At 67.6% G+C, this 57,671-nt stretch carries 44 protein-coding genes (1 of these 44 cut by a window edge); 15 read left to right on the top strand and 29 right to left on the bottom strand.

All coding sequences use genetic code 11. The features are described from left to right. Positions 1 to 200: 200 nt before the first annotated feature. The 5 genes from QHF89_RS04070 to QHF89_RS04050 form a co-directional block, all read right to left on the bottom strand. On the bottom strand, positions 201 to 1,322 hold the full coding sequence (locus QHF89_RS04070) for an ABC transporter ATP-binding protein (RefSeq protein WP_136928050.1): 1,122 nt from the start codon (positions 1,320 to 1,322) through the stop codon (positions 201 to 203). Positions 1,323 to 1,425: 103 nt separating this feature from the next. After that, entirely contained in the window at positions 1,426 to 2,496 is a 1,071-nt protein-coding gene (locus QHF89_RS04065; protein WP_136965972.1) for a GntR family transcriptional regulator, read from the bottom strand. A gap of 108 nt (positions 2,497 to 2,604) precedes the next feature. Beyond that, positions 2,605 to 3,471, bottom strand: coding sequence for a carbohydrate ABC transporter permease (locus QHF89_RS04060; RefSeq protein ID WP_136965973.1), 867 nt, complete (start codon positions 3,469 to 3,471; stop codon positions 2,605 to 2,607). Between the two features lie 3 nt (positions 3,472 to 3,474). Beyond that, positions 3,475 to 5,898, bottom strand: a complete 2,424-nt coding sequence (locus tag QHF89_RS04055) for an extracellular solute-binding protein (RefSeq protein WP_284720025.1) — start codon at positions 5,896 to 5,898, stop codon at positions 3,475 to 3,477. A gap of 107 nt (positions 5,899 to 6,005) precedes the next feature. Then, positions 6,006 to 7,004, bottom strand: coding sequence for a fibro-slime domain-containing protein (locus QHF89_RS04050; protein ID WP_284720024.1), 999 nt, complete (start codon positions 7,002 to 7,004; stop codon positions 6,006 to 6,008). Between the two features lie 249 nt (positions 7,005 to 7,253). Here QHF89_RS04050 and QHF89_RS04045 point away from each other — a divergent pair, with 249 nt between their 5' ends. Beyond that, the gene (locus tag QHF89_RS04045) at positions 7,254 to 8,327 is read left to right on the top strand and encodes a fibro-slime domain-containing protein (protein ID WP_136965975.1); all 1,074 of its coding nucleotides are present in this window, start codon (positions 7,254 to 7,256) and stop codon (positions 8,325 to 8,327) included. A 60-nt stretch (positions 8,328 to 8,387) separates the two neighbouring features. Here QHF89_RS04045 and QHF89_RS04040 read toward each other — a convergent pair whose 3' ends face one another. Further along, positions 8,388 to 8,864: a cellulose binding domain-containing protein gene (locus tag QHF89_RS04040; protein ID WP_284720023.1), complete on the bottom strand. Its 477-nt coding sequence runs from the start codon at positions 8,862 to 8,864 to the stop codon at positions 8,388 to 8,390. Between QHF89_RS04040 and QHF89_RS04035 the strand changes: the two genes are divergently transcribed. Beyond that, complete coding sequence (locus QHF89_RS04035) at positions 8,863 to 9,039, top strand: hypothetical protein (RefSeq protein WP_284720022.1); 177 nt, start codon at positions 8,863 to 8,865, stop codon at positions 9,037 to 9,039. The two genes, QHF89_RS04040 and QHF89_RS04035, sit on opposite strands and share 2 nt — an antisense overlap. A gap of 315 nt (positions 9,040 to 9,354) precedes the next feature. Here QHF89_RS04035 and QHF89_RS04030 read toward each other — a convergent pair whose 3' ends face one another. Continuing rightward, complete coding sequence (locus tag QHF89_RS04030; protein WP_284720021.1) at positions 9,355 to 10,806, bottom strand: amidohydrolase family protein; 1,452 nt, start codon at positions 10,804 to 10,806, stop codon at positions 9,355 to 9,357. A gap of 118 nt (positions 10,807 to 10,924) precedes the next feature. Here QHF89_RS04030 and QHF89_RS04025 point away from each other — a divergent pair, with 118 nt between their 5' ends. From QHF89_RS04025 to QHF89_RS04015, 3 genes are all read left to right on the top strand, one after another. After that, a complete protein-coding gene (locus QHF89_RS04025; RefSeq protein ID WP_136965977.1) occupies positions 10,925 to 11,701 on the top strand; it encodes a hypothetical protein in 777 nt (258 codons plus the stop codon). A 240-nt stretch (positions 11,702 to 11,941) separates the two neighbouring features. Beyond that, positions 11,942 to 12,721, top strand: a complete 780-nt coding sequence (locus QHF89_RS04020) for an energy transducer TonB (protein ID WP_136965978.1) — start codon at positions 11,942 to 11,944, stop codon at positions 12,719 to 12,721. 199 nt (positions 12,722 to 12,920) lie between these two features. Next, positions 12,921 to 14,009, top strand: a complete 1,089-nt coding sequence (locus QHF89_RS04015) for an SMP-30/gluconolactonase/LRE family protein (protein WP_136965979.1) — start codon at positions 12,921 to 12,923, stop codon at positions 14,007 to 14,009. On the opposite strand, the gene QHF89_RS04010 is transcribed toward QHF89_RS04015, so the two are convergent. The 8 genes from QHF89_RS04010 to QHF89_RS03975 all read right to left on the bottom strand — a co-directional run bounded on the left by QHF89_RS04010 (position 13,930) and on the right by QHF89_RS03975 (position 22,310). After that, positions 13,930 to 14,883: a helix-turn-helix transcriptional regulator gene (locus QHF89_RS04010; protein ID WP_136965980.1), complete on the bottom strand. Its 954-nt coding sequence runs from the start codon at positions 14,881 to 14,883 to the stop codon at positions 13,930 to 13,932. The two genes, QHF89_RS04015 and QHF89_RS04010, sit on opposite strands and share 80 nt — an antisense overlap. A 448-nt stretch (positions 14,884 to 15,331) precedes the next feature. Then, positions 15,332 to 16,042: a hypothetical protein gene (locus QHF89_RS04005; protein WP_136965981.1), complete on the bottom strand. Its 711-nt coding sequence runs from the start codon at positions 16,040 to 16,042 to the stop codon at positions 15,332 to 15,334. An 83-nt stretch (positions 16,043 to 16,125) separates the two neighbouring features. Next, positions 16,126 to 16,848, bottom strand: a complete 723-nt coding sequence (locus QHF89_RS04000) for a hypothetical protein (RefSeq protein ID WP_136965982.1) — start codon at positions 16,846 to 16,848, stop codon at positions 16,126 to 16,128. A gap of 58 nt (positions 16,849 to 16,906) precedes the next feature. Continuing rightward, positions 16,907 to 18,661, bottom strand: a complete 1,755-nt coding sequence (locus tag QHF89_RS03995) for a hypothetical protein (protein WP_136965983.1) — start codon at positions 18,659 to 18,661, stop codon at positions 16,907 to 16,909. A gap of 107 nt (positions 18,662 to 18,768) precedes the next feature. Continuing rightward, positions 18,769 to 19,995: a hypothetical protein gene (locus tag QHF89_RS03990; protein ID WP_136965984.1), complete on the bottom strand. Its 1,227-nt coding sequence runs from the start codon at positions 19,993 to 19,995 to the stop codon at positions 18,769 to 18,771. Positions 19,996 to 20,068: 73 nt separating this feature from the next. Beyond that, positions 20,069 to 21,205, bottom strand: a complete 1,137-nt coding sequence (locus QHF89_RS03985; RefSeq protein WP_136965985.1) for a CapA family protein — start codon at positions 21,203 to 21,205, stop codon at positions 20,069 to 20,071. 53 nt (positions 21,206 to 21,258) lie between these two features. Further along, entirely contained in the window at positions 21,259 to 21,843 is a 585-nt protein-coding gene (locus QHF89_RS03980; RefSeq protein ID WP_136965986.1) for a malonic semialdehyde reductase, read from the bottom strand. Between the two features lie 38 nt (positions 21,844 to 21,881). Then, positions 21,882 to 22,310 carry a DoxX family protein gene (locus QHF89_RS03975; protein WP_136965987.1) on the bottom strand — a complete coding sequence of 143 codons (429 nt, stop codon included), beginning with the start codon at positions 22,308 to 22,310 and terminating at the stop codon, positions 21,882 to 21,884. A 77-nt stretch (positions 22,311 to 22,387) separates the two neighbouring features. Between QHF89_RS03975 and QHF89_RS03970 the strand changes: the two genes are divergently transcribed. Then, positions 22,388 to 23,341 (top strand): LysR family transcriptional regulator, encoded by a 954-nt coding sequence (locus QHF89_RS03970; protein WP_136965988.1) that lies wholly within the window; start codon positions 22,388 to 22,390, stop codon positions 23,339 to 23,341. Positions 23,342 to 23,345: 4 nt separating this feature from the next. Here the strand turns inward: QHF89_RS03970 and QHF89_RS03965 are convergent, their stop codons facing one another. The 5 genes from QHF89_RS03965 to QHF89_RS03945 all read right to left on the bottom strand — a co-directional run bounded on the left by QHF89_RS03965 (position 23,346) and on the right by QHF89_RS03945 (position 27,657). Further along, a complete protein-coding gene (locus QHF89_RS03965) occupies positions 23,346 to 24,374 on the bottom strand; it encodes a DUF2891 domain-containing protein (RefSeq protein ID WP_136965989.1) in 1,029 nt (342 codons plus the stop codon). Continuing rightward, positions 24,352 to 25,302, bottom strand: a complete 951-nt coding sequence (locus QHF89_RS03960) for a DUF979 domain-containing protein (protein ID WP_136965990.1) — start codon at positions 25,300 to 25,302, stop codon at positions 24,352 to 24,354. Before QHF89_RS03960 ends, QHF89_RS03965 begins: the two co-directional genes overlap by 23 nt. Next, positions 25,299 to 25,976, bottom strand: a complete 678-nt coding sequence (locus QHF89_RS03955) for a DUF969 domain-containing protein (RefSeq protein WP_136965991.1) — start codon at positions 25,974 to 25,976, stop codon at positions 25,299 to 25,301. The genes QHF89_RS03960 and QHF89_RS03955 overlap by 4 nt, the downstream gene beginning before the upstream one ends. 34 nt (positions 25,977 to 26,010) lie before the next feature. After that, positions 26,011 to 26,976, bottom strand: a complete 966-nt coding sequence (locus QHF89_RS03950) for a polysaccharide lyase (RefSeq protein WP_136965992.1) — start codon at positions 26,974 to 26,976, stop codon at positions 26,011 to 26,013. Positions 26,977 to 27,039: 63 nt separating this feature from the next. Next, a complete protein-coding gene (locus QHF89_RS03945; protein ID WP_284720020.1) occupies positions 27,040 to 27,657 on the bottom strand; it encodes a HutD/Ves family protein in 618 nt (205 codons plus the stop codon). 226 nt (positions 27,658 to 27,883) lie between these two features. Between QHF89_RS03945 and QHF89_RS03940 the strand changes: the two genes are divergently transcribed. The 8 genes from QHF89_RS03940 to QHF89_RS03905 all read left to right on the top strand — a co-directional run bounded on the left by QHF89_RS03940 (position 27,884) and on the right by QHF89_RS03905 (position 45,213). Continuing rightward, positions 27,884 to 29,239 (top strand): alpha/beta fold hydrolase, encoded by a 1,356-nt coding sequence (locus QHF89_RS03940; RefSeq protein ID WP_284720019.1) that lies wholly within the window; start codon positions 27,884 to 27,886, stop codon positions 29,237 to 29,239. Positions 29,240 to 29,405: 166 nt separating this feature from the next. After that, positions 29,406 to 31,979 carry an ATP-binding protein gene (locus QHF89_RS03935; protein WP_136965993.1) on the top strand — a complete coding sequence of 858 codons (2,574 nt, stop codon included), beginning with the start codon at positions 29,406 to 29,408 and terminating at the stop codon, positions 31,977 to 31,979. A gap of 98 nt (positions 31,980 to 32,077) precedes the next feature. After that, a complete protein-coding gene (locus QHF89_RS03930) occupies positions 32,078 to 34,330 on the top strand; it encodes a DUF4215 domain-containing protein (RefSeq protein WP_284720018.1) in 2,253 nt (750 codons plus the stop codon). Positions 34,331 to 34,682: 352 nt separating this feature from the next. Continuing rightward, positions 34,683 to 39,050 (top strand): myxochelin non-ribosomal peptide synthetase MxcG, encoded by a 4,368-nt coding sequence (mxcG, locus tag QHF89_RS03925; RefSeq protein WP_136965994.1) that lies wholly within the window; start codon positions 34,683 to 34,685, stop codon positions 39,048 to 39,050. Between the two features lie 34 nt (positions 39,051 to 39,084). After that, complete coding sequence (locus QHF89_RS03920; protein WP_136928076.1) at positions 39,085 to 40,404, top strand: aspartate aminotransferase family protein; 1,320 nt, start codon at positions 39,085 to 39,087, stop codon at positions 40,402 to 40,404. 7 nt (positions 40,405 to 40,411) lie between these two features. Further along, positions 40,412 to 42,961, top strand: coding sequence for a TonB-dependent siderophore myxochelin receptor MxcH (gene mxcH, locus QHF89_RS03915; RefSeq protein ID WP_136965995.1), 2,550 nt, complete (start codon positions 40,412 to 40,414; stop codon positions 42,959 to 42,961). A 30-nt stretch (positions 42,962 to 42,991) separates the two neighbouring features. Next, positions 42,992 to 44,245 (top strand): hypothetical protein, encoded by a 1,254-nt coding sequence (locus QHF89_RS03910; RefSeq protein ID WP_136965996.1) that lies wholly within the window; start codon positions 42,992 to 42,994, stop codon positions 44,243 to 44,245. Positions 44,246 to 44,319: 74 nt separating this feature from the next. Then, on the top strand, positions 44,320 to 45,213 hold the full coding sequence (locus QHF89_RS03905; protein WP_342763954.1) for a PepSY domain-containing protein: 894 nt from the start codon (positions 44,320 to 44,322) through the stop codon (positions 45,211 to 45,213). A 19-nt stretch (positions 45,214 to 45,232) separates the two neighbouring features. Here QHF89_RS03905 and QHF89_RS03900 read toward each other — a convergent pair whose 3' ends face one another. From QHF89_RS03900 to QHF89_RS03865, 8 genes are all read right to left on the bottom strand, one after another. Continuing rightward, positions 45,233 to 46,009, bottom strand: a complete 777-nt coding sequence (locus QHF89_RS03900; RefSeq protein WP_136965998.1) for a 2,3-dihydro-2,3-dihydroxybenzoate dehydrogenase — start codon at positions 46,007 to 46,009, stop codon at positions 45,233 to 45,235. Continuing rightward, entirely contained in the window at positions 45,993 to 46,925 is a 933-nt protein-coding gene (locus tag QHF89_RS03895; protein WP_136965999.1) for an isochorismatase family protein, read from the bottom strand. Before QHF89_RS03895 ends, QHF89_RS03900 begins: the two co-directional genes overlap by 17 nt. A 20-nt stretch (positions 46,926 to 46,945) precedes the next feature. Then, the gene (locus tag QHF89_RS03890; protein ID WP_136966000.1) at positions 46,946 to 48,592 is read right to left on the bottom strand and encodes a (2,3-dihydroxybenzoyl)adenylate synthase; all 1,647 of its coding nucleotides are present in this window, start codon (positions 48,590 to 48,592) and stop codon (positions 46,946 to 46,948) included. Continuing rightward, entirely contained in the window at positions 48,592 to 49,827 is a 1,236-nt protein-coding gene (gene dhbC / locus QHF89_RS03885) for an isochorismate synthase DhbC (RefSeq protein ID WP_136966001.1), read from the bottom strand. The genes QHF89_RS03890 and dhbC overlap by 1 nt, the downstream gene beginning before the upstream one ends. A gap of 52 nt (positions 49,828 to 49,879) precedes the next feature. Further along, positions 49,880 to 51,334 carry a 3-deoxy-7-phosphoheptulonate synthase class II gene (locus QHF89_RS03880; protein WP_284720017.1) on the bottom strand — a complete coding sequence of 485 codons (1,455 nt, stop codon included), beginning with the start codon at positions 51,332 to 51,334 and terminating at the stop codon, positions 49,880 to 49,882. 14 nt (positions 51,335 to 51,348) lie between these two features. Then, positions 51,349 to 52,572: a myxochelin export MFS transporter MxcK gene (gene mxcK / locus QHF89_RS03875; RefSeq protein ID WP_284720016.1), complete on the bottom strand. Its 1,224-nt coding sequence runs from the start codon at positions 52,570 to 52,572 to the stop codon at positions 51,349 to 51,351. A gap of 407 nt (positions 52,573 to 52,979) precedes the next feature. Beyond that, positions 52,980 to 53,873 (bottom strand): metallophosphoesterase family protein, encoded by an 894-nt coding sequence (locus QHF89_RS03870; RefSeq protein ID WP_136966002.1) that lies wholly within the window; start codon positions 53,871 to 53,873, stop codon positions 52,980 to 52,982. A 99-nt stretch (positions 53,874 to 53,972) separates the two neighbouring features. Further along, complete coding sequence (locus QHF89_RS03865) at positions 53,973 to 54,902, bottom strand: SMI1/KNR4 family protein (protein ID WP_136966003.1); 930 nt, start codon at positions 54,900 to 54,902, stop codon at positions 53,973 to 53,975. 469 nt (positions 54,903 to 55,371) lie between these two features. Between QHF89_RS03865 and QHF89_RS03860 the strand changes: the two genes are divergently transcribed. After that, entirely contained in the window at positions 55,372 to 57,036 is a 1,665-nt protein-coding gene (locus QHF89_RS03860) for a S8 family serine peptidase (protein WP_284720015.1), read from the top strand. A gap of 71 nt (positions 57,037 to 57,107) precedes the next feature. Here QHF89_RS03860 and QHF89_RS03855 read toward each other — a convergent pair whose 3' ends face one another. Then, positions 57,108 to 57,671 carry the 3' portion of an oxidoreductase gene (locus QHF89_RS03855; protein ID WP_136966004.1) on the bottom strand. 285 nt of this gene lie beyond the right edge of the window, so only the last 564 of its 849 coding nucleotides appear in the window; the start codon falls outside the window, past its right edge — the gene reads right to left on this strand; it ends in the stop codon at positions 57,108 to 57,110.

The following is a 57,671-nucleotide window of genomic DNA, read 5'->3' as shown; positions in this document are numbered from 1 at the left end:
CGCGCCTCGGTTCGAGCGAACTCTTCGTGTTTTATTGCCCGACCCGAAATGAGTCAAGGCGGATTCATGATTAACTATCCCTGTTTACCAAGCGTTCTCTGCCGCATCACGCCATCCGAACGAGCGGACGCGCGCGGCGCGTCGACGCGCGAATGCGCGCGCCGTCGCCGCACAACAAATGGTTCGCTATGATTTCGTTTCTATCGACGCCGCGTCGCGATTCGCTCCCCGACCGCGCCGGGCGCAAAAAAATGCACGCGCTCCGTATCGATGAAGACCGGCAAGGTCTCGCCGACACGAATCCCCGCGTGCGCGTCGACGTGCGCGACGGCGTGCGGGTGACGCTCGGTCGCGAGGACCACGTCCATCTTGTCCCCCAGGGGTTGAATCAGCGTGACGCGCATCGGGATCGCATTCTCCGCGGTCGCAAAACGCGCGCTCGCCTGGTCCGACATCGCCTCCGGCCGCACGCCCATCACGACGGCCGCCCCGGCGCGCGGCGCGAGCTCGGCGCTCGCCCACGACGGTACCGAAACCTTCGCCGTCCCCTCGTCGAAGAGCAAGCGATCCCCCTCCCGCACGAGCTGCCCTTCGAAAAAGTTCATCGGCGGGCTCCCGAGAAACCCGGCGACGAAACGATTGGCCGGGTTGTGGTAGATCTCCAGGGCGCCGTCACATTGCTGAATCACCCCGTCCTTCATCACGACCACACGATCTCCGAGCGTCATCGCTTCTTCCTGATCGTGGGTCACGTAGACGGTGGTCGCATGGAGGCTCATGTGGAGCTGCTTGATCTCCGCGCGCATCTGCACGCGGAGCTTCGCGTCCAGGTTGGAGAGCGGCTCGTCGAAGAGAAAACACTTCGGCTCACGCACGATGGCGCGCCCCACGGCGACCCGCTGCCGTTGCCCGCCGGAGAGCGCCTTCGGCTTGCGATCGAGCAATCCTTCGATCCCGAGGATCTTGGCCGCGCGCATCGCCTTCTCGTGAATCACGGCCGCGTCGAGCCCGCGCAGCTTGAGCGCGAAGACCATGTTCTCGTAGACCGTCATGTGCGGGTAGAGCGCGTAGCTCTGGAACACCATCGCGATGTCGCGATCCTTCGGTGGCACGTCGTTCACGACACGGTCGCCGATTTTGATGGTGCCGGAGCTGAGCTCTTCGAGCCCGGCGATCATCCGGAGCGTGGTCGACTTTCCGCAGCCGGAGGGCCCCACCAGCACGACAAACTCTCGATCGGCGATCTCCAGGTTGAAGCCATCGACGACCTTGACGCCGCCCTCGTAGACCTTCACGACGTCCTTCAGCGTCACGCTGGCCATGTTCGCCTCGCTCCCCCTGTTCGTCGCGTCCCTCGCGGCACGCGAGCGAAGCTCCCGGCGCCGCGCGAGGGCGCTTCGAGGTGTTGCCTGCCAATGACGCGGGTCAGGGCTGGACTGTTTCCTCTTCCACGCTCGCGGCTGTCGCCGTGGAAAGAGGACGCGTCAACTCTCCAAGAAAACGTGCTGGAATGAGGCGCGAGGGGCACGGCGCACCCTCGCGGTGCGCGTCGATGAGGTCTTTGCCCGCGCAAAGGACCTCCCTCACGTCGAAGCCGATGTGCTCCACGCCCTCCGACAAACCGAGCGGCCGCGGCCAGTTGCAATGGGCGAGCACGTAGACGTCCTCGCCCGCTTTCAACTTCGCGCGCTGGAGCCCCGCGAGCACCGGCGGGATCAGGTTGTCGTCCATGACGAAGATCGCGTCCGGTCGGCTCCTGCGGTCGAACATCAGCTCGGTCAACCGCTCGCACCCAATCGGCGCTGCGTGCACCGTGAGCAACCGGTCGGGCTTCAGGCCAAACCCTTCGAGACACTCCTGGGCTGCGGCGAGCTTCGGCGCGTGCGGTGACATGACGGCAATACGCAGCCCCTTTTCCAGCAAGCGCGCCGAGGCCCGCTCGATCAACCCCGCAAAGTCGAGCGTGACCAGGCTCGCGTGTGGCAACGGCGCCCCGATCGCGACGCGCGGCAGCCCGGGCTTCTGCAGCACGGGGAGCAGATAGAGCATCGCGGAGTTGACGAGCAATACCCCCGCCGCCGATCCACGCGCCTCCACCTCGCAGAGCTGCCGGTACTCGGGGTTGTTGGCGCGGCCGTCCACGCCCACGAGCGCGCTCACCTGGCCGGCAATCCCGGTCTCGCCCCGCTCGATGACCTCGTGGGTGATGGATAAAAACAGCGACCACTCGTTCGAGCCCGGCTGCTCGCTCGTGACCCACACATAACGGTCGTGATGCGGGAATCGCTGCGTCACGAAGACCTTGCGCTGCCCCTTGACCGTGAGGAGACCTTCTGCCCGGAGCGTGTCGAGCACACGTACGACGGTCGGTCGCGTGACGCCGAACTGCTCCATCAACGCGTCGTACGTCGGCAGCCGCGAGCCTGGCGCGTAGCGCCCTGCCAGGATCTGCTCTTTGAGCAGTCGAGCGATGGCTTCGACTTTTCGCGATGGCATGGTCCGACGCGCAGACTATCACGGCGGTCCTCCTGCGGGGCAAGGTGCTCGTCGTCGGCTCATGGCAGTGCCTCGGTGACGCTCCGCGTAATCACGTCGTCGTCTCGCTCAACCTTCGAAGCTCTGCGTCGAGCTCATGCCTTGAAAAAGGGCCCGCTGGACGATGAAGAAGAGGACGACGATCGGCAGCGTGGTCATGACCGAGGCGGCCATCAAGTAGTGCCACTGGGTTCCGCCTTCCTGGCTCTGGTACGCCTGAAGTCCCAACGTCAGCGTGTATGTGCTCTGATCGGTGAGGAACAGGAGGGGGCCCAAGAGGTCATTCCACGAGTACATGAGCTGAAAGAACGCGACGACCACGAGCGGCGCCTTGGAGAGCGGCAGGTACATTTGCCAGAAGATGCGAAACTCCGAGGCGCCGTCGAGGGTCATGGCCTCCGGCAGGCTCTTCGGGATTCGCATGAAGAACTGCCGCAGCAGAAAGATGCTGAAGGCGCTGCCGAAAAAGGTGGGCACCCAGAGCGGCTTCAGGGTGCCAATCCAGCCGAGCGTTCGGTAGACGCTATAAAGCGGCACCATGACGACCGGGAAGGGCACCATCATCGTCGCCAGGGTCAGGCCGAACATCAGGTTTCGCCCCGGCCATTCGAGGCGCGTGAAGCTGAACGCCACGAGCGCGCTCGACAACGTCGTCCCGATCGTCGCGAGCGTGCAAACGAACACCGTGTTGAGCGCGTACCGGAGGAACGGGATGTACTCGATGGTCGCGGCGTAGTTCCGCCACTCGATGGGGCGCGGGAGCCACACGGGGTCGGGGGTCAGCGTTTGCTCGATGGGCTTGAGCGAAGTGGATAGCATCCACAAGACGGGAAAGACGAACACCAGCGAGCCGACGATGAGCAGGACATGAACGACGGCCCTCGACCACGGTCGCTGGCGAAACGTGCTGCTGAAGGGGGAATCTGCGGCGGCCATGGTTCACGCCCCTCCATAGTGGACGCGGGTATGCCCGAGCCGGTGCGCCAGCGCGGTCAATCCAAGCACGACCAGAAACAGGATCCACGCCATGGCGCAGGCGTAACCCATGCGTAGGAAGTAGAACGCATTCTCATGCATGCGCTGCGTATAAAACAACGTCGCCCGCGCGGGGCCGCCCGCCGTCATGATGTAGGGCGTCGCGAACACCTGCAGGGCGCCGATGATGCCCATGATCGCATTGAAGTAAATGACTGGCGAGATCATGGGGATCGTGACGTGGCGGATCTTCTGCCAGAAGCTCGCGCCGTCGATGTCGGCGGCTTCGTAGATCGAGCGCGGCACGTCCTGCATCGCGGCGAGCAGCGTCAACACGGTCTGTCCGACGGTCCACGTGCTCACCAGGATCAACGACGGCAACGCGAAGCGCCGCTCGGCGAGCCAGGAGGTCTTCGGAAAGAGCCCGAAGCTCGCCTCGTGCAAGAAATGGTTGATGACGCCGAACTCGCCGTTCAGCATCCAGATCCAGATCGTCGCCCCCGCGACCACCGGGACGAGCGTGGGCAAAAAGAGGAGCGTGCGGTAAATGCTCGATCCCCGCAGCTTGGCGTCGAGCAGGAGCGCAAAGAACAGCGCCACGGTGAGCCCGAGCGGGAGCGCGATGACCACGTAGATCAGCGTGTTCTTCAGCGCGATCCAGAACACCTCGTCCTGAAAGAGATCAACGAAGTTCTGAAGCCCGATCCACCGCGGCGGCGACAGGACGGAATAATCGCAAAAGCTATAGACGATCGACGACGCCACCGGATAGGCGAGAAACACGAGGAGCCCGATGCCCCAGGGGGAGAAAAACGCGAGCCCCTTCCGCAACGAGGCATTCGAGCGCACCGGCTTCTCGACGCCGCTCACCTTGGCGAGCCTCCTCCGCTCGCGCCGGGCGGCCCCGACGAGCCCCACGCCAAGGAGCCCGATCAGGCCGAAGGGGAGAACGGAGAGCCAGCGCGACGGCACGGCGTCTTGCCGATGGCGATGGCGGTCCCATGATTTCTGCACGACTGTCTTGACGTCGCCGAGCGCCTGATCGGCCGTCGCCTCCCCGAGCCACAACCGCTGCGATGCATTCCGAATCTCGAGGGTGTACTCGTTCCAGACGCTGATCCGCGGCTGCGGCGTCGCCCCCGGGCTCGCGGCGAGGTCCTGGAGGCTCTTGATGAAGGGGTTCTTGTGCGCCCGGTAAAACTCCGGACTCACGCTGCGGAGCGGCGAGAGCTTCCGTTGTCCCAGGCAGAGCTTTTCCATGGGACCTTGCTGCGTGAGGTATTCGAGAAACTCGAAGGCCTCGTTCGGGTGTTTGGCGCCGCTCGGGATCACCAGCATGTCGGCGTCGGCGATGGCGACCGGCGGTCCGCCCTCTTTCTCGGAGGGGAACGCCGCGGCGCCCCAGCGCATCTCGGGGCTGAACTTCTGGATGAAGTTCCCCATCCAGATCCCCTGGAGCACCATCGCGAGCTTGCCGCTCAAGAACGGGTTCTGCGCCGAAGCGAAATTGCCGAACGAGCTCGTGAAATTCTGGAGCTGCCCGGCGTCGTGGCGCCTCCCGTAGCCCTGGAACCAGGAAAACGCCCGGACGTTCTCCGGCGAATCAATCGTGATGTTCGCCCCTCCATCCCAGAGCCGCGCGCCGAACCAGAAACCCCAGCCATAAGGCCACCAGTTCGTGTCGGCCGGCATGAACCCGAGCTGCGCGATCCTGCCACCCTCGACGACCGTGAGCTTCTCCGCCATCGCGTCGAGCTCGGCGATGGTGCGCGGCGGGCGATCCGGATCGAGCCCCGCTTTCGCGAAGAGATCCTTGTTCCAGTAGAGGCTCACCACGTTGGGCACGGAGACGACAGCCCATACGTGGTCCCGATAAACGCCCATGTCCCAGTACACCGGCAAGAAGCTCTCGCGGTCGAGGTGTGTACCGCGCATGAGCTCGTCGAGCGGGACGAGCGCGTTTTTCTCGGCAAAGTCGGCGATGTCGGCCGCGAGCAGCCCCGCGATGTCCGGCGGGTCGCCGCCCGCCGTCGCGATCAGCGTCTTGTGCTGGTACTGGGAGACGGACTGGTAATCGACCCAGATCCTGGATTGCGAGCGATGGAAGTCCTGAAGGACGGACTCCATCGCCTCCTTCTCCATGCCGGTCCATTTCTCCCAGTAGCTCACCCGCACGCGCCCCTCGGGCGACGGCGGGGGCGACCCCTGCGCGCGTACGGCGGGGGAGATCAACGAGCAGAGCGCAATGGCGAGCACCGAGAGGAGCGCGACGAGGGTACGTCGCGGCCGAGCGCTGCTCGACCGAGAGGCACGGGCGAAGGGCGCCGCCAGGCGGGCGGGGGCCGCCCATTGCTGAACGTCGAGGCGATCCGACGAGCAACGGCGCATGGCGCGGGACTCTAGCCACGCAGGGGCCGAGAATACAATCGAAAACTGGGTCAAATTCGAGTGTTTACCGGGACGAGGGAGGCGCCCCGCCGCCGCCCGCGAGCGGGTCACTTCGGGACGTCGTCCGGCAGGATCCCACACTCTCGGAAATCGAGGCTCGTCTCGATGCGGAAGTTGGAGCCGCCGGGGTTTCTCTCGGCCTGAAAGAGGTCGAGCTTGTAGACGTTGCCCACCGTGATCCCGAGTTCGGCCGCGCGCACGTCGAGGTTCACGTTGCCCGTGAGCGGACCGTGGATACCTCCGATGTCCACCGCGAGCTTGTCGTTGATGAACACGAACACGTCGTCGTCGCCGCGGAAGTTGAAGACCTCGCCGCCCTTGTACTCGAACGCGGTGTGCAGCTCGATCGTGAACAGGAAGTTGTGCGGGCCGACGTCGTTGCCGCCGATCTGCACGTCCCCCGGCGAGGTGTTGAACTTGTCGAGCGGGAAGAAGCTGTTCGAGTCGAACAGGAAGTACCCCTCCTTTTCCGGGTCGGGCTGGAGCCACAAATCCATCACGTAAGGCACGTTCACGCCGGCGACGTTCCTGTACCAATCGTCGAAGGACTCGATCACGTCGAGCGGCATACGCGCGGGGTTGATGTCGGGCTTGCGGTCGGCGGGGAGGAGCGGGAGGATCTGCCCTGTGTAGAGGCCGGGATCGATCCACGACGCCGGCTTCTCTTCGCCGAAGTCGATGTGCGCCTGCGTGAAGTCGCGCGCGATGGCGCGTAGCACGTTGGCGCAGACGTTCTGGCTCGGCTCGTTGAAATCAGCGAGCGGCCCGAGGATCTTCCAGCCGCCATAGGTCGTCTCAGCGGTAAAACCCGCAGGCAACGTCTCGTCAATCTTCGGAGGCGGTTTGTCCGGCCCGCCCTCGCCCCCGCTCCCGCCGCTGCCTACGAGGATGAGCCCCCCTTCGCCACCCGAGCCACCGCTCGAGCTCCCCCCGCTGCCGCTGCTGCTGCCTCCACTCCCTCCTTGCCCGGCAGGTGTGGCGCTGCAGGCGATCAAGCCGAGGATTGCAACACTCAGAGAAGCGAAGAGGAGCGGGCGTCGAAGCATGTGTGGAACGATAAACAAACTCAGGTCAATGATCAGTACATTGCGTACTTTTACCATCCGCTCCGCGAACAGATCGTCTCTGCGCCGCATTGCGTCAGGATCACGCGACGAATCGGCGCGAAAATTCCATATGGATCGCTCCTCGTGGCCGCGTCGGTAAAACCGAGCCATTGACTACGAATTTGATGGATCGCGACCATCTCGTGTTGTTAGGGCTGAACGGCAGTCCACTCGATTGGGGGCTTCACCATGGATCGGATCAAGCGTATGCAGCCCGTGCTGAATCGGCGCCGCGCCGCGGGGACGCGCGCGCTCGTCTATGCGTGTCTCCTTTCGTGCGCCGCGTGCAGCGCGACCTCCGGCGCCAACACGACCGGAAGCGGCGGCAGCGGCAGCGGCACGGGCGGCGGCGGCACCGGCGGCACCGGCGGCGCCGGGGGGGATATCTCCGTCGGCGTGGGAGGACTCGCCATTCCGGACGGGGGCACGGAAGAGGACGGCGGCATCGTCGAGACGTTGCCCCCGGCCTTCCTCGCGACGGAGGTGGGGGGCTACAAGCTCGGAGGGCCGACCAGCGAGGGCTCGGGCAATGGGGGCGGAGGCCCGAACGAGAACGAGGCGTGCGGCAATGTCCTGGTGGCCATCGTTCGTGACTTCAAAGGCAGGAGCGAGGCGGGCGGGCACGTCGACTTCGAGGGCCCCTTGTACGGCAACGATATCACGAAGGGCCTCGTGGAGCCGATCCTCGGCCCCGACGGCAAGCCCGTCTACGCGTCGCAGTGCGAAGAAGGTCACCCGGCCCCGCCGCCGACGTGCCCCTTCGGGCCCGAGACGACGACGAAGGCAAACTTCGATCAATGGTATCGCGACACGGCGAACGTGAACAAGCCCTACCTGCTCCAGTTGTGGCTCGCTCCCCAGCCGGGCGGGCTCTTCACCTTCCAGAGCCTGTCCTTCTTTCCGCTCGACAGCGCGGGCTGGGGCAACTCGGGCGTCGACAAGGAAGGCGTGATCCGCAACTTCAGCTTTACCACGGAGCTGCACACGCGGTTCCAATACAATGGCGGCGAGACCTTCCTGTTCGAGGGAGACGACGATGTGTGGGTCTTCATCAACGGAAAGCTCGCCGTCGATCTGGGTGGCCTTCACCCGAAGGGATCGACCGCGGTCGTCCTCGACACGTCCGCCGAGCAGCTCGGCCTCGTGAAAGGGAAGGTGTACCCGCTCGACCTTTTCCACGCGGAGCGGCACACGCCCGAGTCGACGTTCCGGATCGACACGAACCTCTCGTTCGTGAATTGTGGGCCGGAAGTCCCCAAGTAAAAACGTGTTCCCCGGCCACGAACACGCCGTGGCCGGGGAACAGGGGCTCTCGGTCGTCCGTCAGGGCTCGATGCCCCACACCACCGATTGACCTTGGTACATCAGCACCACGTTCGCCCAATCCATCTGCATCGAGGCCGCAGCGTTGAACGAATGGTCCCCGGTCTGCGTGAAGCTCTGGGACATGAAGTTCTGAACGGTCCACGAGAACTGCAGGCGGGAGCCGGGCGAGAGCATGGTGCCGCCCGTGAAGCCGAACGCCAGGTACGTATCGGCAGACGCCACGGGCATGGCCATCGGCACGACCTCGACGCTGATATTACCCGTCGGAAAACCCGCGTTGGCGCCACCCACGACGCCGACATTCGCCCAGTTGACGGTCTTCATGAGCGTCGCAGCGACTTCATTGGTCAGGTAATAACGAAGGGTCAGATCATTGAGGTTCACCGGCTCGTTGCCGTTGTTGACGATCCAGAACTGGGAGCCGATGGCCGCACTCGTGGCGGCGCTGATCTCCACCTTGTACTGAACCACCATGCCGGTCGGGCCGCCGCCAGCGCCGCCCGCGCCGCCGCCCCCGCCGGCGCCCCCCGCGCCGCCACCCCCGCCACTCCCTCCCGCGCCCGACGACGCAGACGAACTCGATGATGAGGACGAGCTCGACGATGCAGACGAGCTCGACGACGCGGACGAGCTCGACGCGCCTCCCTGACCGGCTCCTCCCGCGCCGCCGGAGCCGGTCCCGGCGCCAGCACCGGCGCTCTGGTTTTCGGGCTCGCCCGTGAGCCCCTCGGCACAGCTCGCGAGAATGAGCGTCGATATGAGCAGGAGCGCGGCGGTTCTCCCACGCGATCTCGTTCGGGCTGAAGAGGGGAGGACATGCCAGCCACGGCTCGCGCAAGGGTTCATGGGACCTCCTTATGGCATAACGAGATCCGCACTATCACGTTGCTTCGGCGAAACAAATCAGAAACACGGTCAGAAAAGACCATTTACTACGGCGTGGTTATGCGCGCCTCGCGAAGCTTCAAGGGGCCCTGTAGATGGCCCCTCCCTTCATCACGAACCGGACATTCCGGAGCGCCGCGATGTCCCGCGTGGGATCCCCCTCGACCGCGATCAGATCCGCCAGCTTGCCGGCCGCCACCGCGCCGATCGCCGCGTCGAGGTGCAAGAGCTTCGCCCCACGGGCCGTCGCCGCGCGCAAGGCATCAACCGGCGTCGCGCCGTACTCCACGAGCAGCTCGAGCTCTCGGGCATTGTCTCCGTGCGCGAAGACGCCGACGTCGCTCCCGTTGACGATGCTCACCCCTGCGTCGAGGGCCGCCTTGAAGACCTTGCGCTTCTTCGTGAGGCTCTCGGGTTCGGGCGTGCTGCCCTTCTTCCAGCCCTGATAACGCGCGAAGGCCTCGCTTGCCGCGAGCGTCGGGCAAAACGCGACGTGGTTCTTGGCCATGAGCTTGAAGACGTCCGGCGTTCCCTGGTCGCCGTGCTCGATCGTGTCGACCCCGGCGAGGGCCGCGCGCCGCATTCCTTCGGCCGAGGTCGCGTGCGCCGCGACGCTCCGGCCGCTCGAACGCGCCGTCTCCACGATGAGCCGAAGCTCCTCGACCGAAAACGTCGGCCGCGCCTCGCCGCCGGGCCCCCAATAGTAGTCCGCATAGACCTTGATCCAATCGGCACCGTGCCCGATCTGGTCCCGCACGACGCGCAGGAGCGAATCGTGCCCATCGGCTTCCTCTGCGCCCTGCGGCACGTGGAAACCAGGATCAAACCCCTTCGGGCCATAACTGCCCGTGGCGACGATGGCCTTCGTCGTGACGATCATCCGCGGGCCCGGGATGATTCCCTGATCGATGGCCTGCTTGAGCCCGACGTCGGCATACCCTGCCCCTTCCGTCCCGAGATCACGGACCGTGGTAAAGCCGGCGAGGAGGGTGCTGCGCGCATGGTTCGTCGCGCGGGCGACGCGCAGCGTGAGCGGCTCCCGGGCCACCTGTTTGTCCCAGGAGGCTTCGTCGTAAGGATGCAACAGGAAATGCGAATGCCCCTCGATGAGCCCAGGCAAGAGCGTCGTGTTCGGCAAATCGACGACCACCGCGTCCTTGGGCGCCTGCACCTGCGCTTCCGGCCCCGCCGCTTCGATACGGTTGCCGCGCACCACGATCACCCAGCCCTCGTGCGGGCGCGTGGTGTCGCCGTCGAAGACGCGCGCCGGCTTGAGCAGATAGAGGCCTTTTCCAGCCGTCCCCGTGAACGTGGGCGCGGGGAGGGCCGCCGGAAGAGAGGCCACCGTCGAGCTGCTTTGATCGGGAATCGACTCCGCCGCAGGGCAAACGCTCGCGATCGGAGGCGTGCCTCCGCCGCTCGCCGTGGAGGCGCGCGGCGGGCCGACGGGAGCTGTCCCGGACGCTCCACCGCAGCCCGAAAAGAACGTCATTGCAGCCAGCAAGGCCCCGATGGCACCAGCGTTTTTCATGGGTTCATGCAAGGAAAGCGGCGTGGGGAAACGGAGAACCTGCGCGACGCGCGTCCCTACCATGGGCGCTCATCCGGAGGTACCGGAAAACACCGTCGGGTTGTGTTATGCTCCGGCCGTGAGCGACGAACGGCATGACCTGCACGGATACCTGTTTCGCCGGCAGCGAACGGTATTTCAAATCGGATATCGGCTCCCTGTCTTCCTCCTGGCCTTCACCGCGCCCGCGCTCTGCGCCTGCACGCCGACGCCTCCGCCAGAACCAAAACCGTCGGTGGGTGTTTCCAAGCCCGCGGTGCTCGAGGGGGCCGGCGATGCGGCCGCCAAGAAAACCGCCGACGAGGGGGGCCCGGACGCGGAGGAACGAGGCACGCGGACCCAACGGGAGCACCCGAATGACATCGTGATCCGGCTAAGCTACGAGCTCACCGATCACCACATCGCCTGTGATGTCGCGCCGTCAGGCCCATGTACCGTGCAAGGTGATCTCGACGGCGACGGCCACCCCGACGACGTGGTGTTCGTGCGCAACCGCGCGGGCGTCGTGGGAATCGCCGTTTTCTTGGGGACGAACCCCGTCGAGCTGCTCGGCGGAGGGAGCCTGGGGAAAAAATACTGGACAAAGACGGAGGTGCCCGACGTCGGCGCCGCGCCGGACGCGCCAGGGCCCCCGGAGGAGATCGACGCCGACCTCGGCTGGATCCGGCGCTGGGAGCTACGACCCCTGAAGCTCCGCAATGGCGCCCCCGTCTTCGTCGGGCAGATCGGCAAGAGGACCGTCGAATCCCCTGCGCCGGACGCCGTCGGCGACGGGCTGCTGCTCGACAGCGGCGACGCGGCGGCCATCCTCTATCGTGTCCCCGACGGCTGGAGGTTGATGCACCTCGGCTTTTAGCAGCAGGCATTGACACGAGGGGATGACAGCAGGTGTCATGCGCTCGTGACAGGGTCACGACGGCGTCACAACGAAGGGTTCACGGCGTCTTCGCCTCCGGGGTGTGCGTCGGCGTCTCCCTGCGCAGATCGCGCAGCGGATTTGCGCAACTTGCGCAACGTGTCGCTGGCACCTCACGGGCGCCACGGCCGTTTGTCGGGCGGGCTGAGCTGGCCCGGGGCTTGCTGCGGGAGTGATCCCGTGGATGAAGGACCCCTGCGCGTGGGCTGGCTGCTCGCGGCCGCCGCCGCGCATGGGGCGCTGTTTTGCGCGGGATATCTGCACGACGAGGGCCGCGCCAAAGCACGCGAATTGCGCGAGGCGATCCAGGCGCAGCTCGATCCGTTCGAGGTCCCGGTCGAGCCGCCGCCGCCTGCCGAAAAGCCCGCGCCCGAACCGCCGGAGGAACTGCCGCCCACGCCCCGGCCCATGGCGATGCAGTCGCCGCGGCCTCCGCAAAAGGATTCCGCCGATAGCCCGCCGAAGGAGGCCCCCGAGGAGCCGGAGCCCGTCCCGATGGCAGCGCCGCCAGTGCTGGTGCAGCAGGGTCTGCCGGATCTTTCGGCCGTGACGTTCGTGAGCGGCATTGGCGAAGGCACCGGCCTCGTGTCGAGGTTCGGCGCGGGGCTTCGTGCGGCGCGCCGGTCCTCGCGCGGGGGCGGCGCGCCGTCGCCCCCGTCCCCGCCGCAGTCGCCCGATCGATCCCGCCCGGCGTCGCTCCACGGGGATCGCGCGTGGGACTGCGATTTCCCGTCGGAAGCCGAAGCGGCGGGGATCCGGAACGTGGTGGTGGAGCTGCGGATCCTCGTGCGCGCGGACGGCCGCGCGCAGCGTGTCGAGGTGGTGTCCGATCCGGGCCACGGCTTCGGCGCGCAGGCCCGGTTCTGCGCGGCGCAGCACCATTATAGGCCCGCGCTGGACCGGGATGGGCAGCCGATCCAGGCGTCGCTGGGGCCGATCCGGATCCGATTCATGCGCTGAGCACCTCCGCAAGATTCTTCCAAACGGCCGCTCCTCCGGCCCGCGCCGCGTCCACCGCCGCCTCGTTTGCGCCTCGAACCCCGCGATTTCACGCTTTTTCGCGGGGGCGCAAGGCGCGTCCATACGCCACGCCTCGCGGGATGCATCTTGCCCTCGTCGGCGCGCACCTCTCCGCCGCGCCCACGAGGAGCTTACGACCATGCACAGCCGTTCCCTCTCGATTGCGATCGTCTCGTTTCTGGTCTCCACCTCGGCGCTCGTCGCCGGATGCAGCGATGATCCCGCGCCCGCCTCGACCCAAAGCACTTCGTCGGGCTCCGGCGGGAACGGCGGCGCCGGCGGCAATGGCGGCAATGGCGGTACAGGCGGCGACGGCGGGGGCGGCGGGAGCAGCAGCGCCCCCGAGGTGGTCGCCGCGTTCGATCCCATGAAAGGCGAATACGTCGAGGGGCTCGACATCAAGGACGGCGTCGCGTACGTCGGCGCGGTGCTCACCGGGCAGATCCTGAAGGTCGACCTCGCGACGGGCGCGATTACACCTTTCGGCGCCATGCCCGCCTTCCCGCAAAACGGCGGCGCGCTGGTCGGCCTGACCCTCGGCCCGGACGGCGCGGTCTACGGCGCGCTCAACATCACCGCGGCGGGCGGGCCGCAGACGGGCATTTACCGCGTCGCGCCCGCGGGCGGCGACGCGACGCTCTTCGCCTCGGATCCGGCCATGATCTTCAACAACGACCTGCGCTTCGACGCGGCCGGCGACCTCTTCGTCAGCGACTCGATGTCCGGCGCCATCTTCAAGGTGTCGAAGGACGGCGGCATGGTCTCGAAGTGGGTCGAGGACATGTTGCTCACGCCCGACCCGGCGATCTGCGGCGTGCAGACGAACTTCCACCTCGGCATCAATGGCTTCGTGCGCGCCGGGGACGCGTATTATGCGACGAACACCGATCGCGCCTCGATCGTGAAGATCCCCGTGAACGCGGATGGCAGCGCGGGGAAACCCGAGGTCTTCCTGGCCACGGATTGCGCCACGCTCTCGGGCGCGGACGGGATCGCGGTGGACCCGAGCTCGGGCGACCTGATCGTGGCGATCAATTACAAAGAGACGATCCTCCGCATCGGCATGGACAAGTCGGTGAAGAGCATCGCGAGCGGCGAGCCGCTGCAATCGCCGGCCTCGCTCGTCCTCGACGACAAGACCCTCTACATCACGAATGCGGCGTTCGCGGCGCTGGCCTCGGATCCGTCGAAGGCCAAGCCGTCGCTCGCCAAGCTCGTGCTCCCGTAGGCGCGGGATCGGGCGCGGCGTCGAGGCGCGCGCGGGCGCGTGCCGGGGCGAGGTCCCGGAGCCACGCGCCCGGCGTCGTGCCGAACTCGGCCCGGAACGCGCGGGTGTAATGGCTCTGATCCGCAAAGCCGAGCGCGTAGGCGATCGCGGAGGGCGACTGCCCCTGCCGCAGCAAAAAAAGCGAACGGGTGAGGCGCAGCCGGAGCTGGTAGGCGTGCGGCGGCATTCCCACCGCCGCGCGAAACGCGCGGACGAGGTGGTATTTGCTGAGGCCCGCGACCGCGGCGAGCTTGTCGAGGGGGATCTGTTCGCCGGAGTGGGCGTGCAGGTACTCGCGGGCGAGCGCGACGCCGCGCGGCTCGGAGAGCGGACCCTTTCCCTCGGCCGCGCCGCCGAACAGACGCCGGAGGCTCGTCACGAGCCAGCTCTCCCATTCGAGGGATCCCGCCCCGGACCAGAGGCTCTGGTGAAACGCCTGCAACCCGAGCGCGGCGACGGGATCCGCGAGCACGAGCGGCGTCTCGGGCAAGGAGAGGCGGGCGCCCGCGGCCTCTTCGAGGTAATGGGAGAACATACGAGCATCCATCGAGGCGCCGAGGTTCTCGGGCGCGTGGCCGGGGATGGCGGTGACGGCATACGTCGTATGCGCCGGCATGATCCACACGCAAGGCGCTTCGCGCGCGTCGCTGACCAGGAGCCCGCCGGCCGCCTCGGTGCGGACCATGCCACGGCGCAGCACCCCCACCAGGATCTTCGCGCTCTCGGCCCCCTCGGCCGCGAACGATCGCGCGTTCGAGCGAAAGAGCTGCACGGAGGCGCCGGTCGTGGGCGTCTGAAATTCGCACGCGTGAAAGCTCGGCGCCGGTGTTCCCATTCTCGATGCAATCGTAGCATCGTTCCTCGATGCACAGAAGGACGAGCCGAGGCTGGACACGCGGCCCCCCCATCGTCCTCCCCACGCCGACAACGATGACCGAGGGGGTCGCCTCGCGTCGACTCCCTCGGGAGACGATGACCGGCGGGGGTCGACGCGAGGCTATCCCCTTCGGTCGACGATGACCGGCGGGGGTCGACGCGAGGATACCCCCTCGGTAGATGATAACCGGCGGGGGGTCGACGCGAGGATACCCCCTCGGTCGACGATGACCGGTGGGGGTCGACGCGAGGATACCCCCCTCGGTCGACGATGACCGGCGGGGGTCGACGCGAGGATACCCCCTCGGTCGACGACGACCGGCAGGGGTCGACGCGAGGCGACACCCTCGGTCCACGAGGAAGGCGGGGACGGGCCTTGCTCACCGGGTGATCGTCCCCGCGCTCGGCTACTTCAGCGACGGATCGCCGCCACGCCAGTCGCTGAATGCACCCCGGTCGCGTCGACACTCCACCACCACGACGCGTTTGTTCGCCTCGGAGGACGTGCCCCACTGCGAGGGCATGAGGAGAGCGCTGGTGCCTTCGCCGCAAGCGCTCATGATCTGCGGGCGAACCGCTTCGACTTCCTTGGGGCCCTTGGCCGCGGCAGGCGCCTCGCCGCACGGCGTGAAATGCCACCCGCGCTTCTTGGGCGGCGAAATCTTCGGATCGGTCCAGCCCCCCGGCGTAGCCATGCTCTCGACCCATACCTGTCGAATGCCACACGCGGTGACGGACGCCGATTCGAATTCCGTGAACGCCTTCTCGCACTGCGCCCGCATCGCGGCGGCCGTCAACTCGCCTTTCGAGGTGGTGAGCTTCGCCTCGGGATAATCGCGAGCGAAGGTCTTCCAGGAGTGCTTCGAGAACGTATCGTCCGGCGCGACGTCGCCGCCGCAGGCCCAGAGTTTCTCCCGCGCAGCGGCCCGCGCCTTCACGTCGGCCTCGGTCGCGAGGTCCAAAGGCGCGCTGACGCCGAGGGCCGCGTCGAACTCGGCGAGCCGGGCATTCGCCAAATCCGGATCCGGGGAGCGGCCGCCGCCGCCCGCGAGCGCCCCGAGACAACCGGTCCCGAACAGAACCAGCACGTTCGTCACGACCAGGAGCCCGTATTTCATGAAGACCGGCTATGCCGGGTGCCATCCCCTGTCAAGCATGAAGGAGCGGCATTGCGCCTGGAAGTGGCGGTTTCAGTGGATGTTCAATTGTCGCCGTTTTGCGAGGGGGCCAGGCCGAACACTCGCTCATGACGCGCGCTCACGTGGCAGCCCATGCACGACGCGACGCGCCCTGCGGACGTCACTTCCCCCTCGGGCGTGACCGTTCCATAGACCCACCCCGCGTCCGTGCCCGGCGTTTCGGGCGCGACCTTGAGCACGACATACGCCCCGGCGAGGCGCGAGGCGCGGTAGACCCGATCGCCGACCCGTACATACGGATTGAAATGGTCGGCCGTGGCGGGCATTTCCTGGAGGGCGGCGAGCTCGCCCTGAGGAATCGGCTTGTCCATGAGCTCGGGGAGATAACTCTCCTTGACGACGATCTGCCCCACCGGCTGGGGCACGGGCGCGGCGGTATGGATGATCGGGTAGGGATGCTGGTCCTTGGCAAACACCGAATAAAGCTTGCGCGCGTGGCCGCCGTCCTCCGCGGCGCTCATGCGCGTACGGCCCGGCTGGGGCATGCGGCAGAGCCAGGGCGCCCAGCGCAGCTCGTCGTCGATACGCCCCCAGGCCTTGTAGTCGCGGAACGCGGCAGCGAGGAGCGGGACGAACCGCGGATCGAGTTCGGTCGTCGTGGAGGCGCTCGCCGGAGCCGCAGGGGGTTGTGCTTCTTTGCTTTCGGTCGCCGGGGTGACGGGCTCGTCGAGAGGGCGGGTGCACCCGGGCGCGAGGGCGAGGAGGAGGAGCAGGGCAGGACGCATGGGGCTCGATGAGACGCGCACGGTGCGCAAAGGATCTGTGCTCTATGCTCGGCGCACGTCACGCCAGCGACGGAGGCTGCGCGTCGGGCGCGGCGAATCGGCCGAGGACGGCAGGCGCGTCGCTGACGGAAATGAGGACGATCTCTTCGTCCGTGGCGATCGCGATTCGGTCGGCGGCAGGGCTGAACGCGGCCGCGAGGATCCGCGCGTCGATCCGGAACAAGAGCTTTTCGCCGTCGCTGACCACGCCGGTGCCGTGGAGGATCCGGAATCGATTCTGCGGGGTCAACCCCATCGCCGTTGCCATCTCGCCGGCATAGGCTTCATCAAACGGGGCCTCCGAGGAGATGCACACCGCGGGGTCCTCCGCGGAGATTTCGGATGGCATCACGGGGTCGAGCTGCGGGATTCCCGTGTCGAGGTCGAGGACGGCCGTGCTCTCCTGCTCGCCGACCCAGGCAAAGCGGCCGTCGCGCGTGCTGGCCAAGACCGCGGGCCGATCACCGCCCCAGCGAAGGGGCGCGGGCCGGGCGCGCGTCGCCGGGGACGCGCCGTCGTCGCTGCCGTTCGACGCGTCGCCGGCGATGCTGCCGACCACGAGGTCCTCCGGCTGGTCATGCTCGAGCAAACGCAGCGGCATGTCCGCGGGATAGGTGTCGAGGTACGCGTTCGTATCGAGGTCGAGCACGGCCACGCTCGCGCGGCCCGAGACCGCGTCCCAGTATTCGTCTTTGTCGAACCAATCCCACGCGTCTCGCATCCACGCCGCCATGCGCAAGCGCGCGCCATGCACGCTCGTGGCAAGACGGCCGCACGTGGGCACGTGCGCGAGCACGTCGCCGCCGGTGGTGACGAGCCACGATCCGTGAGGACGCTGCACGAAGAGCCGCACGTCGTCGACGAAGAAGAGGCCCCTGACGTCGGTCCCGACGTCCTCCGGCAAACGGCCTGGCATGCCCACGAGGCGCACGGGCGATGAAATGGGCTTCGGCTCGGGCCACGGGCGTATCGCCGCGGGCGGGGACACGGTCGCGTGCACGACGGTCTCGAAGAGGTCCTGCACCACGCGCTGCCGGGACATCAGGATCACCGGCGGCGGCGCAAGCTCGACGAGGTGGAGCTGGCTCTGCGCCGCGAGCACGAATGCAAGCCAGGCCTCGTTGAGCGGGCCGATCCACGGGTCGACCATGGCCGGACCGAGATCGGCGTAAAAAGGACGTTGCCCCGGCGGCGGCAGCGGGACGGCGCGCGTGATCAAGACGGCCACGAGCGCCGGATCGGCCCCGGCGCGTACCAGCGCCGCCGAGAGCGCGGAGAGGCCCGTCGCGCCGTGATTCTCGTGGGTATCCATCTCGTCGGCCGGGCGAACGGTGTCGCCGTCGAGCCACGCTTCGCAGCGCGCGATCGCTCGAACCTGATCGGCCGACAAACGCAGCACGTCGGCCACGAGGGGCGCGAGCGCGGGGTGCAGGACGCCCACGACCTGCACGTGGCCGTAACGGCGCTCGCGCAGCGCGGGCGTGGAGCAGAGGACGCCGCAGCGCTCACAGGTTTCGCGCGCGTGTTCTTCCCCGGACAACGCGCCACACGCGCAGCGGAACAGGCTCACGGGCCCGAAGATGCACTGGCAAAAGATGCCATCGCGGACCGGCCGGCGCCTCGAGTTCGACCAGCGCCGCAGGAGGTCGCCGCTGGTGACACGTCCAAACGAGCGAATGTCGTCGGGCGCCGCGGGGTCGAGGAGGTTCTTCTGGACCCATTGAAGGTCCGCCACGACGTCCGACGGAGAGAAAAACCGGTCTCGAAGGGACATGGGCGCGCGATCCTCGCTCGGAGAGCTACGACGCCGCACGTACGCGACCTCCTCGGCGGCGTCAATGGGGAGCGCGCGCCCCGCGTCCCGGACAGGCTGGAGCGGATTCAGGGCGAGGCGCTCGGCCGCGTCGTAATGCTGATCTGCCTCGGGACTTCCTCCGTGAACGAACCGACAGTGGTCACCTCGGCCGTTTCGCCGCGGATACGGGCGACACGAATCTCGGGGTCGATCCCATCACCGGCGTAGGCGATGAGCGCGTCGTCGCCGCAGATGCCAGGAGCTGCGCCGATCGATAACGTGGAGCTGGCCGCCTTGTCGATCGTGACAAGCGCACCCCAGCCCACGCCGGGCACGTAGCGCAGCGCGGAGAGCGCGCCCGATGTCGAGGGAAGGGCCACGATCACGTCCCCCGCGGGGGTCGCGGTGATCGCAGGCTCGAGGCTCTGGATCTCCAGCTTGATGCTCTCCGGGGGCGACCAGACGCCGTCGTGGAGCCACGTCGCCGCGATCGTCGCGTAGGTTTCGTGATACACGACGACCACGTCGTCATTCGGGAGCACGACGGCCTGCGGAGGCGCGACGGGGATCTCGTTGCCCAGGAAGACCTTCACGTCGTCGCGGCAATGCGGCTCCGTCCAGCCTCCTCCGTCCGACCAGAAGACCTGCGCGTCGCAGAGCTCGTTCAGGGTGCCGAGGCCCACGCCGAGGACGCTGCCCTCCGTGTACGTCCGGACAGCCGAGGTCAGTTCGAACGGCGAAAGCTTGGGATAGGGATACCAGTCGTACGCGTCCGGATCGAAATGGGCGAGGGAGGATCCTTCGCCGGCATTGCCCAGGAGCAGGGAGACGCCCACGGTGACGACCGGGCTCGGCACCAGCGGGAACCAGCCCTGGACATCGTAGAGGTCGAATTTCGTGCCATCGCCGGTCACCATGAAATGGCTCAGCGCGGAGTCCGTGCTCGTCTCGATCCAGTACACGCCGAGATGACCATAAACATCCACGTACGTCGTCATCCGATCCGCGCCCTGCATCGGATAGGAGGGCGTGATCCACTTGCCCTCGTGATGGACGATGACCTTGCCGCTCTGCCATCCGGCGGCCGCGACCATCGCGGCCTCGCCCGGCGCGCACGTGGGCGCGGGGAGGCCGCCGCTGCCGCCGCTGCCACCGGTGGACGACGACGAGACGCTCGTGTCTGCGCTGGACGCGCTGCCCCCGCCCCCCGCGCCCGTCGCCTCGATGTCGACCTCGCTCCCGCACGCCGCGAGCGCGGACAAGATCGCGCCTGCCGCGATTGCGCGCCTGCGGGCGCTCACGATCTGGAACATGATGCCTCCTCCGTTCGCCCGCCCCGATCGAGCAGGCACGACGAGGGTGGCCGCGCGGCGTCGGCCGCGCACCTTAAAGCCGATTAAATCCACGGAGGACGAGGTCTCCGCCCTCGTCGAGGTCCACCTGCACGCCGAAGCCCCGGCCGATTCGATGGAGGGTCTCCCCCAGCCACACGGCGTCGCTCCGGCGGGCCCGGCCGAGCCGGAAGCGGCGAATCTGCATCGGCGTCATACGGAGGCACGCGAGCTCGCCCGTGGACGGGTCCACGACGGGAAAGTACATCAGGGCCAGATCCCCCCGGAAGGACGCGTGGCCCGTGATTCCCTCGTAGTCGTTGAGGAGATCACCGCAGCCATACAGGATGAGTTTGTTCTTGTAGACCTCGATGGGCCGCGGGTGGTGGGAGGAGTGCCCGTGGACGAGATCGACGCCTCCCTCGAGGAGCGAATGCGCGAAGCGGACATGCTCCTCCGGGACCTCGTACCCCCAGTTGCTCCCCCAATGGATGGAGGCAATGACGACGTCCCCGGGCCGTTTGACACAACGGACCCTCGCCTGGATCTGGAGCGCGGTCGTGTCCGACAGATCCGTGAGCCGCTCGACGCCGGGAGAATCGTCGCTCGCGGCCCAGCTCGCAGGAATGCCGCTCGACGCCGTCCCGAAGGCGAACACGAGGAGCCTGCCGCCTCCGGGGAGCGGGAGGACCGCGGGCGCGCGCGCCTCGGCCAGGGTTTCGCCCGCGCCGGCGATCTTCAGCCCCGCCTGCTTCAGCGTCGTCAGGGTTTCGATGAGCCCCGAGGTGCTGTAATCGAGCACGTGGTTGTTCGCGAGGACGCAGACGTCGATGCCCGCGGCCAGGAGGCAAGGGGTGTTGTCCGGGTGCATCCGGTAGTTGATGCCCTTGTCCGGCCAATACGCGTCGCTGCGCGTGACGCTGGTCTCCAGGTTGATGATCCGCGCCGCGGGGGCCGCTCGTTCGAGCGCGGCAAGGGCGTCTCCCCAGATGTACGCGTATCCAAACGGCCGCTGGATCGGGCCGTTCGTGTCCTCCGCCATCGTGACGTAGTCCCTGGCGTCCCGGATGTACGGCTCGTACAGGGTCGGCTCGCTCGGGTGCGGCAGCGCCTGATCGATGCCTCGCCCGGTCATGACGTCGCCGCACAGAAACAGTTCGAGGAACTCGCCCGTGGCCTTTGCCGGCTGCACCCGATGGTCTTCGACGGCCCGCGGACGTTCGTCAACGCGGGCGCCGGCCCCGGCTATTCGATGCGGCAGGCCTCGTCGAAATCGAGGCGGGGGTTCCGCGGGTAGAGCTTCGTCGGGTCGCCATGGCCGAGGTTGACGAGGAGGATGGATTTCCACGGCAGGTCGGCGAAAAACGTGGCGTCGATTTTCTCGCGGTCGAAGCCGGCCATCGGCCCGCAGTCGAGCCCGAGCGCGCGGGCCGCCAGGATCAGATAACCGGCCTGGAGCGAGGCATTTTGCAGCAAGAAGAAGTCGCGTTGCTCCGGCGGCATCGCGGCGAGGGCCTCGCCCATCGTGGGGCGCGCCGGGAAGAGCTTCGGCATCTTCTCGTGAAAGCGCGTGTCGTAGGCGATGATCGCGGTGGCGGGCGCGCTCATGGTCTTGTCGACGTTGAGCGGCGCGAGGCAGGGGCGCAGGCGCTCCTTCGCCTCGGGGCTCTTCACGAAGACGATGCGCGCCGGCACGCTGTTGGCCGCGGTCGGTCCGAGGCGCAGGGCCTCGTAGAGGTTGTGCAGGGTCGCGTCGTCGACAGGCTCGGACAACCAGCCGTTGTGGGTGCGGGCTTCGACGAAGATTTGCTGGAGGAGAGGGTCGTTCATGACGGCTCGTGGGGTGGGAGGTGGAGGGCTACGTTCTTTCAGGTCGCGAGCGCGGGTTTGGCGATGCGGGCCTCGGTCTCGCGCTTCGGTTCGCTCGGAAGCTTGCGGCTCGCAGGGCGAAGCGCCCACGAGGCGGCGGCGATGGCGACGAGGACGAGCGGCGTGATCACCTTGCCGGCCGGGTCACCGCTGGCGGCGTGGGAGGCGGCGGCGCCGGTGAGATCGAAGATGATGCCGGCGTACGCCCACTCCTTGAGGCGAGGGAACCGCGGGACGAGCAGGGCGACGGCGCCGAGCACCTTCCACGCACCGAGGATGGTGGCGAAATAGGGCGGGTAGCCGAGGTGCGTCATGCCTTCCATGACCTGGGGGGAGCGGGAGAGATCCCCGAGGCCGCCCGCGGCGAACGCGAAGCCGAGGAGACCCGTGGCGACCCAGTAGGCGATCGTTCGTGCCTTGTCGTTCATGAAGGGGCATTGTCAGGCTTGCGCGCGCCTGTAACAATGCATCAACAATTGGAAGCACCTGACAGGATTTGATCCAGATGGACGACCCCCTCGAGACCTCCGAGCTGCTCGCCTTCGCGAAGACCGTGGAGGCCCGATCGCTCTCCCGCGCCGCCGTCGAGCTCGGCGTCCCCCGCGCCACCATCAGCCGCCGCCTCGCGCGGCTGGAGGAGCGGCTCGGGGTGCGCCTGCTCCGCCGCACCACGCGCAGCCTCACCCTCACCGACGCGGGCGAAGCGCTCCACCGCCACGCGCGTATCGTGCTCGACGCCGTCCACCACGCCGAGGCGTGCGTGCGCAAGACCGACGACGCCATCCGCGGCGAGCTGCGCGTCTCGGTGCCGCCGATGAACGGGACCTCCTTCAGCACGATGATCTGCGATTTCGCGCGGCGCTACCCCGAGGTCCGCCTCCACATCCACAGCACGACCCAGCACGTCGACCTCCAGCGCGGCGGCTACGACGTCGCAATCCGCGCCAGCACCGACCTCGAGCCCGGGCTCGTCGCCCGGACGCTGGCGCGCGACCCCGTCCTCGCCGTCGCCTCGCCCGCCTACCTCGAGGCCCACGGCACGCCACGCACGCGCCGCGACCTCCGCCACCACCGCTGCCTCATGGGCTTCGTCCGCGGGGAGCTGCCGCAAACGCAATGGCCCTTCTCGGGCGGCAAGTTCCAGGTCGAGGGCACGCTCTTCGCGAACGACATCCATTTGCTCTGCGACGCCGCGCTCGAAGGCCTCGGGATCGCGCTCTTGCCGCAGATCTTGGTGCAACCACACCTCGAAAGCGGCGCCCTCGTGCACGTGCTCCCGGGCGCGATTCAGGCGGAGTCGCACATCGCGGTGGTGTACCCGGAGCGGGAGTTCCTGCCGCCGCAGGTGCGGGCCTTCATCGACGCAGTGGTGGCGTGGGCGCCGGAGCTCGTCGTGCGCGCGGACGCGCCGAAGCCGAAGCGGGCAGCGAAAAAGCGAGGCGATCGCGCGACAGCGTGAAAGGCTACAGCGGCGCGGCACCTGCTTCGAGCGCCAGCAGGGCGAAGGTGGCCAGCCAATGCTCGCCCATGTAATCGCCGGCCACGTGGGCGAGCCCCGCGGCGAGGTGCTCGTCGGCCGCCGACAACACGACGGCGCGGGCCGGGTCGTCCGCCGCGAGGGCGCCCGCGATCGAGCGGAAGCACCAGGCCCGGCTGAGGTTGAGGCCGTCGAGATGCGCGATTTTGCCGTCGCTGCGGTCGCTCACGAGGGCCGGCGTGAAGAGGCTCTCCGGCATTCGGTCGGCCACGCGGGGCAGGAACCGCGCGAACCACAGCCGAAACTCGGGCGCGGGGAGCAGGCGGCGCAGGCATTCGGCTTCGACGAGCGTGGGGGAAAGGAAATCGTCGCCGCTCGGCTCCCAGGCCGGGGCGCCGGCGTCGGCGAGGTACCATCCCCGGGCGGTGGCCTCGATCCGCCGGGCCAATGCGTGGTCGTTCACGGCCTCGGCATACACGGAGGCGAGCGCCAGGGCGAATGCGGTGTTGGAATGCGTGCCGGTACGGATCGGATAGGTGGCCTTCGGCAGGAAAGCCTTGAACCGCTCGGCAAAGGCGCGCGCCAGCGGGCGGAGGGCGTCACGATGGGGGGTGCCCTCGTGGTGTTCGAGCTCCGCGCCCAGCATCAACATCCACGCCCAGCCATAAGGTCGCTCGAAGCCAGCGCTCTGCGGGCGGGCGAGATAAGCGAGCTCTCCCGCGACCTTCTCCGGCGTCAGCATGCGATCGAAGAGGGCACGAATCTCGGCCGCCGCGGCCATGTCCGGGAATCGCCGCGCGAGGCGGGCGAGCAGCCAGTAGCCGTGGACGCAGGAATGCCAGTCGAAGCTGCCGTGGAAGATGGGATGCAAGACCCGCGGCGGCAGGACCTCCTCGTCGCCGGCCATCACATGGTCGAGCTTGTACGGATAGGGCCGGGTGACGTGGCCCAGGGCGAGCCGCGCGAATTTCGCGGCCAGCTCCGGGGTGAGCTCAGGAGCGGAAGACGAGGACATACATCAGGACCGTGTTGGCGAGGAGGAGGAGGAGGGCCGTGGGGAGCTGCGCCTTGATGACCTTGTGTCGGTCGGACAGCTCCAGCAGAGCCGCGGGCACGATGTTGAAATTCGCGGCCATGGGAGTCATCAAGGTCCCGCAGAACCCCGAGAGCATGCCCACGGCGCCCATGATCGCGGGATTGCCGCCGAAGCGCTGAACGATGAGCGGCAAGCCGATGCCCGCGGTCATCACCGGAAAGGCGGCGAAGGCATTCCCCATGATCATGGTGAAGATCGCCATGCCGAACGTATACGCCGCCACGGCGGCGAATTCACTGCCAGCAGGCAACCAGGCCGATGCGAGCTTTCCGATGGCGGTCCCGACCCCGGCGGCCGCGAAGACCGCGCCCAGGGCGGCGAGCATTTGCGGCAGAATGGCGGCCCAGCCGACGGTGTCGAGCAATCGGCGTCCCTCCTGCATCGGGACGCTCGGCCGCGCCCCGAGCATCGGCATGGCCATGGCCAGCGCGACGAAGACGCCCAGGATCAGCGAGACGAGGGTCGCCTGCTTGGGATCAACGAGCCCGGCGAGCGCCGGTCGCTTGAAGAGGAACGTACCGGCGAGGGCCGTGAGGGGAATCGCGAGCGCCGGCAAAAACAGCCTGTTGCCCAGCCGGGCCGCGCTCGCGCGGCGCTCCTCGGGCCCGGTCGTGGCCGGAGTGCCGCGGCCGAGGCCAAAGACGCCCGCCGTGAGCACCATGGCGAGGACGACGAGGCCGTTGACGACGTCCGGCAGGTGCGAGCCGAAGAGGAAGCTCACGGCAAAAAGCCCCCAGAAGGTGGTGTTCGTCCAGCGCTTCGGATTCGTTTTGTCGCGCGCGCTCAGCACCGCGATCCCGACGAAGAAGACGCCGGCGACGACGTAGAGGACTTCGAGCCCAATCATCGGCGGCCCTCGGCGATCCTGCGGGCCAGATGTCGGTCGAAGAGCATCATCTGCGTGCCATGGATCAACAAGGCGCAGATCGCCGTGGGAATGGCCCATACGGAGAGCTGGAGCGGTTCGACGAGGATCCCGTTTTGCGCGAGGAAGCCTTTGATCAGGAGGATCGAGGCGATCGCGATGAAGATGTCCTCGCCGAAGAACAGCGCGATGTTATCGGCCGCGGCGGCGTGGGCCCGTACGGTCTGGCGGACCTCCTCGGGGAGCGGCCCGTGGTGGCTCTCGGCCGCCGCCTCGGCCATGGGGGCGATCAACGGGCGCACCATCTGCGCGTGGCCGCCGAGCGAGGTCAGGCCCAGCGCCGCGGTGATCTGGCGAAACACGAAATAAAGCAGGAGCAACCGGCCGGTGGTGGCCGCGTGGATGGCGCCGATCAGGGTCTTGGCCCGCTCTTGCAATCCGGCCCGTTCGAGCAGCCCGATCACGGGGAGCACGACCCATACCACGCTCACATATCGGTTTTCTTTGAAGGCTTTGCCAAAGGTCGCCACGACCTCGACGGGCCCCATGCCGCCGGCCAGCCCGGTGACGAGGGCGGCCGCCGTCACCACGAGCAGCGGGTTGAGGCGGGCCATGAAGCCCAAGACCACCACGGCGATCCCTATCAGCGACAGCACGTGCCCTCCCGTTCGGCCGGCGAATCCAGGGCCCTCAGTGCGTGATGGGGCCCGTGGAGAAGATGAAATCGTCGTAATCGACGGTCTGCGCGGACGGCGGCGCCCAGCTAGCGTCGCTGCCGCCGAAGAAGGTCGAGAAGTACAGCGCGTCGATGCCGTACGTGGCGCCCGCGAGCCGGAAGAGGAAGGCCTGCTCGCCGAGGACGGGTTGCTTGTCGAACCAGGCCTCGAGGACACCGTCGTGCTCGCCGGGCGTGTTCATCACCAGCCGGTGCTCCACCGTGTGCCAGGTCCCGGGCTCGAAAGAGACCACGCTCCCGCCGGACATGTAGTCGTAATCGTCGCCGCAGTCATTGAGCTTCTCGGGGAAATACATGTACTGGACCGCCGCGCCCCCGGTGCGCCACATCATCCGCGCCGAGAAGCCGGTCGTGTCCTCGACGCAGCCCGTGGGGGCCGAACCACCGACGAGCCCGGGGAGCTTGCCGCCCTTCACGAAGGCGAATCCGGCGCCGAACCGCACCCGATAGGAGAGAAAAAGCTCCTGGTACGTCTGCCCGAGCGGCACCTTGAACTGCACGCCGCCCTCAGCCGGGCCCACTTCGCCCGCCGGATACGTGACCCGCAGGAATCGATTCCCTGCCTCGTCGACGATGCTCGCGCGCCCCTCGTCGAGCCCATTGTTCCAGCTCGGCGCCCCGACGAAATCACCCGCCACCATGTCCTCGCTGTACACCCCCGGCTCGCGCTGCTGGAAATCTGCATGCACGAGCACGTCCCCCGGGCTCGCTCCGCCTGCACCCGCCGCTCCCCCGGCGCCTGCGGCTCCCCCGCCCCCACCCATTCCCCCGGCACCTGCGGTTCCCCCAGCGCCCGCGGTCCCGCCCGCGCCGCCCGCGCCACCGGTGCCGCCCGTGGCTGAGAAGGGACCCTTTTCCGTGCACGCGAACATCAACGCCCCGACGAGAAAGAGAGCGCCGGCGGAGATCCAGGGAGCCATGGCAGGATGGGAATGAAATTCGGTTGGCCTGTCAAGCCGGAATCGCCACGATTTCCCGCCGCGTCAAGAACGGGCGCCGACGAGCGCCACGACGCACACCACCGCCTCGTCCCCGTCCGCGGCGACCTCGATCTCCGCCTGGCCATTCACGATCAACGTCTCCGCGCCGAGGAGATCGATGGCCGTGTCGGACCCGTCGATACGCATCGCGACTTTCCCGCGGAACACATGAAGGATCTGCGTCTCCGCCGCCAGGCAGAGGTGGACGATCGAGCCACGGGCAAGCGAATGCACGGCGGCGCTCGGGCGGAAGAGCGCACGGCGCGCCATGACGTTGAAATCACGCGCGGGCGTCCCTCCGAGCTCGCCGTGCGTCGGCCACGCGCCGTCGAAACGATGAGGTGCAAAAAGCACGAGCCTCCGTCGGCCCTGCCCGTCGTGCATGAGCTCCATGGGCGCGCCCTCGGTCTGGAGGAGGATCCGCTCGATACCCGGGAACGTGGAGAACGGGCCCGAGGCCGTGAGATCGGCGATGCTCAATCGCCAGGCAAAATCGTCGAGCCCAGCCCCAGGCGGCTCGACGGCGATCTCGGTCGTGGTGCCGAGGCCGTTTTTCCAGGGCATCACGCGATAATCGGAGGGGCGGAGGTGGCGAATCTGCACGAGGGAGCGTACGCGCATGCGGCCGAGGATAGCATCCCTTCCGCGCCGCGTGTTCGAGCTTGTATGCAACCGAAGCAGGCAGGGATGCCCGTCACGGCCGGGACGTCGGTTCACGAATTGAGCAACCACGTGCAGGTTGCGCAAGGTTGCGCGATCTGATCAGCGCGGCCGACGGCGAAATCCTCACCATGCTCCCGAGATCTCTTGGCATGCAGTGTGCCTGGCACGTCGAGCAAGGAGACGGATGATGAAGAGGAATCATGCTTTCGTCGTGCTGGGCTTGTTGGCTGTCGCCACCGGGGGGTGCACGACGACGGAGCCGATGCAGGAGCCGGTGCCGGAACAGAACGACGAAGAGGCGCTGCAAGCCGCCGCGGAGACGGCGGCATCGGCGATCACAGCACAGGTGGCTGAAGTGGTGCGCGAGCAGGTCGTCGTCGATGTGTATCATTACAGCTTTCTCGTGAAGGTGGGGGACACAGCCAATGCGCGCGTCCGCGTGCACCGGATCGTGCGCGAGGACGCACCCTTCCGGGCGCGCCCCGCGGCCCGCGCGATCCTGCTGCTGCACGGCGATTTCTCGACGTTCCCCACGAACTTCGCGCCATCACTGACGAGCACCGCTGCCCAGCCCGATCACGGTCTGGCCGTGTATCTGGCCCAGCGCGGGATCGACGTGTGGGGCCTCGATCGACGGTGGACCACGGCGCCCAAAGAAGGCGCCGATTTCTCGGATTTCGCGGACATGGGCGTGGTGCAGGCAGTCTCCGACTCGGGGCGCGCGCTGCTCTTCGCACGTACGCTCCGCGGCCTGACCGGCGCGGGGCAAGAGCCCCTGTTCCTGGGCGGATTCAGCAGCGGCGCGCAGATCACGTACCTCCATGCCGCCGAGGAGACGCAAAAGCAGCCGGAGCAACGGCACGTCAAGGGCATCGTCCCCATCGACATCTATGCAAAGGTGGCCCCCGAGGACACGGCCAGCAAGCAAGTGGCCTGCGACAATGCGGCCCAGGAGCGCGCTCTGGTTGCGCAGGGCGAGGTGGACAGCGACAACAGCGCGTTCTTCCAGCCCGTCGGCGAGCTCGCCGCCTCCGCCCCCGCGGACCCGTCGCCGTTTTACGACGGCTATACGAACCGTGAAGTCATGCTGGGTTTCGTGACGCAGACCTACCAGATTTACGAGCCCAAGCCGAAATACCACCTCATCGCCGGCACCTTCACGGACGGCGCGCCGACCGGGCTACGGTATACGTCCGAAGGGCTGATCACGGATTGGCTCGCGCATTCGCCGCCCCACCAAGCGCTCGTCGAGAGCGCCGACCGGGACGCCCTCTGGTGCGGAGAGGCGCCCCTGCCGCTCGGCGACCACCTCGCCGATGTCACGGTCCCGCTCTTCTACCTCGGCGCCGCGGGCGGCTTCGGTGATCACGGCCTCTACTCCACCACGGTCGTCGGCTCCACCGACGTGACCACGCATGTCGTGCGTCGGCTCCCGGCCGAAGACGAGCCCGAAGACTTCGGTCACGGCGACCTGCTCTACGCGGACGACGCGCCTGCGCTCGCGTGGGAGCCGCTTTCGCAGTGGCTGCTCGCGCATTGAGGGACGCGAGATGCGCCGTCGCCGCTCGAGCCCCCGCGAGCTTGATCGTCTCCGGGCCCCGCGGCTCGCCACCGAAGGCTCCGCCCTTGCAGACGCTCGCGTTCGCCAGCTCGGGATGGCTTCGGTCAGGGACGTCCACGGCCGTTCGCGCTAGGCTCGGATTCGGATGCCGCCGCGGCCCGGCAAGACGCAATCACCTCGGGACGGAGGCCCCAGCCGTTTCGTCGGACGCGAGCACGCGCTTCAGAAAATCGCTGAAGCGTTCGCGCGGGGTCGCCTCGTCGAGCTCGTCGGGCCGCCGGGCGTCGGCAAGACACGGCTCGCCACGGAGTTCGCGCGGCGCACGCCGCCCCTCTCCGCGCTTCGGTTCTGCGACCTGACGGAAGCCGCCTCGCTGAGCGCGTTCCTGTTCCAGGTGGCGCGTTGCCTCGGCGTGCCGGTGCCGCTCGACATCTCCCCGGAGGAGCTCGCCCGGCGCGTGCGCGAGCAGGTCTCGGCGGACGACGCCCTGCTGCTCGTGCTCGACAACTTCGAACAGCTCCCCGCGTCGGCCGACGCGGCGCTCGCAGCGTGGTTCGAACGCCCGGGGGCGCGCGTGCTCGTAACGTCGCGGCGGCGCCTCGCCGGTGCGCCCGCGACGACGATCAGCCTCGCGCCGCTCTCGACCGAGCGGCGCCCAGGCGAGCCCTGGTCCGAAGCGGCGGAGCTGCTCGTGACGCGCGCTGCGGCCTTCGCCGGCGACGCGTTTGATCCGCAGGAGGATCGCGCGACGCTCGAAGAGCTCGCCCGTGAGCTCGATGGCCTGCCCCTCGCGCTCGAGCTCGCGGCGTCGCGCTTCCGCATGCTCGCGCCGAAGCAGGTGCTCGCGCGCCTCTCGCAGCGCTTCCGCATGCTCCGGCGGCCCGACGGGACGATCACCCGGGCGAACCTCCGCGAGAGCATCGAGATGTCGTTCGTGATGCTCGCCCCGCCGGAGCAGGACGCGTTCCTCGCGAGCTCCGTGTTCCGCGGCGGTTTTTCGCTCGACGCCGCCGACGCCGTGCTCGGCGAGGAAGGCGAGTCGTGGCCGCTCGACCTGCTCGAATCGCTGCTCGACCAGTCGATGCTGACGGTCGACCAGGATCCGAACGAGCGCCGCTACGACCTCCTGATCTGCATCCGCGAGTTCGCCGAGAGCGAGCTTTCGCGCCGGGAAGGTGGCGCGGCACGCGCGGCCGCGCGGCATGCTCGCTACTACGTGGGCCTCGGCGAGCGGCTCGTCGGTTCGGCCGACGCCGGCGCGCGCCGCGCCCTCGAACACGAGCGCGAGAACCTGGCCACGATCGTCCATCGGCGAGGGCTCCTGGGGGCCGATCTCGCGCTCCGCGCAGCGCTCGTGCTCGCCGCGCCCGCGTCCGGGCTGCCGTACATCACGGTCGAGGAACTGCTCGGCGGCGCGCTGGGCGACGACGCCGCCGAAGGTGCGCCGCCTCTCCTCGTGGGTCGCGCGCTCTTTTCGCGCGGGACGGTGCGCCGCTTCCTCGGCCGGATGTCGGAGTCGACGGCCGATCTGGATCGGGCGCGCGCGATCGGCGAGTCGACCGGCGACCGCGCGCTGCTCGCCGAGTCGTTCGCGGGGCTCGGCAACACGCTGGCGGGCCTCGGGGACTGGGGACGCGCGCGCGCCTTCTTCGAACGTGCGCTCGAAGCGTGTGCCGAGCCGAAGCTCCGCCCGCGGCTGCTCGCGATGCTCGCGAACAGCTTCGGCGGGACCGACGAATACGACCGCGCCATCCCGCTCTTTCGCCAGTGCATCACGGAGTCCGACCGCGCCGGCGACGAGAACACCTCCGCGACGTCGCGCCTCGCGCTCGGGGTGATCCTGCTCGCTGCGGGCAACTTCGACGAAGCGGAGCGCCTCCTCGGCGACGCGCTCGAAGCCCTCACGCGCATCGGCTCGCCGCACTGGGAGGGGATCACGCTCTCGTACCTCGCGCGCTGCAAGCAAGAGCGGGGCGATCTCACCGGCGCGCTCACGTTGTACTCCGACGCCGTGGCCCGCCTCGACGCCGCGGGCGTGCGGCGCGCCCAGGCCGTCGCCTTGTACCAGTTCGCGACCGCGCTCATCGAGGCGGGCGAGCTCTCCGCTGCCGCGAAGCACCTGCGCGCCGCGTTGCCCATCGCGCGTGAGAACTGCGGCGAATACGAGGGCGTCGTGCTCGCGGCCCAAGGCGTCGTCGCCGCGCGGCGGGGCGCGACCGGCGACGCGGCGACGCTCTACCGGCGCGCCGAAACGTCGCTCTCCGCCTACCCCAAGCCGATGTTCCTCGCGGCGGTGCGCGTGCTGCTCGGCGCGGATCCGCCGGCCGCGTTCGCGACGAGCTCGGAGGTGCGCCTCGCCCTGCGCCTGCGGAGCCCGGTCCCCGCGCCGCACGCGGCGCCTCCGCTTCTCCTCGCGCGTGACGGGAGCTGGTTCCGCGCGCCCGGGAGCGACGCCTCCATCCCGCTCGAACGACGCAAGGCGATCCGCGGCGTGCTGCGCGCCCTCGCGCGGCAGCGGGAGGAGCGCCCGGGCGAGGCCGCCTCGGTCGCGGCGCTCGTCGAGGCGGGATGGCCTGGCGAGCGCATCCTCACCTCCGCGGCCGCCGAGCGCGTCTACGCCGCCGTGGCGACGTTGCGCCGCCTGGGCCTGCAGGGCGTCATCCAGCAGAAGGCCGGCGGGTACCTCCTCTCCCCCGAGTGCCCGGTCGTCTTGAGCTGATTCCGGCGGGAGCACCCGCCTTTCAACAAACTTTCAACGCGGCCCCGCGAGCGCCGGCGCCATCCTTCACGCGCAGGCTTAACGACGAGGTCATCACCATGATTCGCAAGCTTATTTTCGCCACGGTCGGCTGTACGATGGCGCTCCTCGCGGGGTGCGCCGACGACGTCCCCCCCGCATCGGACACCGGTTCCGGCGGCGCCGGCGGCGCCGGCGGCGCCGGCGGACAGGGCGGAGGCGGCGGCTGCATCACGCTCGACGTCTCGCGCACGCAGATCTACCACTTCACGGACGCCTCCTTCTCCGTGCAGGCGAACGTCTCGCCCAGGGCTGACGACGCGTACCAGACGCTCGCCGTCCTCGAGCTCTACGACGATTGGATCACCCCGGGGTTGCCTCCGCTCGTGCCGGGAAGCTTCGATCTCGCGGCGGCGCCGAACGACCGCTTCGGGAGCTGCCAGCACTGCGTCACGGTGATCACGCCGGACTCCAGCGAGATTCCTACGCGCACGTACTTCCAGACGAGCGGCAAGTTCGAGCTCACGAAGCTCGACCCCGACGATCGGAGCATCGCGGCCGGCAACATCACCGACGTCACGCTCTCCGAGGTCACGCGCAAGGAGGACGGGACGTGGGAAGCCGTGCCGGGCGGCGGCTGCTTCGTGATCCCCTCCTGGTCGTTCGACACGACACCCGTCGACGGCATCCCGTGCGAGAAGGCCGAGGACTGCGGCAACACCACGCGCCAGGTCTGCTCGCCCAAGACGAACACGTGCGCGCCTTACGAGTGCCTCTTCACCTTCGACGTCGTGTGCCCCGAGGGCGAGCAGTGCATGGCGCAGGTGCCCGCGGAGAACTCGATCGGGGCTTGCTACAAGACGTGCACGCCCTTCGCCTCGGGCGCCTGCCCCACCGGCGAAGAGTGCATCGCGATCGACCCGGTGCAGTACTACGGCGTCTGCCGGCCGACGGGCGACGGCGCGCCCGGCGAGGCGTGCAGCGAGCCCGACATCTCGACGGGCTGCGAGGCCGGCAGCCTGTGCGCGGGCGTGCCCGCCGCGTGCGAGAAGACCTGCTCGTACCTCACGGCCGACCCCGGCTGCCCCGAAGGCCGCGTCTGCGGCATGTCAAACGTCTGCCTCGCGCCCGAGAGCGGCGATCCGGCCCCCATCGACGGCGCGTGCGAGCCGAGCTGGGTGCCGTATCGCGGCTGCGCCGCTGACGGCGAGGCGTTCCGCGGCATCTGCCTGAGCCTCTACCCCGAAGAGCCGATCGAGCATTGCGAGCGCATCTGCCGCACGGACATCAACGAGTGCCCCGCGGGCGAGTACTGCGCGGGCCTCTTCTCGAACCCGAACGTCGGCCTCTGCTGGACGATCCCCGTCTGCGGCGACGGCGTGCTCGACCCGCTCAACGAGATCTGCGACGACGGCAACACCGCGTCGGGAGATGGCTGCTCGGGCGACTGCGACACGGCCGAGTTCGACGTCCTCTGCAAGCTCGCCGAGCCGCTCCCGCTCGACGTCGACATCCAGAGCACGACGGCAGGCGCGCCCACCGGCTACGGTGGGAGCTGCGAGCTCTACATCGTCGTGCCCTCGAAGACGTTCACCTTCGACGTGCCGGGACCGGGCCGGCTCTCGCTCCGCCTCACGTCGGCGGAGGACCTCGACCTGCTCGTGCTCGGCGACTGCGCCGATCCGAGCGGCAGCGAGCTCGCTTGCAAGAGCACTGCGAACACCCCCGAGGAGCTCGATTTCGACTTCGCGACCACGCCGAGCGGCCCCGTGATGATCGTCGTGCGTGGCAACACGATGAAGGACGAAGGGCCCTTCACGCTGCGGGCGGCGTTCACGCCGGCGGTCTGCGGCGACGGCGTCGCGGTCGGGCCCGAGGTTTGCGACGACGGCAACACGGTGCAGGGCGAAGGCTTCTGCTCGGCCGATTGCCTCAGCCCTGACTGGCCCACGACCTGCGGCGGCCTCGCGATGCTCTCCACCGCGTCGCCGAACGTCGGCGATACGACGAGCGCGCCGAACCTCAACAACACCGACGGCTACTGCACCTACAACACTGGCGGCGAGGTCATGTACCGCTACGTCGCGCCGAAGGACGGGACGCTGACGCTGCACCTCGACGAGACGAACGCGAACTACGCCCTCTACGTGATCGACGGCTGCGCGGCGGCGACCGAGGGCACGCTCCTCGGGTGCTCGAACTGGGGCTGGCCCCCGAACAGCGTCGAGGATGTCGCGGTGCCTCTCGTCGCGGGGCACGAGGTGACCGTCGTCGTCGACACGATCCTGCCCAGCAAGGGCGGTCCGTTCAGCCTCCAGGCGACCTTCCAGTAACGCGCAGCGACGACCCCCTCGTCGCTCCCCCCACGCGCCACATCCCCGCCTGGCGTCCTCCCGCCGCCGGCCCGCCCTTCCCTGCATCCCCGCGCTGGGCACACGTGGCCCAGCGCACCCTCCTTTCCTCCCTCCGGCACAACACGACGTTGCGCGAATCACATTTCGCCCCGTCGTGTCCCACCTCCCACGGAAGCCACGAAAACGGACTTGACTTTGAACTTCATTTTCAACAAATGTTGGAGCAGTTCGCGTCAAGGAAGTGTTCAAGCCAACATGATCGAACGAGCGGGTCATCTCCGACTCCTTTGCGGGCCCATCGTCGCGGGGCGGCTCGCGGGAGGGGCGCGCAATGCCTGAGCCCTCGAATGCGCGCTGGCCTCTCTCGGCCGCGCAGCACGGCATCTGGTTGGGCCAGGAGCTCGACCCGACGCTCCCGATCTACAACGCCGGCGAATGCATCGAGATTGGCGGAGCCGTGGATCCGGCCGTCTTCGAGGCCTCCCTGCGGCAGGCGGTCACGGAGGCCGAGGCGCTGCACATGCGCCTTTTCCTGGCCGAAGACGGACCCCGGCAGCACCTCGCGCCTTCCCTCGATTGGCCCCTGCACCGGATCGACGTCGCCTGCGAAGCCGATCCGTGGATTCTCGTGGACGCATGGATGCGGGCGGACCTCGGAACGACCGTCGATCTGCGCCGCGGGCCGCTCTTCACGGAGGCCCTTTTCACGGCCGGCGCCGACCGAACGTACTGGTACCAGCGGGCCCACCACATCGCGCTCGACGGTTTTGGATTTTCGCTCATCGCGCGGCGCGTGGCGGAGCTTTATACGGCCCGCATCGAAGGCCGCACCAGCACCGGCGCGCCGTTCGGCTCGCTCCTGCGCGTCGTCGAGGAAGACCTCGCCTACCGCGCCTCCCCTGCCTACGAGCGCGACCGCGCCTTCTGGACGCAACGTTTTGCCGATCGCCCCGTGCCGGTCAGCCTCGGCGTTCGCTCCGCCATGGCGTCGCGCAGCGCCTTGCGAAAAACCACATCGCTCTCCCCCGCCACGATGGAGCGAATGCAGGTGGTGGCGCGCAGCGCCGGCGCGAGCTGGCCCGACGTGATCGTCGCCGCAATAGCAGCCTATACGAATGCCATGACCGGCGCGCCGGAGATCGTCCTCGGCCTCCCGGTCATGGGCCGCCTGGGCTCCGTCTCCCTGCGAATTCCGAGCATGGTGATGAACATCGTGCCGCTCCGCGTCCCTGTCGCAAAAGGAACGAGCCTGTCCGCGCTCGTCAAGACGGTCGCCGACGAGATGCGCGCGATCCGGCCCCATCTGCGCTACCGGTACGAGCAGCTTCGCCGCGATCTCAAGCTGCTCGGCGGGGATCGGCGTCTGTTCGGCCCGGTCGTGAACATCATGCCGTTCGATTACGACCTGCGCTTCGCCGGCCACCGCGCCATCGCGCACAACATCTCCGCCGGGCCGGTCGAAGACATCGCGATGAACGTGTACGCGCGGTCGGACGGGCGCGGGCCTCGCGTCGATTTCGACGCCAACCCGGATTGTTACAGCGCCGAAGAGCTCGCGACGCATCAACAGCGATTCCTGGATTTCCTCGAAGCGGCGCTGTCTGCTCCCGCGCAGCCGCTCGCTGAATTCACGATCCCCGGCGCCGCGGCGCCTTCGGCATCCACGGCAGAATCGCGACCCGGCGAGATCCTCGACGGCGGACCGCTGAACGCCCCGCCGCGTGACATCGTCGAACAAATCCTCGAGCACGCGCACGCCAACCCCGACGCCGTCGCCCTGGAGCACGAGGGGCGACGAATGACGTATGGCGAGCTCGTCCTCGCAGCCCAGCGGCTCTCGGCCCGCCTCGTGGCGCTCGGCGCCGGCCCGGGCACGCTCGTCGCCTTGATGCTTCCCCGCAGCGTGGAGGCCATCACCGCCATTCTCGCCACGTTGTTCTCCGGCGCGGGATACCTGCCCCTCGATCCCAAGGGGCCGAACAGCAGAACGGCGGCGATCCTCGCAGACGCCGGCCCCGTGGCGCTGGTCACGAATTCTGAATACGCCGAGCAAGCGAAGCAGACCACGACGGCCCCGATCGTGCGGGTGGACGAGGAGGGCCCCTCCGACCTGCCCGAGGCGCCGATTCGTGGAGGAGCCGAGCATCCGGCGTACGTGATTTACACCTCCGGCTCGACGGGCCGGCCGAAGGGTGTCGTGATCAGCCGCGCGGCCCTCTCGCATTTCGTGGCCGGCGCGACGCACGGGTATGGCTTCCGCCGCGACGATCGGGTGCTCCAGTTCGCGCCGCTGCAATTCGACGCGAGCGTCGAGGAAATCTTCGGGAGCCTGTGCCTGGGCGCCACGCTGGTCTTGCGCACGGAGGCGATGTTGCAATCGGTCCTCCGGCTGCTCGACGCTTGCGCCGAGCACGCCATCACCGTGCTCGACCTGCCCACGGCCTTCTGGCACGAGGTCGCCTACAGCCTCTCGACCGGCGCGGCATCCCTTCCCCCCAGCGTCCGCATCGTCATCATTGGCGGGGAGGCTGCACTCCCGGAGCACGTCGCGCGGTTTCGTCGCGCCGTCGGCCCCACAGTCAGATTGTTCAATACGTATGGCCCCACGGAAGCGACCGTCGTGGCCACGTTCGCCACGTTGTGCGGCGGCGAAACCACGGCCGGACGTGACGAGGAAGTCCCGATCGGCACCCCCTTGCCCGGCGTCCGCGCGGCCATCCTCGACGCGGAGGGAAGGCTCGTCGCGCGGGGCGCCGTGGGGGAGCTGTATCTGATGGGCGGAGGGCTGGCTACGGGATATCTCGGGCAACCGGAGCTCACCGCCTCGCGTTTCCCGACCCTCGAACACCTGCCCAATCAGCCGCGCGCTTACCGCACCGGGGACCTCGTCCGGCAAAACGAGGACGGCCTGCTCGTGTTCATCGGTCGTGTCGACGAGGAGCTCAAAATCAGCGGGCACCGCGTCGATCCGGGCGAAATCGAGACCGTCTTGCTTCGTTTCCCAGGCGTGCGCGAGGTCGCGGTGGTGGGATCCGTCCTGCCCGGGGGCATCAAGCGCCTCGCCGCGCACCTCGTGGCCGACGCTCCCCTGCCCTCCCCGGCCGCGCTCCGCCAGCACGCGCAATCGGCATTGGCGCCCGCCTCCATCCCGTCGGCCTTCTTCTTCACGGATCGATTGCCGCGGACCAGCACGGGCAAAATCGACCGCGCCGCCCTGCGCGACGCAGGCGCCACCCGCACCGCCGCGTCGAATGCCCCGGCGACGGACCTCGAAAAGATCGTGATGGGCGTCTGGGAGCAAATCCTCGGGATTTGTGATCTCTCCGTGGAGGATGATTTCTTCGAACGCGGCGGACAGTCCCTGCAAACCATTCAGGTCGCCACGCGCCTCGGCGTCACGCTCGGGCGCGAGATCCCCGTCGCCATGGTGTTTCGCCACCCGACGATCGCGGAGCTCTCGCGCGCCCTGGAGCAAGCCGGGAGCGTCACGAAGGCCTCCGCGGGGCTCACGGAGGCCATGCTGGCCGACGCCGTGCTCCCGGAGGACATCGTCCCTCCCGCGCTCGCGGCCGTGCCTTCGTCGCCCCGCCAGGTCGTATTGACGGGCGCGACGGGGTTCGTCGGGGTGCACCTCCTGCATGCCCTCTTGCAACGCACCACGGCCCGCGTGGTTTGTCTCGTGCGCGCTGCGGACGAGAAACGAGCGGCGGACCGGCTCCGCACCGCGTTGGAAAAACAGCACCTGCCGACAACGCATTTCGAGGATCGGGTCGTGGCCATGCCCGCGGATCTCGCCTTGCCCCGCCTCGGGCTCGGGGAGGAGACGTGGAACCGTCTGGCCACGGAGTCCGACGCGATCTACCACGACGCCGCGATCGTCAGCCTCGTCCGTGATTATCGCAGCATGCGCGCGGTGAACGTCCTCGGGACCCGCGAGGTCTTGCGCCTCGCCACGACAGCACGCCCGAAGCCCGTCCACCATGTCTCGACGCTTGCCGTGGCGCCGTCGATCGCGAAAAACCCCGAAGTCCACGAGGCGTTCGTCGCGGCACACCCCGAGCTCGGCGACGGCTACAAGCAGAGCAAATGGATCGCCGAGCGCCTCGTCGAGCAAGCGGGCGAGCGTGGATTGCCGGTCGCCGTGTATCGCCTCGGCCGCGTCGTCGGCGCTCCCGAGACGGGGGTCGTCAACGAGCAGGACCTCGTCTTCCGCCTGCTCCTCGCCGGCATCCCCAAGGCGACTTTGCCCGACCTCGACGTCTCCGAGACATGGACGCCCGTCGATTACGTGGCGCGCGCCATCGTCGAGCTCTCCCTCCCCGCGCCGTCGCGCGCTGCGGTGTACAACCTGGCCCCCGCGCCCGACGTTCGGTTGAAGGACGTGTTCCGCTGGGTCCACGAGTATGGGTATGCCGTCGAGACCTGCTCTGTCCCGGCCTTCCGCGCTCGCCTGGGGAGCGACGCCGGCGCCGCCGAGAGCGCCACGCTCGCCTTTTTTGATCTCCAGGCAGATCCCGGAGAGCAGCCGCAAGCCTTCGGCCTGGGGCGCGTACGTTGTGACAACGTGATTCGTGGCCTGTCGGGCAGCGGAATCGATTGCCCCACCATCGATCGTTCGCTCGTGTTTCGTTATCTGGATCATTGCGTCGAGACCGGCAAGCTGCCGCGCCCATCGAACCGGCGAGAGGGCCGCGCCTGAAGCGACGCTCCACCCGAACCAAAGGAAATCTCGCATGACCTCACGGAAGCTTGGTGTAGACGAAGGCAGTCGGGAGCTGGGTCTCCCGCGCCCCATCGTCGGGGAATTGAAGCTCGATCGCTCGAATGCGCTGCTCGCCGATGCGCGCCGGTTGATCCCCGGCGTCACCCAGTCGCTCATGAAGCGGCCGGAGATGTACGCGCTCGGCTCGTTCCCGGTGTACCTCGAGACCGGCGAGGGCGCGCTCGTGCGCGACGTCGACGGCAACGAGTACATCGATTACATCTGCGGCCTCGGGGCAAACACGCTCGGGCACAACCACCCGGCTGTCGTCCGCGCCATTCGCGAACCGCTCGGCAACGGCGTGCTGCATTCATTGCCCACGGAGATCGAGGTCACGGCCACGCGCGCGCTGGTCGATTTGATCCCCGGCGCGGAGATGGCCCGCTTCTTCAAGACCGGAGCGGACGCGACCTCCGCCGCGATCCGGCTCGCCCGCCACGTGACGGGGCGCGAAAAGGTCGTCACGATCGGCTACAATGGCTGGCACGATCACTTCATGTTTGACACGCCCGGCGTGCCGGCGGTGCTGCGCGACTACACCTATCGCATGCCGCTCATGGCCGAGGCCGAAGAGCAACCGCTGCTCGACTTGATCGCCCAGAAGGGCTCCGAAATCGCGCTCGTGCTGCTCTCGCTCCCCTACAAGCGCATCGTCTCGGCGGAGTTCTTGCGCACCTTACGCGAGACCTGCCACGCCCACGGCGTGCTCTTCGTGCTCGACGAGGTCGTGACGGGCTTCCGGCTCGCGCTCGGCGGCGCCCAGGAGTATTACGGGATCGCGGCCGATTTCGTGTGTCTCTCGAAGGGCATCGCGGCGGGCATGCCGCTCTCCGCCATCGCCGGTCCGCGGGAGGTGATGAGCCGCCTCGCGGAGCTCCAGGTCTCGACGACGTTCGGCGGCGAAATGCTCTCCCTGGAGGTTTGCAAGGCTGTCCTCGGAGAATACCGGGACACCGATTACATCCAGCGGATCGCCTCCCTCGGCAAACGGCTTCGGGAAGGCATCAACGAGAAGTCCAAGAAGATCGGGACACCGCTGCGCGTGGTCGGCTACGATGCGATTCCGTTCTTCCTCTTCGCGGACGATCTGCCGACGCACACGAAATTTGCGGCGCAGTTCGTCGGCGCCATGGCGACGCGCGGCGTGCTCCTGCGCCGCGACGTGAGCTTCATCTCGGGCGTGCACACGCAGGCGCAGATCGATTTCACCATCGACGCGGCGCACGACGCGCTCACCGAGATGGCGAAGCGCGGCGCATTCGAGGGCAGCCCGGCCGGCGCGAGGTCCTGAATCTCCGATGGCCCGTGCGCGTCGTCTTTCGTGCACCGGATGGGCCGGGGGCCTGGCCCTCGTCCTCTCGGTTTGTCCGCCCGCCCTTGCGCAGGACGCGGAGCCGAGTGGCTCGGCGCCTGCGCAGGCGAGCCCGACGACCGAGCGCACGGTGCACCCGCCCGAGCTTCTCGAAGTGGCCGAGGCGGTCTATCCGGAGCAGGCGCGCGCGGCCCGGCGGGAGGGCCGCGTGGTGCTGAAGCTCCGCATCGACGCAGCGGGGCACGTCACGAAAGCCGAAGTCGTGGAGCCGGCCGGAAACGGGTTTGACGAAGCCGCACAAGCGGCGGTATTGCGATTCCGTTTCACGCCGGCTCGCCGCGGAGACAAGGCCGTCGCGGCGATCGTCCTCTACGCCTACGAATTCAGATTGCCGCCGGAGCCCGCCCCAGCCCCCGAGGCCCGGCCGGCGCAGGCCACGGCCCCCGCAGCACCCGAGCCGACGGCCCCCGCAGCGCCCGTCACGGTCGGTCCTGCCAAACCTCCGATCGACGTCATGGTCCGCGGCGCCTCCGAGGCCGACCGCCTGCGCCGGTCCGCACAGGCGGTCCAGGTCATCGAAACCGAAGACGCGCAACGACGCACCGCGGACCTCGGCGAGGTGCTGGCGCGCGCCGAGGGCGTGGGGGTGCGCCGGGCCGGCGGGCTCGGCTCGAACGCGCGCCTCTCGCTCAATGGCCTTACGGGCGATCAGATCCGCCTTTTCCTCGACGGCGTGCCCCTCGACCTCGCCGGGTATGCGCACGGGATCACGAATGTCCCGGTCAACCTCGTCGAGCGCATCGAGATTTACCGCGGCGTCGTCCCCGTGCGTTTTGGCGCCGATGCCCTGGGAGGCGCGGTAAACCTCGTGACCGATGCGGACATCCGCGGCACGCACGCCTCGGCATCCTACCAGGTCGGATCCTTCAAGACCTATCGATTGACGCTGAGCGCCCGACATCTGCACGAGCCCAGCGGCTTTTTCGCGCGCGTGAATGGCTTTTACGACTACACGCAAAACGATTATCCGATCGACGTCGAGGTCTTCGACGAGAAAGGCCGCCTCTCGCCGGCCCGCGTACATCGGTTCCACGACGGCTACCGCGCCGGCGGCGGGAGCGTCGAGGTGGGGCTCGTCGGGCGCCCGCGGGTGGAGCGGCTCCTCCTGCGCGCCTTCTACACCGAGCATCAAAGGGACGTTCAGCATAATGCCCTCATGTCCGTCCCTTATGGCGCGGTCACCTACGGCAAACAATCCGCAGGCGCGCACCTCCGGTATGCGCAGCCCTTCTCCCGAAGGACCCGGTTCGACGCGGTGGCCGGGTACACGTACACGCGCACGGCATTCCAGGACCTCTCCACGTGCCGGTACGACTGGAACGGCCGTTGCGTCTTCGAGCTCCCGCAACGCGGCGAGATCGAGGCCCGCGCGATTGATCAGGTCATCCAGCAACACAACGCCTTCGCCCGCTTCAACCTGGCCTGGAACCCCGCGCCCTGGCATTCGCTCCGCTTCGGGCTCTCGCCCACCTATGCCGCTCGAACGGGGAAAGACCACGCCATTGCCGCGACCGACTACGACCCGCTCACCGCGCAGCGAGGGCTCCTGAGCAGCGTGGCCGGCGCGGAATACGAAGCGCGCCCGTTCGCCGGGAAGCTCGCGAACATCGCGTTCGCCAAGGCCTATCTGCAGATGGCCCGGACGAAGGAGCAACTGCCGAACGGCACCCTCCGCGACCTCGACCGGACGACCCAGCGCGGGGGGATCGGCGACAGCCTGCGGTTCCGCTTCTCCGAAGCATTCTACGCCAAGGCATCGTACGAGTATGCCACCCGCTTGCCGAACCCGGACGAGGTGTTTGGCAATGGCGCGCTCATCATCGAAAACCTGCACCTCGAACCGGAGGCGAGCCACAATGTCAACCTCGGCCTCACCCTGGAGCGCGCCGAGACCGCCGCCGGCCTTTTTCGGTTCAACGTGAACGGCTTCGGGCGCTTTGCGGAGAACCTCATCGTCCTGCTCAGCAACGGCAATTATTTTCAGCACGAGAACGTCCTCTCGGCGCGATCGGTCGGCGTCGAGGGCGCGCTCGGCTGGACGTCTCCGGGGGATTGGGTCGCGCTCGACGGATACGTCACCTGGCAGGATTTTCGCAACACGGCGAGCGAAGGTGCATTCGGTAAGTTCGAGGGAGATCGCATCCCCAACCGCCCGTACCTGTTCGCCGGCGCGAGCGCCCGCGTACAAGGGTCCGATTTGCTCCGGCCGCGCGACGCCCTCTCGCTCACGTGGCAGGCTCGTTACGTCGAGGCCTACTTCCGCGGCTGGGAGAGCATCGGGGCCGTGGATTCCAAGCTCGTCATTCCCTCGCAGCTCGTCCACACGCTCGCGCTCACGTATTCGATGAAGCACGGCGACGGCTCCGTCAGCGGGACCCTCGAGGTGCAGAACCTGACGGATGAAAAGGTCTTCGATTCGTTCGGGGTCCAGCAGCCGGGGCGAGCGGCGAACGCCAAGCTCGTCCTCGAGCTCTGACCCACCATTGCTTCCCAAGGAGATACATCCATGAAAAAAATGACGGCGCTTCTGATCACCCTTGCGTTTCCTGCCCTCGCCGCCTGCAGCGGCGGTGACGGCGACGGCACCGGCGGCACCGGCGGCTCTGGCGGTACCGGCGGTCAGGGGGGCGGGGGCGGCTCCGCGACCGGCCCCCTGTATGCCCTCACGACCCAGGTCTTCGGCGCCAACGGCGGGGACAACACGAGTTATATCCTCGTGACCGACAAGCTCGGGGGCGACGCCACGCTCACGCTCGACAATGGCGTCGAAATCGCGGGCCGCGCTCTCGGTGTCGGGCCCGAGGACGGAGGCGCCGTGTTCATCGTGGGCGACGCCGGCCCGACCGTGACGCGTTACGACCTCCAGGCGGACGGCACCTTGCGCGCGGGCACCACGATGAGCTTCCAGGGCAAGGGAATCGCCACGATCGGCGAGTATCACGGACAATTCCAGTTCGTCTCCGAGACGAAGGCGTATTTCTTCGACGGCGCCACGGCCCAGGTCATCGTCTGGAATCCGAAGGACATGACGATCACCGGGGACATCAAGCTCAATGAGCTCGTCATTGCTGATACCACGTTGACGTTCACGGCTGCGCCGCTGCGCCTGGGCGACGATGTCATCACGTTCGCCGCGTATCGAAAGGGACCGGAGGTCCCGAGCCGGTCGGCGGTCGTCGTCGTGAATGGCAAGACGGACCAGGCGACGGTCGTCACGGACGATCGCTGCGGCTACGTGCGTGATGGCATCGAAGGGCCCGACGGCAAGATCTATCTCGCCACGGAGGCCTACGGCTCGGCCGTGCACCGGTTGAACGAGGCCAATGCCGCGCCGCCCTGCATGCTCCGATTCGACCCGACGACGAAGACGTTCGACGCCGCGTTCCACGTGGAACTCAACACGCTCTTTGGCGGACAAACAGCCGGCTCGCTGATCCGCGGCCCGGGAAACGAGGCCTTCTTGCGGGTGCTCGACGAGAACGTTTTCCCCATCATGCCGGACACGCACCCGCGCGTCCTCGCGAGCGCCTCGGCCTGGAAATGGGCGACCGTCACGCTCGGCGACACCCCGACGGCCGAGGTGCTCGACGCCGCCCCCAACAATGGGAGCGTCATTCCGCTGCAGTTCGGTGACCGGAGCTTCGTCTCGCTCTTCCAGGGCCAGGACTCCACGAAGCTCCTCGAGCTTGGCGCGAAGGGCCCGGGTGAAATCGCGCTGAGCACGCCTGGCCTCGTCTTCTCGGGCCTGAAGATCCGATGACACCTCCGCAATCCGCGAAAGAGGCCCCTCCGCCGCGGACCGAGACCCCTCGCCGCCGAGGGTATGGCGCCGTCATGAAATTCATTCGGCGCCTCCACATGTATCTCGGCCTGCTCGTGTTTCCGTGGGTGCTCCTCTTCGGGATGAGCGGCGCGCTCTTCAACCATCCCGAGATCGGGCGTGACATCGAGCAGCGGGACCTCTCCGCGGCGGAGTTCGCCACGCTCACCGGAATGAAACCCTGGGATCCGGACGACATCGCGCAGAAGGTCGTCGCGCAGCTCAATGCCGGATCCCCGGGGGGTTACGTGCTCGATTCGGGCGCCCCGCGCTCCTTCTCGGGCTGGCCGCTCCTCGCGACGCCGGCCCGGAGCGGAGGGCGCCACGTGCTTATCGTCAGCCTCGACGGCGGCGGCGCGACGGTCTCCACCCATGCCCCGGAGCCGAAATCCGATCCTCCCCCCTTCGCCGGCGCCACGGTCGATCTGCCCGAATACAAAATGGCGGCGGTGCAGGAGCAGGTGAAAGAGCTCCTGCCGAAGCTGGGCATCGACGCAGAGGCACCTTTGCGGGCGCATCCGAAGGCCCACCCCGAGCTACGTTTTCGCGTGCATGATGCCAATGCCCGCACGTGGAACATCGTGTACGACCTCAGCACGGGCCGCGTCGACGGCCGGCCGGCCGGCCCGGGCCAGCTCCGCTTCGTCGAGCTCCTCGAGAGGCTCCACACCACGCACCATTTCCCCATTCACGGGGACATGGCCTGGTTCTTCGCGCTCTTCGCGGACATCACCGGCATCACGCTCATCGTGTGGGCGCTCAGCGGCCTCGCGATGTGGTGGCAGATGAAGCCCACGCGGGTCCTCGGCGCGCTCGCGATCACGGTCGCCATCGCTGCCGCGGCGCTCGTCATGCGCGGGACGGCCTCGGAGATTCAATTCGGCAATGTGCGGGGCGACGGCCCCTGAGCACGGCGCGACGGCGGCGTCACACCCCCAGCGTGGCGCCGCCGTCGACGCAGAGATCGTGCATGGTGATGTGCCGTGCCTGATCCGAGAGCAGAAACAACACCGCGTCCGCGACGTCGGCGGGCTCGGCGATCCTTTGCAGGGGAATCCCCACCTTGAACGCCGCGGGCGCGCCGTCGATCACGGCCTGCGCCCCGCTCCCGTCCTTCCACAACGATCGCTGCATCGGCGTATCCGTCGATCCTGGTGAGACCACGTTGCATCGGATGCCGTGCTTCGCGAGTTCGAGCCCGAGGCATTGGGTAAACATGGCGACCGCGGCCTTCGACGCCGCATACGCGGACATGTGCATGCGCGGCGTCCGCGCAGCGTTGGATCCGACGGTCACGATGGCCCCGGAGCGGCGCGGCACCATGTGCCGAGCCACGGCCCGGCACAGGTAGAATACCCCCCGAGCATTGACTGCGAAGGTCCGCTCCCAATCCTCGTCGCGCAGCGCTTCGATGGGACCCACATGCAGCACGCCCGCGACATTGACGAGGAAATCGATGGGGCCGTGCTCACGCTCGATCCGGTCCACCGTCGCGTCGACCGCCTCGCTGTTCGTGACGTCCGCGGAAAACGGCTCGACGCGCTGGCCGCTCGCCTGCATTTCGGCGACCACCTCACCGAGGCGCTTCGCGTTCGAATCCACCGCGGCCACCCGTGCGCCGCGGGCGGCGAGCGCTCGCACGACCGCCCCCCCGATGCCCTGCGCAGCGCCCGTCACGAGCGCGGTTTTACCCGTGAACGCCATGCGCCTCCTGCCCTTCCGGTCGGGGCCAGCGAGCGTGCTGCAATCGCGGCGAGAGCATGTCCCACCACTCTTCGAGCGTCGCTCGCTCGGCGAGCTCCACGAACGAAATCTCGATGCCTGCATACCGGAGCCGCTCGACGAGCGTCATGAGGCGGATGGAATCGAGGCCCAGGTCGAGGAGAGAATCGCCGTCCAGGATCTCCGAGGCGGGCCGCTCCAAAAGCTCGGCGATCTCGCTGCGCAGGCGCTCGAGGTCGAATGGCGCCTCCTCCGGCGAGCCCTCCTCGAACGCATCCATCACGTCGCGGGTCGAGAGCACGATGCCGCACCGCTGCGCCACATAGGTCATGGCCATCTCGTGCCAGTTTCGCGTGAAATCGGACGTCGCGTCGGCCACGAAAAACGGCTGCACGTCGTTCATGAAAGCCTCGCCTGCGGTCAACATGCACCCGATGTGCGCGTAAACGCCACAAATGATGAGCTGATCACGACGCCATCCACGCATGAGGTCGAGGAGCTGCGTGCGCTGAAATGCGCTGTAGCGCCATTTCTTGAGGACCGTGTCCTTGTCCTCCGGCGAGAGCACGTTCACGATGGGGTGCTTGTGCGGGTGCGCCGTCAGCCCGGGTCCCCAGAAATCCAGGAGGAGACCACGCTCCTCGGCCGTCTGCTCCGACGGCTGCATCGTATACACGACCGGGATCCCGAGCGCCCGGCACCGCTCGCGCAGCTGCCGGATGTTCTCCAGCAGCTCGACGACCGGCGAAGCCTGGGTGTCATAATAATCGATGAAATACTGCTGCATGTCGTGGATGAGGAGGACGGCGCGGTCCCGGTCCAGCGTCCACGACATCCGGTTCTTCGGGAGCTCTTCCTTCCGCGGCATGAAATACGGCTGGATGCTGGGGATTCCCATGGTCGATGTTCTCCGAATCGTCACTGCCCCTTCGGGGCGATCTTGTCAGCGATCCATCGGCGGAGCGCCTTTTTGTCCACCTTCCCCACGCTCGTCTTGGGAAGGTCATCGATGAACTCGATGCGGTCGGGGATCTTGTAGGACGCGAGGCCACGCGCCCGCAGGAATGCGGTGACCTCACGCGCCGCGGGCGGCTGTTCCCGCGCCACGACAAACACGCACGAGCGTTCGCCGAGAAATGCATCGGGCATGGCGACGAGCGCCGCGTCGCGCACCGCCGGATGGGCGAGGACGTGATTCTCGATCTCTTCGGCCGCGATCTTCTCGCCGCCGCGGTTGATCTGATCCTTCGCCCGCCCCTCCACGACGAGATGACCCGAAGGCGTTCGCCGCACGAGGTCCCCCGTGCGATAAAACCCGTCGCGCGTGAATGCCTTCTCGTTGTGGGCAGTGGCCTTGTAGTACCCACGGATCGTATACGGGCCCCGCGTGAGCAGGTGCCCCACCTCCCCGACCTCGACGTCACGGTCGTCGTCGTCGACGACCCGGACCTCGTCGTCCCGGGAAATGGGCCGACCTTGGGTCTCGATGATGACGTCTTCGGGGTCATCGAAACGGGTGTAGTTGACGAGCCCCTCGGCCATTCCGAACACCTGCTGCAAGGTGCAGCCGAAGGTGCCTCGCACGCGGCGCGCGACTTCCGCGCTCAGCTTGGAGCCGCCCACTTGCAACAAGCGGAGGCTCGAAAGATCGTGCCGTGTATTGCGCGCGGCCTCGAGCCAGACCGCGCAGAGAGGCGGCACGACGGAGGTCACCGTGACGCGCTCTTTTTCGATCCAGAGGAAGGCCTCGTCCGGGCTCGGGCGCCTGCTGAGGACGACGCGACCTCCCGCATCGAGCACGCCCAGGCTCCCGGGCGAGCTCAGCGTAAAGTTGTGCGCCGCGGGCAATGCCGCGAGATAAACGCTGTCTGCATCGAGCGCGCAGATCTCCGCGCTCGCACGGACGCTGTAAAGGTAATCGTCGTGCGTTCGGGGGATCAGCTTGGGCACCCCGGTGCTGCCGCCCGAGAGCTGAAAAAATGCGACGTCTCCGGGCGTGGTCTCCGGGAGCGCCGCGCTCTCGCCGTACAGGCCCTCCAGCGCGGTGAACAACCCTGGTTCGCCGGCGACGAGGACGTGCTTCACGGTCGGCGCCTCGGCCCGGATCTCCGCAGCGAGCGTGCGGTAATCGAATCCCCCGTCCTTGTCGGCGATGACGTACGCGACGGCCTCCGTGAATTGGCAAAAGTACGAAATCTCGGACCGTCGATGTGCAGGCAGGGCGAGCACGGGAAGCGCGCCGAGCCGGAACAAGGCGAAGCAGACCTCGAAAAACTCCACGACGTTCGGGAGCTGCACCACGACGCGATCCCGCGGGCGGATGCCCAGGCCGAGGAATCCCGCGGCAAGCTGCGAGGCGCGCGCGTCGAGCTCGCGATAACTCAAACGGCGCTTTTCGCCGACGAGCGCGATCCGATCGCCGAACCGTTCGGCCCGCGCGTGGAGCCATTCCCCGAACGTCTCACCGAGCCAGTAGCCGGCTTGCCGATACCGCTCGGCGAAATCGGCAGGCCACGGCGTGAACCCCTCGAACGGCTGCGTCTCGGGGACTGCATCGACGCGCATCAGAGGTCCTCCGGCAAGGAACCCAGGCCGAGCGCGGTCAGAACGGTGCGCATCTTGGCCGAAATCTCGGCGCGCTCGCGCTCGGGCGCCGATCCAGCGACAAGGCCGGCCCCGGCGTACAGCCGAATCATGTCGCTGCTGATATCGGCGCAGCGAATGGTCACCGCCCATTCCCCGTCGCCTGACGCGTCACAATACCCCACGAGGCCCGTGAACAAGCCTCGATCGAAGGGCTCGATCGCCTCGATGGCGGCGCGCGCGCGCGCCGCCGGATATCCACACACGGCAGGCGTCGGGTGCAGGGCCATGGCGAGCTGCAGCGACGAGGTCGAAAGATCCGCGAGCTCGCCCTTGATCGGCGTCGCGAGGTGCCACATGGCCTCCGTGTGCACGAGCGACGGGCACGACGGGACGGACAAACTCCGGCAGAACGGCTGAAGCGCGGCCGCGATGGCTTCGATGACGACCGCGTGCTCGCGCCGATCCTTCTCGGAGGCGAGCAGCGCGTTCGCCCGCCGTTGATCCTCCTCGGGATCCGGGCTCCGCGGCGCGGACCCGGCCAACGGATTGGCGAATACGGTGTTTCCGGATCGCGACACCAAAAGCTCCGGGCTCGCTCCGATCAAGGTTCGCGGATGCGTTGTCCCCGAGCTGCGCCCCTCGGGGAGCCGGACCGCGAACGTATACCCACTTGCGTTTCGCTTCGACAACCGCTCGAGCAGCGCGTGAAGTTCGACCGGCTGCGACAAACGCAGCTCCAGCATCCGGGAAAGGACCACCTTCGACAGCTCGTCGTCGCGTATCGCATCGAGGGCGCGCTCGACCCCGCGCAGATACACGTCCCGCTCGGGCGACATACGCATCCCCTCCACGGAAGCCGGCGGCGAAGGGCGCGGCGATATCGACGCCGCGTCCACGGGCCCGCCGACCCGGATGGCTGTCGGCACGAAGAGGTGAGCGGGGGAATTGGCCGCGAAGGGGAGCGCGCCGACCGCCATGGGACGGTCGTGCCCGGCCCTCTCGAGCCCCGCGAGCACCGTGGCGACGCGCTCCGCAAACGCTTCTGCGGGCGCCGAGCCGCCGGATCGTGCGATGATCTCTCCCACGCCCTGCCCGAGGATCGTGCGGACGTTCGACGAAAAGTAGAACGACGATTCGAGGTCGTACGCTCCGAGGAGCTCTGTACCGCTGCGCGCCGAGGCAACGGCGGCTTCGGACGCCGGAATCGATGTCATGAATCGACTCTCCTTGCAATTTTGGACGGGGTCATGATCAAAATTGCGCGGGTTACAGGCTCGCCCGCATGCGGCGCGCGATGCAATACGAGAGCTCCAGCGCTTGCGCCTGGTTCAATCGTGGATCGCAAAGGGTCTCGTAGGCGCGCGTGAGATCCTCCTCGCGCACGCCGCCGCCGATGCATTCGGTGACGTCGTCCCCCGTGAGCTCGAAATGGACGCCGCCGAGGTGGGTCCCGCAGGCGTCGTGCGCGTCGTACGTCTGCTCGATCTCGCGCATGATCGACCCGAATTCACGTGTCTTGATGCCCGAGCTCGTGGTGATCGTATTGCCGTGCATGGGATCGCAGATCCAGAGCACGCGCCGGCCCGCGCGCTTCACGACCTCGAGCAGGGGCGGCAACGTATCCTCGACGCGGTCCGCGCCCATGCGCGTGATGAGCACGATGCGCCCCGGGATTTCGCGCGGGTTCAGCGTGTCGAGCAGGCGCAGGACGTCGACCGGCGAGACCGTCGGCCCAAGCTTGATGCCGATCGGATTGCTGATGCCGCGGAGGAACTCGACGTGCGCGCCGTCGAGCGCCCGCGTGCGCTCGCCGAGCCACGGCATGTGCGTGGTTAGATCGTAATGCTCGTCCCGGGACGGCGCGGCGCGGGTCTGCGCGGACTCGTAATGGAGGTTGAGCCCCTCGTGGGACGTGAAGAACTCGATGCGGGAGAGCTCATTTCCCGCACCGCCGAGCGCGTCCATGCATCGGAGCGCGTCGCCGAGCTGCCGCGTCGTCGCCTGGAAGCTCTCGCGCACGGACAAGGGCAGGTCCTCGCGCTCGGAGAACGAGAGGTCCCAGCACTCCGGGTGCTTGAGATCCGAGAGCCCGCCGGCCGAGAACGACCGCACGAAATTGAGCGTCATCGCGGAGTGCTGGTAACAAGAGAGCATCCGCTCCGGATCCGGGCGCCGCGCCTCGGGCGTGAATTCGGGCCCGTTCACGAGATCGCCGAAATAACTCGGCAGCTCGACCCCGCCGCGGACCTCGGTCGGCCGCGAGCGCGGCTTGGCGTATTGCCCGGCGAAACGCCCCACGCGCACCACGGGCTTCCGGCCCCCGACGATGAGCACGAGCGACATCTTGAGCAGGATGTCGAGCTTGTTGACGATCGTATCCGCACGACAATCACGCGTCGTCTCGGCGCAATCGCCGCCCTGGAGCAGGAAACGCCGGCCGAGCTGAGCATCCGCGATGAGCGATCGCAATCGCTCCACCTCCCACGAGCTCACGAGCGGTGGCAGCGCCTCAATCCGAGCTACCACGCGCTCGACCGCGACGGGGTCGTCGTACCGTATCGCTTGCGGGTCGGGCTTTGCTTTCCAGGACGTCGGGCTCCAGCCGCCCACGCGTGAAGAGGGGCGCGTGCGCGCGAGCGGGCGCTCCCCGGGCAGAGGCTCGGCGACCTCGTTGTCCGAGGAGATCCTCGCCGGCGTGCCCATGGCGATTTCGTGCATCATCGAAGACTTCCGGATCAGGTGTGCGCGGCGCGCTGTGGAACGGGGCTGCGCCCGAGCAGCCAGAGAATGCAAAGCGCGAGGAGCGAGACGCTCACCGCGAGAAAACCCATGTGGCCAAAGCCGACCAGCGCCCCGTCCGGCGTCGTGGTGAGAAAAAGACCACTCATCCACGCGGCGAGGCCGGAGGCGCCGTCACTCGCCGCCATGTTGACCGCGAGGTAACGCCCGCGCAGCGCGGGCGGGACACGCGACGTGATGAGCGCGATCGTCGGAATGGCCCGTCCCGAAGTCAACGTCATGAAAAGGACGAAGACAGCGGCCACGATGGCCTTCGGCGAGGGCGTCAGGTGCGTGAACAGAAGAAAGGGACACAAAGTGGCGACGAGCAACGTGCCCAGCACCCGGGGCGGGCCGTGACGGTCGACGAGGTGGCCAATCCAGCGCGAGCTGAAGAGCGTGGCCGCGCCACCGCATAGATACACCCAGGACAGGTCCGTGAGACGGAGCCCGAGATTGCCGACCATGAACGTGCTGAGGTACGGAATCAGCAAAAAGCCCGCAAAGACCACGCTGAACGTGAGCCCCCAGCCCAGCGCAAGCCCTGGCGCCCAGAGGGTCGGAGCGCCATCGCTCGTGCCCTTTTCGCGCGCCGTGGCGAGGTGACGATCGACGCGGGGTAGGATTCGCCAGGCGAGGAGCCACAGGACGCCGGCGAGCGCGCTGATGGCCCAGAAGGGCGCGCGCCAGCCCCATTGACCGGCGATCGAGAGCCCCAGCGGCACGCCGCCCACCGCCGAGAGGCCGTAGGACGACATCACGGTGCCAATGGCGCGACCGCGGCGCTCGGCCGGCACACAATCGGCGAGAATGGCCATGACGACGGCGCTCATCAGGCCTGCGCACGCGCCCGCCAATGTCCTCGAAAAGAGCAGCCACGTCGCGCTGGGCGCGATACCGCACGAAATCGTGGCCGCGACGAACCCCACATAAAGAAGCAAAAATGCGTGCTTGCGATCCCACCGATCCAGCCAGAGCACGCCGAGAAGGCCCATGATCGCCGAGGCCAGCGTGTAGGCCGACACCATCGCCCCGAAGCCCGCCGCCGAGATGCCGAAACGCTGGATGAGCTCCGGCCCGAGCGGCATCAGGATCATGAAATCAAGCGTGTGCGTGAACTGCACGGCAGCCAGCAGCCAAAGCAGATGTCGCTCATGCTTTGTTATGGGGGAATCGGCCACGAAAAGACTCCAGGAGGCGCCGGAGGGCGAGCCGACGCAGCGCGGGCGGGGCAACGTGGCCCTACCTACAACCGCATACGGCCTGCGATCTTGCTGAAAATGATAATGAGAACCATTATCAACTGTCAAGACAACGGTGTTGACCGCGACGAGATTTCGGGCTTCGATGTAGAATTTTGCGATCAGGATGGAAAGTTGTCGAACAACACGTGTATCAGAACACAAAATTCTCGCATACAAGCGTCCGCGAGGCGTGGCGCAAACGAGGCTTGGGCGGCTCGCTCATCCCGTACAACATGGAAATTAAGGCGAGGATGGCGGTCACGTGACACTGCCCACGTGGTTCGTATCCGAGAGCGGTGACGTGCGGACCTCGATAGACGCTTCGAGGCAAGAGCGATCGGCGCTCAAAGGTATCGATAGGTGCTCTTCGTGTACTCTTTGAGCCAGGAGGCGTCCAAAAATGTCATTCCGAGCGCGTGGTTCCCCTGCCATTGCAGGATACCGATACACCCTCGGTTCAACCGGTGCGGGCGCCAGAAGCCCACCGCGTTCAAGTGGTAGCTCTTGGTGGTCGGACAGAACGAGATCTCCTGGCCTTCTTCATGGTAGTGCCCGCAGAAGTGATACGCCGGCTGAAAGTTCTGAATGAATTCCCGAACGGCTGGGGACCCGGCGCCCGCATACTTGGGGTGGATGACGACCGCCGCGTCCAGCGGCGGTTCATGCGACAAGAAGACATCGAGCCTCTCTTTCAAGGCGAGGAGCCGCTTGATGTCCTGCTTCGTGTAGCACTCCCCGCCGTCCGTCTTGACCGGGTTTCCGTGCTCGTCCGCGATCCCTCCCAGACCTGCGATCCGTAACGAATGCCCGCTCTTCTCGTACGTGAATGGCACACCGCTCTTGAGGTAATGAATTTTTCCGAAAGCATCCACGGGCACCGGCCCCTCGTCCGTGCCCTCCAGCTCGCACAGGTATGAAAAATCCTCGTGATTGCCGCGGATGAAAATCATGTCGGCGTCGATCCTGCGGTGCTCCGATGCGCCGGGGTCCAAGATCTCCTCGGCCTCGGGCTCACCGTGAAAGTATGCGGTGAAGCCCAGCTCGTCCGGATCACTCTCCGCAAAGCGCTTGGTGGCCTTGTCCAATCGATAGGGTGGGGGAAAGGCCCCGAAATCTCCGACCTGCAAGATCAGATCGATCCGCTGCGCTTCCTCCTCCTGCCAGCGCTTCAACACGCGGTAGGCGAGCGTCAGGTGGCCGTGGGTGTCGCCCAGGATCGCGATGTTGAGGTGATTCATCCCATGTTGGTAAGGCAATTTCTCATATCCTGTCAATGCCCCTCGAGCGTCGCAGGGTAGGATGCAGCCGATGACTCGGCGCGACCAGGGTCGAGAAAATCAGCTCGAAGCGGCGGTCCGGCTTCGCGCGAGGGCAATGTCGCGGATGGCGTTGTTGCCCATGCGAGCGCCGCCCTCTGCAACGATTTTCCACTTCGCCGCGGACAACGTGAGCCGGTTCAACCTGGGGCGCAACGTGCCTGCGAGGAACGCCGGCGACGCTCCCGTGGCGAACAGCAACGCGACGGCTTCGGCGAGCGCCGCCTGCGACGTCTGCTCCGCTCGCTCCAAAACCTCCTGCGCCGCTTCTTCTCTGTTTCGCGAGACCGCCTCCTCCAGAAGCTCTTTCACCGACATCTTTGCCTTGCGCTGCCGTTCTTCCCGTTCGAATCGACTCCGCTCCTCCTGTCTGCGCTCTGCTTTTCGGTCGCGAAGCTCGAGATAATAGTCGCCGAATCCTTCCTCCACGCGGTAGTCATCCGCGACGACGCGAGACGCGTACGCGGTCGCCCAAGCCACGAGTGAAGCCGCGTGCATGCGAAGGGGAGGCGAATCATCGTGGAGAATCTCGAACACGCGCCCGCTCACCGTGTTCACGGCGAGCCCATCGGCGTCGCGGCCGGCAAAAGGAAGCCAAGCATCCGAAAAGAGCTCGTCCTGCGTGAGCCCCGATTCCGGCACGGTCCGAGGGTTCTCGCGCAGAAACGCGAGCGCATACATGACGGTGTCCCTTCCAGAGAGCGCTCCTTCGATCGTGAAGAGGTCGAAAGCTCCGACGAAACCGTTCATCTCCTCGTGTTGTCCATCGTGGAGCGACCACAACGCACGCAGATCACGCCCCAGCGAAAACCCGAGCTCCGCCTCGGCGTCCCTCAATCGTTCCGCGCTCGCGCCGGGCGCGAGGTTCTGGACCAAAAGCTCCGCCCCATGGTTCGCCATCCATGCCTTGATCCGCTCGAAAGCCTCGGCCAGCAACTCTTCCGGTGTCATGGGCCGATGCGTAGCAAAACCGCGCACGTGCAAGCAAGCCCTGCCGCCCTGGCACGTATGCGCGCTCGCTGATGAGGTCCGAGACACGCTCACCGCGCTCCTCCTGGATGACTCCGCGCAGAACGTACGTACCTGCCGCTCGTGGCGGATGCCATGACGAACTCCACGTAACGCACCGCCTCCGTCCTCCCACGTCCGCCATGGCTCCTCGGGGTTGCTGCCACTCCCTTGCGGGAAGTGCGGACCCTCGTCTGAATCGTCCCGCACGCGCTCGGCCCATCGCTGGGGACGCGAAGCTGGGTACCCCGTAAAACACGACGACGGTCGCCATTCTCGGAAAATGGGATCTTTGCAACAACCTCATTCGCGGAGCAAAGTCCCCGGCGCTGGGGGGCGGCTTCGGCGTGCGCGTCGTCGATCGTGAATCGATCGGGACGTCGGGCGCTCGTCCATCCGGGAAGGAACCTATATGATGCAGAGGCTTGGACATCGATTCATTCTCGTTCTCGTTTCGTCGGCCCTCGCGGCCTGCGGCACCGGCACGGACGATCACGCGGAAGACGTCGGGACCGCCCCGGCCGCCCTCTCCCCGGATGGGCGGTACATCCTCAAGTTCAAGGATTTTTCAAAACGCAGCAGCGTGCTCGCGGCGGCGGGTGGGAAGCTCGAGCTCGAGCTCCCCGAGCACGGCGTCATCGCCGCCAAGCTCCCCGACGCGGCCGTTCAAGCCCTCGCAAAGAACCCGAACATCGAGTACGTCGAGGTCGACCCGCGACGTGAGCTCCTCACGCAATGGCCGCCTTATGGCATCGCGACGGTGCAAGCGTCGGATCCGGCCTTGGCGAGCCTGGACGACGGTCGCACGAAGATCTGCATCATCGATTCCGGTCTTTATACCGGACACCCCGATCTTCAGGGCGTGCCCGTCTCGGGTTACAATGGAAATCTGCCCTGGAACGAGGACGGCTGCGGCCACGGCACGCACGTCGCCGGCACGATCGCCGCCGCGAACAACACGCAGGGCGTCGTCGGCGTCGCACCCGGCAACGTATCGCTCTATATCGTGCGCGTCTTCGGCAACAATTGCTCATGGGCGTATTCGTCGTCCATCATCAACGCGCTCGGCAGGTGCAGGGCGGCCGGGGCGAAGGTCGTCAGCATGAGCCTCGGCGGCACGGTGAAGAGCTTCTTCGAAGACCTCGCCTTCCAGGCCGCCTACAACGACGGCATCCTCTCGATCGCGGCCGCAGGCAATGCAGGCAATACGTCGACGACTTATCCGGCCGGATATGCTTCGGTCATGTCGGTGGCGGCCATCGACAGGAACAAGGCGCTCGCCGGCTTCTCGCAGCGCAATGCCGACGTCGAGATCGCCGCGCCGGGCGTGGAGGTCCTCTCGACCGTTCCGTGGGCGACCCCGAGCGTCGCGGTGGGCTCGAACGTCGATTCGGGCGGGCTCATCGAAGGCGCGGCGCAAAAGACCGCCACCGGCGCGCTCGTCCATGGCGGCCTGTGCGACAACGTCGGTGCCTGGGAGGGCAAGATCGTCCTTTGCCAGCGCGGCGTGACAGGCCTCGCGGCCAAGGTCGACAACGTGCGAAGCGGAGGCGGGGTCGGCGCGATCATCTACAACAACACCGCCGGCTTCTTCTCGGGCACGCTCGGCACGGGCGTCACGAGCACAATCCCGGCCATCAGCCTGCGAATGGAGGACGGCCAGGCCCTCATCGCGAAGTCGATGGGCGCGAGCGCCACGCTGAACACGGCCCGGCTCGTGCCGGGCGGCGGGTACGAGTGGTGGAATGGCACGTCGATGGCGACGCCGCACGTCTCGGCCGTCGCGGCGCTCCTCTGGAGCCAGAAGCCGACGGCGACGAACGCTGCGATCCGCAATGCGATCGACTCGACGGCGCTGGACCTCGGGGCTGCCGGCCGCGATTCGTCGTTCGGATATGGCCTCGTGCAGGCGAAGGCCGCGCTCAACGCCCTGTTGGGTATCAGCAACGTCGCTGGAAGCGACAGCATCGAGGAAAGCAGCAGCGTCGACACCTGCAGGACCGCCGGCGAGAGCTGCTCGGACGACGCGGCGTGCTGCTCGGGCACCTGCCAGAATGGCAAGCAAGTCTGCAAATGAAGACGGTTCGCCGCGCGGTTCGCCGTCACCAACGCGGCACGCTCTCGCCCCCCGGCGCGACGGCATCCGGCTCAGCGCGGGAAATCGGTCGAAATCGCGACGGCGCGCCACGCGTCGAGCTCCTTCGACACGAGGGCGTTTTTCGCCTCGATGGCCGCGACGGTGTCACTGCCGAGCGGCAGCCGGAGCGGGGGATTGTCCGCGCGGGAGAGCTCGACCACCACGCGCGCGAGACGCGCCGGATCGCCAGGCTGCTGAAGGCTCACCGATTTGGCGACCGCACGAACCTTGCCCGCCGTCTCGGCGTAATCGGCGATGACGGCATTCGATTCGACCACCGACTTCGCCTCCAGGAACTCGGTTCGGAAGTACCCAGGCTCCACGATCGTGACGGCGATCCCGAGAGGCGCGAGTTCGACGTGCAGCGCTTCCGAGATTCCTTCGACGGCGAACTTCGTGGAGCAATAGACGCCGAATCCGGGCGCGGACCGGTAGCCGCCGACCGACGACAAATTGAGAATGAGCCCCGATCGCTGTTTCCTGAGCACCGGGAGCACAGCGCGCGTGACCGCCAGGAGCCCGAAGACGTTCGTCTCGTAGAGCCGCCGCACATCCTCGCCGGACGTCTCCTCGAC

It is taken from the genome of Polyangium sorediatum, assembly GCF_029946465.1.
Lineage (GTDB): Bacteria > Myxococcota_A > Polyangia > Polyangiales > Polyangiaceae > Polyangium > Polyangium fumosum.
The sequence above is the reverse complement of the archived record's forward strand: the minus strand, read 5'-3'. Positions and strand labels throughout refer to the sequence as shown.

Excerpts from the sequence above, each read along its gene's own strand:
- QHF89_RS03995 (WP_136965983.1), bottom strand. The coding sequence starts at position 18,661 with ATGTCCCTTCGAGACCGGTTTTTCTCTCCGTCGGACGTCGTGGCGGAC.
- QHF89_RS03860 (WP_284720015.1), top strand. The coding sequence starts at position 55,372 with ATGATGCAGAGGCTTGGACATCGATTCATTCTCGTTCTCGTTTCGTCG.
- QHF89_RS03895 (WP_136965999.1), bottom strand. The coding sequence starts at position 46,925 with ATGGGAATCCCCAGCATCCAGCCGTATTTCATGCCGCGGAAGGAAGAG.
- QHF89_RS03930 (WP_284720018.1), top strand. The coding sequence starts at position 32,078 with ATGATTCGCAAGCTTATTTTCGCCACGGTCGGCTGTACGATGGCGCTC.
- QHF89_RS04065 (WP_136965972.1), bottom strand. The coding sequence starts at position 2,496 with ATGCCATCGCGAAAAGTCGAAGCCATCGCTCGACTGCTCAAAGAGCAG.
- QHF89_RS04070 (WP_136928050.1), bottom strand. The coding sequence starts at position 1,322 with ATGGCCAGCGTGACGCTGAAGGACGTCGTGAAGGTCTACGAGGGCGGC.
- QHF89_RS03975 (WP_136965987.1), bottom strand. The coding sequence starts at position 22,310 with ATGAACGACAAGGCACGAACGATCGCCTACTGGGTCGCCACGGGTCTC.
- QHF89_RS03960 (WP_136965990.1), bottom strand. The coding sequence starts at position 25,302 with ATGATTGGGCTCGAAGTCCTCTACGTCGTCGCCGGCGTCTTCTTCGTC.
- QHF89_RS03920 (WP_136928076.1), top strand. The coding sequence starts at position 39,085 with ATGACCTCACGGAAGCTTGGTGTAGACGAAGGCAGTCGGGAGCTGGGT.
- QHF89_RS04005 (WP_136965981.1), bottom strand. The coding sequence starts at position 16,042 with ATGAAATACGGGCTCCTGGTCGTGACGAACGTGCTGGTTCTGTTCGGG.
- QHF89_RS04030 (WP_284720021.1), bottom strand. The coding sequence starts at position 10,806 with ATGAAAAACGCTGGTGCCATCGGGGCCTTGCTGGCTGCAATGACGTTC.
- mxcG (WP_136965994.1), top strand. The coding sequence starts at position 34,683 with ATGCCTGAGCCCTCGAATGCGCGCTGGCCTCTCTCGGCCGCGCAGCAC.
- QHF89_RS04060 (WP_136965973.1), bottom strand. The coding sequence starts at position 3,471 with ATGGCCGCCGCAGATTCCCCCTTCAGCAGCACGTTTCGCCAGCGACCG.
- QHF89_RS03890 (WP_136966000.1), bottom strand. The coding sequence starts at position 48,592 with ATGCGCGTCGATGCAGTCCCCGAGACGCAGCCGTTCGAGGGGTTCACG.
- QHF89_RS04045 (WP_136965975.1), top strand. The coding sequence starts at position 7,254 with ATGGATCGGATCAAGCGTATGCAGCCCGTGCTGAATCGGCGCCGCGCC.
- QHF89_RS04035 (WP_284720022.1), top strand. The coding sequence starts at position 8,863 with ATGCCGGTCGGGCCGCCGCCAGCGCCGCCCGCGCCGCCGCCCCCGCCG.
- QHF89_RS04050 (WP_284720024.1), bottom strand. The coding sequence starts at position 7,004 with ATGCTTCGACGCCCGCTCCTCTTCGCTTCTCTGAGTGTTGCAATCCTC.
- QHF89_RS03940 (WP_284720019.1), top strand. The coding sequence starts at position 27,884 with ATGATGAAGAGGAATCATGCTTTCGTCGTGCTGGGCTTGTTGGCTGTC.
- QHF89_RS03870 (WP_136966002.1), bottom strand. The coding sequence starts at position 53,873 with ATGAATCACCTCAACATCGCGATCCTGGGCGACACCCACGGCCACCTG.
- QHF89_RS04010 (WP_136965980.1), bottom strand. The coding sequence starts at position 14,883 with ATGGGAACACCGGCGCCGAGCTTTCACGCGTGCGAATTTCAGACGCCC.
- QHF89_RS04000 (WP_136965982.1), bottom strand. The coding sequence starts at position 16,848 with ATGCGTCCTGCCCTGCTCCTCCTCCTCGCCCTCGCGCCCGGGTGCACC.
- mxcH (WP_136965995.1), top strand. The coding sequence starts at position 40,412 with ATGGCCCGTGCGCGTCGTCTTTCGTGCACCGGATGGGCCGGGGGCCTG.
- QHF89_RS03980 (WP_136965986.1), bottom strand. The coding sequence starts at position 21,843 with ATGAACGACCCTCTCCTCCAGCAAATCTTCGTCGAAGCCCGCACCCAC.
- QHF89_RS03935 (WP_136965993.1), top strand. The coding sequence starts at position 29,406 with ATGCCGCCGCGGCCCGGCAAGACGCAATCACCTCGGGACGGAGGCCCC.
- QHF89_RS03970 (WP_136965988.1), top strand. The coding sequence starts at position 22,388 with ATGGACGACCCCCTCGAGACCTCCGAGCTGCTCGCCTTCGCGAAGACC.
- QHF89_RS03965 (WP_136965989.1), bottom strand. The coding sequence starts at position 24,374 with ATGTCCTCGTCTTCCGCTCCTGAGCTCACCCCGGAGCTGGCCGCGAAA.
- QHF89_RS04040 (WP_284720023.1), bottom strand. The coding sequence starts at position 8,864 with ATGGTGGTTCAGTACAAGGTGGAGATCAGCGCCGCCACGAGTGCGGCC.
- QHF89_RS03880 (WP_284720017.1), bottom strand. The coding sequence starts at position 51,334 with ATGATGCACGAAATCGCCATGGGCACGCCGGCGAGGATCTCCTCGGAC.
- QHF89_RS04015 (WP_136965979.1), top strand. The coding sequence starts at position 12,921 with ATGCACAGCCGTTCCCTCTCGATTGCGATCGTCTCGTTTCTGGTCTCC.
- QHF89_RS03910 (WP_136965996.1), top strand. The coding sequence starts at position 42,992 with ATGAAAAAAATGACGGCGCTTCTGATCACCCTTGCGTTTCCTGCCCTC.
- QHF89_RS03950 (WP_136965992.1), bottom strand. The coding sequence starts at position 26,976 with ATGGCTCCCTGGATCTCCGCCGGCGCTCTCTTTCTCGTCGGGGCGTTG.
- QHF89_RS03900 (WP_136965998.1), bottom strand. The coding sequence starts at position 46,009 with ATGGCGTTCACGGGTAAAACCGCGCTCGTGACGGGCGCTGCGCAGGGC.
- QHF89_RS03905 (WP_342763954.1), top strand. The coding sequence starts at position 44,320 with ATGAAATTCATTCGGCGCCTCCACATGTATCTCGGCCTGCTCGTGTTT.
- QHF89_RS03990 (WP_136965984.1), bottom strand. The coding sequence starts at position 19,995 with ATGTTCCAGATCGTGAGCGCCCGCAGGCGCGCAATCGCGGCAGGCGCG.
- QHF89_RS03865 (WP_136966003.1), bottom strand. The coding sequence starts at position 54,902 with ATGACACCGGAAGAGTTGCTGGCCGAGGCTTTCGAGCGGATCAAGGCA.
- QHF89_RS03945 (WP_284720020.1), bottom strand. The coding sequence starts at position 27,657 with ATGCGCGTACGCTCCCTCGTGCAGATTCGCCACCTCCGCCCCTCCGAT.
- QHF89_RS04055 (WP_284720025.1), bottom strand. The coding sequence starts at position 5,898 with ATGCGCCGTTGCTCGTCGGATCGCCTCGACGTTCAGCAATGGGCGGCC.
- dhbC (WP_136966001.1), bottom strand. The coding sequence starts at position 49,827 with ATGACATCGATTCCGGCGTCCGAAGCCGCCGTTGCCTCGGCGCGCAGC.